This window comes from Calothrix anomala FACHB-343 (assembly GCF_014696435.1).
Lineage (GTDB): Bacteria > Cyanobacteriota > Cyanobacteriia > Cyanobacteriales > Nostocaceae > Aulosira > Aulosira anomala_A.
In genome coordinates this window covers 115,343-173,013 of the sequence record NZ_JACJQG010000003.1, presented here as the reverse complement: position 1 = coordinate 173,013, position 57,671 = coordinate 115,343, and the positions used below count along the sequence as shown (strand labels likewise).

Below are 57,671 nucleotides of genomic sequence, written 5' to 3'. Positions count from 1 at the left end.
CGCAATATCTGTACCTGTACCAATGGCAATTCCTACATCGGCTTGAGCTAAAGCTGGTGCATCGTTGATTCCATCACCAACCATTGCTACAATTTTACCTTCTGCTTGTATTGCTTGGACTGTAGCTGCTTTTTGATCGGGACGCACTTCGGCTAATACTCGTTTAATTCCCACTTCTCGCGCTATACTTTCGGCGGTGCGGCGGTTGTCACCTGTGAGCATGACAACTTCTAAACCGAGTTTTTGCAATGCTTTTATCGCTTGGGTGGAAGTGGGTTTAATTGCATCCGCAATTCCCATTAATCCTTGAATTTCGCCGTCAACTGCTAACCATACGGCGGTTTTACCCAAATATTCTAAGCGTTCTTTGTCTGGTTGCAAGGCTTGGGTGTGAATCTGCAATTCTTCCATCCAGCGTTGGGTACCAATTTGCACTAGTTTGTGAGAAACAATACCTTGTACGCCACTCCCAGAAATCGCTTCAAAATCTCTCACCTCTGTTAACATTACTTCTTGAGATTGAGCATATCTGACAACTGCTTCGGCTAAAGGATGTTCAGAATTGCGTTCTAAGGATGCGGCTAATTGAATTAACTGAATTTCGTTGCCGTTAGCCGTGCCGTTAACTGTGAGAAAATCTGTAACTGTTGGTTTACCTTGGGTAATTGTGCCAGTTTTATCTAAGACAATGGTTTTAATTTGATGTGCTAGTTCTAAGCTTTCCGCACCTTTAATTAAAATCCCGTTTTCTGCACCTTTACCCGTTCCCACCATTACCGATGTGGGTGTAGCTAAACCTAAAGCACAAGGACAAGCGATAATTAACACGCCAACTGTAGTCATCAACGCCAGGGTGATATTACCCATGATGTTGTACCAAATTATAAAGGTAAAAAGAGCGATCGCAATTACTGCCGGCACAAACCACCCGGTAACTTGGTCTGCTAATCTTTGAATGGGTGCTTTTGAACCTTGGGCTTGCTGTACTAACTGCACAATCTGCGCTAAGACAGTATCTTTCCCTACTCTGGTGGCGCGAAACTGAAAACTTCCGGTTTTGTTGATAGTTGCACCAATAACTTCATCCCCCGGTTGCTTTTTCACTGCTACACTTTCCCCGGTTACCATCGCTTCATCAACTGTAGATGTCCCCGTAACTACTTCGCCATCAACGGGAATTTTCTCACCAGGGCGCACTAATACGACATCACCAATGGCTACTTGCTCAATGGGTACATCGATTTCTTTACCGTTGCGAATCAACCGCGCAGTTTTCGCCTGTAAGCCGATTAGCTGGCGAATTGCTGCGGAAGTTTGTCCTTTAGCGCGATTTTCAAACAATCGCCCTAATAAAATTAAGGTAATCACAATCGCTGCCGTTTCATAATATACATCTGGCATTAATCCCTGAGCTATGAAAAAGCCGGGAACTAATGTGGCGAATAGGGAATAGAAATAGGCAGCACTTGTACCCAAAGCAATTAAAGTATCCATTGTTGCCGCATGACGCTTCAAAGCTTTCCAGGTGTTTACGTAAAACGAGTAACCACACCAAAACTGTACAGGAGTTGTCAGGATTAATTGCAACCAAGGGTTATGCAACCATGTAGGGATAAAAGGCAGATTTAAGCCTGTCATCATCGGGAGAGAACCAATTAGCAATACAGTGCTAATAACGCCGCCTAGCGTCACCTTGCGCTGTAATTCGCGGGATTCTTGCTGACGATGTCGTTTTTCTTCATCATCTTCTCCCGCCAGCAAATTTTGTGCTTGTAGGGGATAAGCAGCGTAACCGGCTGCATCCACCGCATCTTGAATAGCTTGTAAATCCGTCTTTTTGGGATTGTAATCTACAGTTGCTTGTTCTGCTCCAAAATTGACAATACATTCATTCACACCAGGGACAGAACGAATTGCATCTTCTATACTTTTAGCACAGGCTGCGCAACCCATACCGCGTAACTTTAATGTGGCATTTTCCATATGCAAGCTCCAATTATGAAATTGTGTTCAAGATTAATTTCATCTTGAATCCTCCAGTGAACTGGAGTGTCAAGGGGGGTAATACCAATTCTCCAAAAAATGGCTACACATAGGCTGCAAGGGGGCAGGGGGCAGGGAGCAGGGGGAGAATTATCTGTAGCCTGAATTTAGAGAAATGGTGTAAAGAGGGAAATTGGAACTAAGCAGAAATTCCTTGATTAATTAGCTTGGCAGCTATTTAGCATAGAGTAACTGAACTCAGGAAGAATTTCTGTTCAAGTTCCTGGAGTTGGTAATAACAATTTGCAAAAATCATGGGACAGATGGTAGGGCTACGGCAATGCCATGCCCTCTAGAATATATTGATGTAGCGCAAACAGTATTTAAATTTGGATAAAAAGCGCGATCGCTAAATTTTTGTAAAGAAACTTGTACAAAACAATATTTCATCTCAATTTCATCTTGAAATGTCAAGCTGAAAGTGTAGGATTTTTTCGCAGATAAAAATATCTAACTTCATTATTTCTCTCCTGTACTGCTGTTTAATTACTGAGTATTTTAATTGAGTTAACTGAAAATTTTTTATCTCACAACTTCCTCACAATCTCTCGCTAGTTTAATGAATATAAATTGTGGTTAACTCCTGCAATTAGGAGGGTTTATGAAGACAGACAAATTATTTTATAGCTTGGCTGGTTTATTGGCTAGTAGCGCTATCTCTGGATTACTAGTTTTCAATAACGCACAAGCACAAGTTTCCAACTCAGAACACAATAATCATCAACAATCTACAGAAGCTAATCCGCCTAAAGGGATGATGGGGCAAATAGATCAACATTTTATGGAAAAGATGATTCCCCATCATACTCAAGCTTTAGAAACGGCTGAGATGGCATTAAGTCGCGCCCAACATCCAGAGATTAAAAAGTTAGCACTAGCAATTAAACAAGACCAAAACCGCGAAATTTTACAAATGAAATCTTGGTATAAAGCATGGTACGGAAAAGATTTACCTGCTACAGGTACGAATCATCAAAATATGCAGCCAAAACCTGAAGGTACAGGTGAACAAGCACAGTCAATGAAGTGCAAGATGCGGGGAATGAAGATAGATTTAGTCGCCTTGAAAAATGCACCAGATTTCGATAAAGAATTTATCCAGCAAATGGTTCCCCATCATCGCATGGCTGTGAAAATGGCACAGATGGCTAGTAAAAAATCTACCAAATCAGAAATTAAGAATTTAGCTGAATCGATAATTAAAACTCAAACGGCTGAAATTCAGCAGATGGAGCAATGGTATCAAGATTGGTATAAATCCAAGGTGGAATAAAATTGCATTTTGAGGCGATTTTTCCTTGATAAAATCAACCGCTAAGACGCCAATTAAGGGACTTCCAACTTAAAAAATATACTATCAATGTGTAGGCAGAGGGGCAGGGGGAAAAATAAAAATATCTGCTTTCGGAAATTGGATAGTTTATTTTCTGGAAGTCCTTAATAGGCAAAAGGAAGAGGGAGCATCCAAATTTTGACGCAATACCCTTCTAGGGTATTGCTATACCAACAAAGCCTGCCTTCGCAGGCTAAAAGTTTGATAGCCTGCGAAGGCAGGCTTCGTATTTCTAGCCCCACCCTTATAGGGTGAGGGCGTTTTTGCACATTTGGGATGCTTCCATGTAGTGTAATTTGAGCCAGAATTGGTATTTCTTCTCACATCAAGTTGCATAGTGTTGCTATTAGGGTTACTCCCAAGGCGCAAATAAGCGGGATTGCTACTAATTTGACTAAATTTAGTGGTGCTTGTCGAGATATGGTAGCACTGATAATTACAACTGCGGCTACAGGGCTTAAGGTGCGCCCTAATTGTGCTGCTACTGATGTGAGTGCGCCAATATGAATGGCATCTAAATTCATTGTTATGGCTACTGGTACGAGTATATTCATCACAGCTAGGGCAGAGGCGCTGCCAGAACCAGTAATTCCTGCTAAGGTAAAAGGTAAAATTAAGCTGGCAATTTCTACGACAACTGGACGATTTGCTAATGCATTGGTGAGATGTTCAATTAATCCATTAACTTTGATTCCTTCTGTAAAAATTGTAGCGACAACAAAGATAGAAATGATGTTGGCGTAAGCAAAACCTGCACCTTCAAAAAACGCTGCTGCTAGATTTGGCGATTCTTTGGGAGTAGTTAAGCCGGCGGCTGTAACTGCAATTAACATTGCGGCGGCGATAGACACGCTATTATCAAATTCCTGGGGAAGCTTTACAAACGCAGGAACGATAAACAACAGTGTTAATGGTAGTAAGGGAATAAATGCTTTAATGAGATTCACCCGAAAGGGTTTATCTAATTCTTCCATATTGGCATCGCTGGAAGTTGTGGGTGATATTTCGCCTGCTGTTTTTTTAGAAAAGATGAAAACCAAGATGCAAAATACAATTAAGGCGGTGATACTTGCCAAAAGATTCACAGGTAACACCCGCCCTACAATTATTGGGATTGATTGTTTTGTCAAATCCGCTAGTTTGATGATTTCTACTGCGCCTGGGTTGAATAACTCGCCACCCATCGAAGAACCCAGCAATAACAGCGAACCGCCGATAACTGGGGCGATTCCTGCTGCTTGTAGTAAAGGTAATAATACGGTTCCCACAATTGCGGCTGTGCTTGACTGACTAATGAGTGCCATATTCACAATGTAAGCCGCAATAATTCCCCCAGGAATTAACAACCATTTTCCCTGACGCAAAGGTGCTAGTAATAAGTGCGTCAAGTGGCGATCGCATTCTGTTAATTTTAAAACATAGGCAAACCCCATCGCTGTACAGATGGGAACTACCGTCTTTTCATTTGTCATTTGTTGACTAATTGTGACGAAAAGTTGCGGTAATTTACCTGCAATGATAAACAAACCTGCTGCACATAATCCTAAACTTAACCGCACATCAATGCGCTTAAACATAAAGATTATGGCGATCGCAATAATTGCTAATGGTGCAATAATTGACAACATCTTAAGGCTCCGGCTAGTGTAAATTTGTTAGTAGGGCTACGGCAATGTCATGCCCTCTAGAATATATTGATGTGTAGCTTTAATCTGCTTCACCAATTAGGGTAAATGCAGCCCAGTCGAAAGGATGGGAATATTGTTTTTTGGTAGTCAGTATTGCTTGACGTAACGCCACAGCTTTATCAGGATTCTTTTGGAGTTGGCGATAAAATTCGCTCATTAAAAAGGCGGTGGAATCATCATTTACAGCCCACAGAGAAACAATGACACTGGGTACGCCAGCAGTAATTAAAGAACGGGATAAACCAATGACACCATCGCCTGTAATGTTTCCGCCGCCAGTGTTACAAGCGCTGAGAACTACGAGTTCGGCGCTGAGTTTCATATCAAGGATTTCGCTACTGGTGAGAAAGCCGTCATCTTGATTGCTGGCTGTGAGAGCGATCGCTCCAGGTACGCCCAATCCTTTAAAATCATCGAGTAAGCCGTGAGTAGCAAAGTGAATTATCCTGGCTTGCTTCATCTTGCTCACAATGGTTGTTTCTGTGGCTTTATTCCCAATAATCGCTTGGGTTTTCAATAATTCAGCAATTTGTTTTGCTTCTTTTTCTGCACCAGGAAGCGGTGCTAATTTTTCCTCTGTAATGGGAATTTTTGGCATCATCGGATTCCCAACCACCAGCACATCTTTCAGAGATTGGTTAAGGTTTTGTTTTTGCTTGCGAGTTAATTCTAAAACTTGAATAGCTGGTGCAGTTAAAATAGTATGTTTATCGATTAAATACTTGCCTTGTTCATCTTGTAGTGCGGCAAAAGGTACTACAAATAGCGATTCTTGAGGAACAAAGATAACACGGGCGTTAGCATCTGTTGGTAAATCTTGGACAATTGGTTTAATTAATATTTGGTAGAGTTTTTGTAGCTGCTGAGTTGGATTAGGTTGTAGGCTAGATTGGGGTTGAAAAATCCCACGATCTAATACTCCCATAGCTTTACGGCTAATAGTCACAAGTTGTGAGAGAGGAGTATCAGTAGCTTTTGATAAATCAACTGGCTTAAAGGTAATTTCACCTGTAGGTTTGATTAGCCAAATATAAAGTAATTTATCATCGATGATTGAATATTGAACTATAGTTGCATTCTCAACTTTAGCGATATTTTGAATTTGCTCGATTGTCAGAGGTTTGATATCTAACTGCGGGTTTGCTGTCTGTGATTGTTTAGCGGCTAGTAACTCAATAAAGGCTCTAGCTCTAGCGCGATCGCTCACTTCTAAGGCAGAATTAATTTTATTCTGGGCAATTAATACTTCTTGCAACAACCGATAGCTTTTAGCTTGATTTTCAAAAATAGAAATTTTCTGAGCATCAGTTAAACCTTGACGTAAAGATTCCCAAATTTCCAGAGCCGCGAGTAAAGTTTTCTCGGCTTTATCGTAATCTTTTAAACTTTGATACACTGCGCCAATATTATTTAGGGTATCTCCTACTCCAGCGCGATCGCCAATCCGTTGACGAATCGCCAAAGCTTGCTGAGAAAATTCTAATGCTTTACCATATTCTTTTAAATGAAAGTAAACTACTCCAATATTATTGAGAGTTGTTCCTTTACCAATCTCCGAGCCACCACGGTTAATAATTGCTAAAGATTGCTGATAAACATCTAAAGCTTGATTATATTCCCCCAAACCTCTGTAAGCCAAGCCAATATTGTTCAAAATTGCTGCTGCTTTTTCTGTAGATAAATTATTATCTGTGCGGACAATTTTTAAAGCTGCTTGATAAAAAGGCAATGCTTCTTGATATTTTTCTTCTTGCTGATAAACTAGTCCAATACTATTGAGAATACTACTTTCTGCTACCTTTTCGCTAATTTGTCTACTAAGAGCTAAAGCTTGTTGATAAAATTTTAACGCTTGTGGGTATTGTCCTAATCTGTAGTAAACTCCACCAATATTATGCAGAGTTAAACTTTCTCCCCCTTGATTATTTGCTTTTTTAGCAGTTTCTAAAGCTTGCTGATAAATATCTAATGCTTTAGTATACTTTCCAATAATCGTATAAACACTAGCAATACTATCCAATATTGCTCCTGCGCCTACGGGATACTCAGTTTGCGGAATTAAGGCTAAAGCTTGTTGATAAGCATCTAAAGCTTTACTATATTCCCCTAAGTTTTCATAGGTAAATCCCAGATTTTTGTAAGTAGCTACTAACCCTAATTTATCATTGAGTTTTATCAGAATAGCTAAAGCTTGTTGATAGGCATCTAAAGCTTTCTGATCTTCTTTTAATTCGTTGTAAATTTGACCAATATAGTTGAGAGTTAAACCTTGCCCGATAGGATTATTAATTTGTTTGTAAAAGTTTAAAGCTTGCTGATAAGCTTGCAAAGCTTGATTATAGTTTTGCATCTGGCGATAAACTTCGCCTATTTGATTGTGAATTTTTCCTACTAAATCCTGATTATAAATTTCTTTACCAATTGCTAATGCTTGCTGATAAAATTCGATTGCTTTGGTGTAAGCTCGCAATTTTTCATATACTTGTCCTATTTGATAAAGAATTAAGCTTTCACCCTGACGCGCTTGAATGTCTCTAACAATTATTAATGCTTGTTGTAAGGTTTCTAATGCTTCTTGATATTTACCTTGGTTGTACTGCTCAAGCCCTAAATAAAAAAGCTTGATAGCTTCGCTATTGCGTTCTTGTGGGGTTTTTGTTTGCGCCATCAGAGGAAGAGGAACAAAGCAAACAGCTTCAGACTGGAGAATTAGCAAGGGGACTACAAAAGCAAGAATATGATATTGCCAACGGTAGTTCATCACCAATTCTCCAGCATACTCCACAACCTAAATAAATGCAGTCAACAGTCAACAGTCAACAGTCAACAGTTAACATTTAACTAGCTTCAATTTCTTTAATGGCGTTATCAGCTTTTTGCGCCAAATCTAATTTATTTTCTTGTTTAAATAAAGTAGATGCTTGGCGTAAATCAGCGAGTGCGGCGGCTTTATCTTTTAATGCCAAATTGGTAAAACCGCGAAAATAGTAAGCTAAAGAAATATCAGGCGTAATCTTTAAAGCACTGTCAAAGTCAGATTTTGCTAATTGGTATTCGTTGAGATACATCCTCGCCGCACCTCTACCAACATAAGCATAAATATTGTTCGGTTCAATTTTCAAAACATTGCTAAATTCAGTTGCAGCACCTTGATAGTCTTCTTTGTCTAAACGTTCAATTCCCCGTTTGAGGGAAGCTTCAGCGTTATTTTCTGCTGGTACTTGTGCTATGAGTTTTGCTGCTGCTGTTTGGGGATTGTTGAATAAGCTTGTGGCTTCAGCTTTGGGAGCATGAGTTAATGTTGCTAAGGCAATTATAGCGACGGCAAATTTTAACCCTTTCATTGCTATTTCTCCTAAAGTACTAAGTTTTTAACTAGTTCTAAAGTTAATTTACTTGCTTCACCCCTATATATCTCTGAGTTGCTGGAGGTTATGCAAAAATTTCCCTCGCTTGTAGCTTGCAACTAGCGCTAAATAGACAAACTTATACAAATTAAGTATATTTACGTAGACTATAACTGATGATTTATCGTGGTATTGAGAAAAATAACTGTTTAATAAAAACGCAAAAATTCAGTATTAATACTTGGGTAAAAACTTTACAATTAGCTAAAAACCCAAATGCGATCGCTATTCTAGAGTAGTTTCATTTTTATTGAAAATCCCACTGCAAATTAAGTTTTGCGACTTGTAAATCAAGTAAATGAATCGTAAATCAAGTTTTCTAATTCGCGAATCAAGTATACGAATCGTAAATCAAGTATACAGATTGTAAATCAAGTTTTCTAATTCGCGAATCAAGTATACAGATTGTAAATCAAGTATAGAAATCTTGTGCAAGCATCACAATTAATAAACAAGCTAATTTAGATAAATTTGCACATCTATATAATTAATTCACTCGCTAGCTCATGCCCACGCGCCAATGCTAATTTTATCTCTACACTTTATCATCAAGGGAAATTCGGCTGGGGAGCATCCCAATTTTGACGCAATACCCTATAAGGGTATTGCTATACCAACAAAGCCTGCCTTCGCAGGCTAAAAGTTTGATAGCCTGCGAAGGCAGGCTTCGTATTTCTAGCCCCACCCTTATAGGGTGAGGGCGTTTTTGCACATTTGGGATGCTCCCAAATCACTAACCTTTATCGGCCATGTAGTTATTGTTAAACTATTTTGGTTATTTATAAATGTATAAATTTAAATTTAGGGTGGAGTATCGCCGACTTCAGCCATCACATTGAAGTTCACCATCGGTGCAAACAAGTAAGCACTTCCTCGACTGCTATGACGGCTTTCTTGCAACGAATTTCTAGAGTATGCTGCTCTAATCATGTTGCACGCAGATGATTTACAAATTAAACAAAACACTCAGGTAATTGCCAGAGTGATTTTTCACAATTGGTGCTTTTGAATATAACACATCTTATTTTTAATGTCTGGCTTTGGCAAAAATTATTTTTTTCTAAAATTTAATATATATCCAGAACAATCGAGATAAGATTGTAACTTCTTATGCAGTTTAAAATAATATTTTTTACTAGCAAAGAAAAATATTTGATACTGGAAAATTTTTTCTATCAAATTACTTCAGTATATTCACCATAGTTAACAATTATATGAGGGATAATATCTAACAATTTGTAAATCCACTTGAGGGATAACCCATTCGGGTGATGCGTGCTGAGTGGCGTTCGTTATAAATTTTGAAGAAAATTGAGAGATTCTTGAGCGAGAAATTTACGCAACGGAAAAAAGCGATCGCCCAAAATTAGGTATCGCTTTCAACTTCCAGATTTAGTTTAAAAAGTAGGTCTTTAATGAAAGAAATTGTTAACCAAGCTTTAACCTCTGGCTATTTGAGCCTTGCAGCTCAACATCAGATTCGATTGCTGCTCCAAAGTGAGTATGATTCAGAAGATTTAGATGCTTACATCATTTTGCAGCGAGCTGTTTTAGCTGGTGATGTCAAGCAGGAATCGCGATCGCAAAAATCTGCTGGTGCTAATACAGCTAAAGATGCTGGCTTAAATATCAAACAAGCTTATCAAGTAGCGGCTGAGATTGCTTGTGTGGCGGCTATGGCTTTAAGTATGCAAAACAATCCGCAAGATTCTTCTTATTTGGGTGCTTAATGCAGAAAATTATGATTTTATTCCTCATGTTTGGGAATTATGGCGATTTGTTGGGTGCAAGATGTGCTATTTAAGGAATTAGGCTGGCGATCGCACAGCAATATGACAAAAATTTTTGCTTGGTTTACTAGAAATCTTGATTCTAAATTCTTAAAAAATAATTAAGAATTTCTGCGAGATGCTAACTTATAGCCGATGGTTTTGATGAGAGATGAAACTCGCGAAGCGGGCTATTGACAAGCTTTTTGGCAGTTATTATCTAGCTATTAGGAAAATCTAAAATTAAGCTTATATACTGAGAAAATTCAATACATAGATATATAATCATCATGAGTATTAAATTACAATCAATAATTAAGTTTTGCAATACCAGCTATACCTTTGAGCAGCCAGATTAATATCAGAAATCGGCTTGGTGTAAACTCTAGCAAACCTGATAAGAATAATTCTCAATGCTTAACAAAGTCACGGCATTCTTACAAACATAGTATAAAGAATTGGCAACATTGGGTAAAGACAGTAAAAAATAACCTTAGCTACACTTGGAGTTTTGCCAACCTATGCAGCCAATTCGTACATTTAACGTCTCTCCTTCTCTCCCGCCGCGACTCGAACCGCTGCGGCGGCTGGCATATAACTTGCACTGGGATTGGAACGTTGAGAGCAAGGATTTATTCCGCCGTCTAGATCCTGACTTGTGGGAATCTAGTCACCATAACCCAGTGTTAATGCTGGGAACGATTAGCCAAGGACGACTTTCAGAAGTTGTGGAGGATGAAGGCTTCTTGGCACAAATGGATCGCGCAGCGCGTCAGCTGGAAGATTATTTACAAGAGCGTTCTTGGTATCAAAAACAACGCAGCCAGTCACCGAAGGAATGTTACGCTTATTTCTCGGCGGAATTTGGCTTGGTAGATTGTCTACCTGTTTATTCTGGCGGTTTAGGCGTTCTCGCAGGCGATCACCTGAAATCTGCCAGCGATTTAGGCTTACCATTGGTTGGTGTGGGCTTACTCTACCAACAAGGATACTTTGCTCAGTATCTTAATGCCGATGGTTGGCAGCAGGAACGCTACCCCATCAATGATTTCTACAATATGCCGTTGCACCTGGAACGGGATGCTGACGGTTCAGAATTGCGGATTGCGGTAGATTACCCAGGACGCAAGGTTTACGCTAGGGTTTGGCGGGTACAAGTGGGTACAGTTCCCCTGTATTTACTGGATACCAATATAGAACCGAACAATCCCTACGATCATGACATCACCGATCAACTGTACGGTGGTGACATCGATATGCGTATCCACCAAGAAATTATGCTGGGGATTGGTGGCGTACAGATGTTAAAAGCTTTGGGGTATAAAGTTACTGCATACCACATGAATGAAGGCCACGCCGCCTTTTCTGCCCTAGAGCGCATCCGCATATTGATTCAAGAAGAAGGTTTGAGCTACGCTGATGCTAGACAAGTTGTAGCTTCGAGTAATATTTTCACGACGCACACCCCAGTACCCGCCGGGATTGACTTGTTCCCACCTCAGAAAATTTTGGACTATCTGAGATATTATGCAGGCATCTTTGACTTACCTGAAGAACAATTTTTAGGACTGGGAAGAGAAAATACAGGCGATTTATCCGGGCCTTTTAGTATGGCGGTGTTGGCGCTGAAAATGGCAACATTTTCTAATGGGGTAGCGCAACTACATGGTGTGGTATCCCGCCAAATGTTTCAAGGGTTATGGCAGAAAGTACCTGTAGAAGAAGTACCCATCGCCGCTATTACTAATGGCGTTCATGCTCGCAGTTGTGTGGCAAAATCCACTCAAGAGTTGTACGATCGCTATCTCGGCCCCAATTGGTCATCTGCACCACCAGATAATCAGTTATGGGAGAGAATGGACTCCATCCCCGATGAGGAATTGTGGCGCAATCACGAGCGCTGCCGCTTGGATATGATATTGTATGTGCGCGAGCATTTAGTCAAGCATTTACGCGATCGCGGTGCTTCGGCTTCCGAAATTGCTCAAGCACAGGAAGTTTTAGATCCCAACGTTTTAACTGTGGGTTTTGCACGGCGTTTTGCTACCTACAAACGCGCTACCCTGTGGATGCGCGATTTAGAACGCATCAGACGCATTTTACTAGGGAATAAAAACCGCAAGGTGCAATTTGTGATTGCGGGTAAAGCACACCCGAAAGATATCCCCGGTAAAGAATTAATCCGCGAAATCAATCACTTTATCCGCGAACAACATTTAGAAAAACAAGTAGTGTTTGTCCCCAACTACGATATTCATATATCGCGGTTGATGGTGGCTGGTTGCGATATCTGGTTAAATACACCCCGTCGTCCCCGTGAAGCTTCTGGTACAAGCGGAATGAAAGCCGCTATGAATGGACTACCAAATTTAAGCGTCCTTGATGGTTGGTGGGATGAAGCCGATTATGTCCGTACTGGTTGGGCAATTGGACATGGAGAAAATTACGAAGATCCTAATTATCAAGATGAAGTAGAAGCCAACGCACTCTACGATTTATTAGAGAAGGAAGTTGTGCCGCTATTTTACGATCATCGCGATGCTGATAGTTTACCCCGTGCTTGGGTAGCAAAAATGAAAGACGCAATTCGCTTGAATTGTCCGTTCTTTAATACAGCGCGGATGGTGCGAGAATATGCACAACGAGCTTATTTCCCTGCAAGCGATCGCTATCATACCTTAACTGCTAATAACTACGCCCCAGCTAAAGAATTAGCTGAGTGGAAAGCTAAACTCGCTGACCATTGGTTTAATATCAAAATCAAAGATGTGGATGTATCCGCAGTTTCAGATATTGAAGTTAACCAAACTGTAGCGGTAAAAGCCAAAGTAGATTTAGCAACTTTGAACAATAACGACGTACAGGTGGAATTATACCAAGGGGCAATTGATGCCAATGGTGATATCGTGAATGCGATTCCTGTGGTTATGGATTACCAAGGTAATGATACAGATGGGTTAAGTGTTTATACGGCGAATATTATTTACACCACTTCTGGTTTGCAAGGCTTGTCTTTGCGCGTCTTACCAAAACACCCATACCTGTCGAATGCTTACGAACCAAGGTTAATTGCTTGGGCGGAGTAAATCGATTTTAGATTTTAGATTTTGGATTTTAGATTATTGATTCAAAATCTAAGATTTTTTGGGGTGACAATGTAACCAGTAGTGCGATCGCCTAATACTAAGTTACGTTGTTCGCCCCAATACCACCAGTGTGCAGCAACATAAGCGCAAATTAGGCTATCTAATTGGTCTTCAACAGCTTTAAGTGCTGCGCCTGTGTGGGGGATTTCGGAAATAAATGAACCGCAGAGGCGCAGGGAATGCAGAGGTGGTTGGAGAGTTGGTAAAATGTTGAGAATATGATTATAGAGTTTAGTGAGTTCTAAACGGCGATCGCTCAAGCGTCCTTTTTTATATTTAAGAATGCGTTCTAAATTGAATAAGTTGACGATTGCGGGATGGGGAAAGACTTCGATTTGATATCTACCGGGTTTTTGCGGTTCAATGGTAGGTGCGTGGATAAAGCCACGAGATTCTAATTCTAAACCAAAGTTGACAGTACGCTCGGCAAAAGCCAAACCCAAATTAGCCGGGTAGCATCCAGCGTGATATTTACCAAAGTATTTATGACTGAGTTTATCTGGTAGACGACTCCCCGTAGCGTTAGGAATGAGAGTAGGTGCGTCTACAGCAATTAACGCAGGTTCTTGTGGTTGTACGCAACTATCAATCCAAGTGAGAATATCTGCGATCGCTTCTTGGCGATCTAAATCTCTAATCTCTAATTGATTATCAATTAATTCTAAATAACATAGTCCACTGGGTTGGGATTTCCAGCCTAAATCAATACCCAAAAATTTCATTTTTATATATCCATTTGAACCAAGATTAATTTGTAGGGGCGGGGTTTCCCCCATACGTGTCAACTTAACGCGAAACCCCCATTCCATCTAGCTCCCATGCTCTGCGTGGGAGCGAAAATCTGTGGGCTGCTGCCTCAATTTATCAGCTTTCGAGGCAGAGCCTCGCAATACGCATTTCCAGCCGGAGGCTGGAAACGAGATAAAAGCTCGTGAGATAAGCGTTTGAGCTTAAGTTGACACCAATGGGTTTCCCCGCCCCTACAAATTAATCTGAAAATTGTACAGACGCGATGAATCGCGTCTCTAACAAATTACGAATTAAATGCAAACTTATTCGTCGCCGCAATTAACGCGCTGCGTATTCCCGGTTCACTCATCGAATGTCCCGCATCGGGAACTACAATAAATTCCGCTTCAGGCCAAGCCCGATGTAATTCCCAAGCTGATACCATCGGACAGACGACATCATAACGCCCCTGCACAATTACAGCCGGAATATGGCGAATTTTATCAACATTTAATAGTAACTGATTCTCCGCCTCTAAAAATCCATGATTAATAAAATAATGACATTCAATCCTAGCAAATGCTTCAGCAAAATCATTCTGACCAAAATTTTTCATCAAGTCAGTATCGGTAAATAATCTACTAGTACTAGCTTCCCAAATTGACCAAGCACGGGCGGCTTCTAATCTAATTTGTAAATCTGGGCTGGTTAAACGTTGATAATAAGCTGTGAGTAAATCATCCCGTTCTGCGGGGGGAATTGGTTTAAGATATTCTTCCCAAGCATCAGGAAAAATATAGCTAGCTCCCTCTTGATAAAACCAATGCAATTCTTTTTTACGTAGCATAAATATGCCGCGTAAAATTAATTCTGTACACCTTGCGGGATGGGTTTGACTATATGCTAAAGATAAAGTACTCCCCCAACTACCACCAAATACAGCCCACTTTTCGATTCCTAAATGTTCGCGGAGTTTTTCAATATCGCTGACTAAATCCGAAGTAGTATTTTCTCGTAATTCTGCATGGGGTTTGCTTTGACCGCAACCGCGTTGATCGAACATTACCAAGCGCCATTTTTGCGGATGAAAATATTGACGATAAAAAGGGGGACAACCACCACCAGGGCCGCCATGTAGTAATACTATTGGCTTTCCTTGGGGATTACCTGATTCTTCAAAATGAATTTTATGTAATTCAGATACCTGTAAATAGCCTTCATTGTAAGGTGCGATCGCGGGGTAAAGTTCGTACATTGGTAGGAATTAGGTGAAAATGGTCAATAGTCAATGGTCAATAGTCAATAGTCAATGGTCAATTGTTATGTATTATTTAACTTGAGACTATTGATTTTCATCTGTTGACCTTGGACTGTTGACTCTGGACTGTTGACTCTTAACTAACCTAATTTGCTTGCTAGATTATTGGAGACTCAATAATAATATCCGAACTGGCAATAAAGCCGGAATTAATGTTGAGAGTAGCAAACTGAGTTTCATTAAAGATTAAAGCACCTGTAGCTAAGTTATAGCTGAACTGGTTAAAACTAGTCGCGCCAAAAGTCTCATTTTTAATCACAATCTTATCTCCTTGTGAGGGAGAAAAGTCTGTAATGACATTAATTCCTTCTGAGACTAAGTTAAACACGAACCTATCAGCACCAGAACCACCAATGAGGGTATCCTGACCAGCACCGCCAATGAGGGTATCGTTACCGTTATTACCTGTAAGAACGTTATTGCCGTTATTACCTGTAAGGATATCGTTATTATTAGAACCTGCGATCGCCTCTATACTAGTTAGAGTATCACTGCCACCTTGTCCATCGCTTGCTCTGCCTGTTACCAAGTTAACATTAACAGCACTACTAGCACTTCTATAACTGACAGTATCGTAACCTTCTCCACCGTTGATGGTATCATTACCAGCGTAAGCCTCAATAGTGTCATTACCAGAGCTGCCTATGAGGATATCGGCAAAATTAGAACCTAATATAGCCTGAATATTACTTAAACTATCAGTACCACCTTGTCCATCGTTAGCTGTACCTGTGGTCAAATTAACGCTGACACCAGTAGTTGCATTTCTATAACTGACAGTATCGTTACCTGCACCACCGTTAATAGTATCATTGCCAGCCCCACCATTAAGGGTATCATTCCCCGCTCCGCCTGTGAGGATATCAGCAAAATTAGAGCCAATAACCGTCTCTATGCTAATTAAAGTATCATTGCTACCTTGTCCATCGCTAGCCGTACCCGCCCCCAAGTTGACATTGACACCAGCAGTTGCATTTCTATAACTAACAGTATCGTTACCACTACCACCATTGAGAATATCACTACCCAGCGCACCATTGAGGATATCGTTACCACTACCACCATTAAGGCTGTCATTGCCTAAGCCGCCAATCAGGCTATCATTACCAACATCACCAATGAGGTTATCGTCACCCGCTCCACCATCAAGGGTATCATTGCCATTTTCACCATAAAGGGAGTCATTGTCTTCACCCCCAAATATGACATCATTACCTTGTCCGCCATAAATGGTGTCTTTAGCAGAACCGATTACAGCAGTGGCTGAGTCACCAAATAGGCGATCGTTACCATCTCCGCCATTAATATTATCATCGCCCTCATCACCATAAATAGTGTCATTGCCAGCACCACCATTGAGGTTATCGTTACCAGCATCGCCATAGATGGAGTTATTACTAGCATTGCCAGAAATATTGTCAATGTTACTACCACCATAAGCTGTGTTTGTCGGCACTAGCTTAATGTAGTTAAGGTTGAAACCACCGGTGAGCATATCTAGACGCAGTTGATTAGTCCCTGCATTTAAACTCACTCCTTTGGCGATCGTCGCATCTATCCAAACATTATCGCCGCTAGTAGCATCAAAACTGATGATGCGTTCTTGATTGTTATTAAAAGTCGCTTTGATTTGTTGACCAAGACCAACAGGGGCAACTCGCAATGAAATGTTATAGAATTGATTATCACTGAGATTAAAAATATAATTCAGCCATTCCCCAGCTTGAATTCCAGTAACATCAAAGCCCCTACCATCAGTGCTATCTCGGATATCAACACTATAATCGCGGCGATATTTGTTATTTTTATCGCCAAGTGTGAAGTCTTGAGCGCTATTATAGTTCTCTGCTTGAATAACAATTTCTGAGCTAGTAGAGGTTGTATTGTTATTAGTACTATCAGTCTGGGGTTGAGTATTTCCTACAACCTGTTGATAAGCAGCCAGCACATTCAAACGACCGCCAGTATTGACTTTATCTTGCAAAGACTCTTTTTTATCAACTGTTGAGAGCAAGGCGTATCTCAGTTCTAAAAATGTGAGATTAGGGTTAGCAGCTAAAAGTAAAGCCGCAGCACCAGCTACCTGGGGAGCAGCCATTGATGTTCCATCCCATGCAGCATATTGATTATTGGGTAGGGTACTTTCAATATTTTTCCCAGGTGCTGCTAGGTCTACAGAATTTTTACCATAGTTAGAAGCATATTTACCGAAAATGGCTAGTTGATCTTTATCATCTGAAGCGGCAACAGTAATAATATTAGGTAGATCGAAGTTAGCAGGATAAACAGGCTCAATATCATTATCTTTACCATCATTACCTGCGGAGGCTATGACTAAAACGCCACGCTCGTAGGCATACTGGAGAACATCTTTTTCATCTTGATTTAAAGATTTGGAGCTGAAACTGAGGTTGATGACTTTTGCTCCATTCTCGATCGCATAATAGATACCGTAGGCTACGTTCCATAAATATTCTTTACTGTCGCTGTTACGGAAATGCTTCGTAACCATGATTGAAACATTCGGACTGACGCCTACTACTCCTAGACCATTATTGGCTACAGCACCTATGATACCGGCAACGTGAGTTCCATGACCGCGTTGAGAACTTTCGTTAATAGGCTTGTCCGGGATGGGATCTTTGTCTCCATCACCAAAGTCCCAACCATAAACATCATCAATATAGCCATTACCATCATCATCAATACCATTGTTATCTATTTCATCAGTATTCTTCCAGATGTTGCTAGCTAAGTCCTCGTGATTGTAGTCAACACCAGAATCTACAACAGCTACGATGACATCTTTACTACCTTGAGTATAATTAAATACTTCTGTTGCTCCAGTAATTTTTAAACCCCAAAGACTATCAAATTCAGGATCGTTGGTTTTTAACGCCGGTAATATTGAGTCGCTATTTGTCTCGGTTTGTTGGTCAGTTATTTGTGCTTCATCGGTCATAATTAACTGAGCATTGTCTGGAATTATTTCCATAAAAAACATCACCTAAAAAAAGATCAATCAATAACGAAAAAAGCCAACAAATTTTTCTCTAAAGATGAAAATCTGGGCTAGTATTTTTTACGATTAGGGAATAAGCAAAAAAGATTTATGTCATTCCTCAAACTTTGCCAAATATGGGGAATGCATCCTGATTGTTTAATTATTAGTTGTTAGTTTATCCAATATAGTTAGCAACCTGCAAATTATATTGCCACGCTTTTTGGATAATATTATGAAGTTTCGGTAAAGTTATTTATTTATCATGGTATTTGTATTATAAATCACATGTGTAAACAGATTTAGCTATGACAATAACTTATTATTAGGCAAAATAATGAAAAAATCTAGCTTGTAGATAACATAGCAATTCTAAATACTAGTATAAAAAATACAGTCAAAAAATGCGTATTCAGCATCAATGCATTAATATCGAGCGAATTGAAAGACTAGTTTATAGAAATTATTAAATTTGAATTAGTTGTTTTTTTGACAAAAAAGAAATAAGATTGCTAATTATAGCCAAAAAAGTATTAAAATCTGCAATAAATACAATCAATCAGCTTTTTGCTAGTCTTAGCCATTTAATTCACCTAAAATTGACTAATTTAGTACTGTGTTGCTACTGCAAACCCCGAGAAGTTGATGTTTTTTCTCTTAGAAAAAATAAAATACCTATTAACAATTAATACAAATTAGCCGAAATAATCCTCAAGTAAATTCTCTACCTAACGAATTAAAAAAGTAATTTCCCCGCTAAAATTGTCAATAGCACGCTGATTTATGCTGCATTATATCAGTGTTGTAAAAATCAAAAGTCAGGCGATCGCTCTTATCCTGAATAATCATTGCAGAGATAATTACAATATCGCAACAATCCCCATCGATATCTAAAGTAGATCTAGGGGCTAGGGGCTAGGGGCTAGGAAGGGGGACAAGGGAGACAATTGTACAGACGCGATTCATCGCGTCTCTAACAAATGCCCAATGCCCAATGCCCCATGCCCAATGCCCAATGCCCAATTCCCAATGCCCAATGCCCCTAGAAAATGTCAAAATTAAATGTGTTTTGTAATTGCCGCCTTGGATAGGGCGGATTTGAGATAACTAACTTGAAATTTATGGGCAAGCAGCGCGTTCTGTCGGGAGTTCAACCAACTGGAAATTTACATTTAGGCAACTACTTAGGAGCAATTCGTAACTGGGTGGAAGCCCAGAGTGATTACGACAATTATCTGTTTGTCGCTGATTTACACGCAATTACGGTGCCACATGACCCCAAAGAGTTGGCATCTAATACCTATAACCTCGTTGCTCTCTATTTAGCTTGTGGTCTAGATTTAAATTATTCCACCATTTTTGTACAATCTCACGTCTCGGCACACAGCGAACTTACCTGGTTGCTCAATTGCATTACTCCCCTTAACTGGCTGCAAGATATGATCCAGTTTAAAGAAAAAGCTGTGAAACAAGGGGAAAATGTCGGTGTCGGCTTATTGGATTACCCTGTGCTGATGTCGGCTGATATTCTGCTTTATCAGGCAGATTTTGTGCCAGTGGGTGAAGACCAAAAGCAACATTTAGAATTAACGCGAGATATCGTCAATCGATTTAATCATTTATTTGCGAAACCGGATCAACCAGTGCTAAAGCTACCAGCACCTTTGATTCGTAAGGAAGGCGCAAGGGTGATGAGTTTAACTGATGGTACGCGGAAAATGTCAAAATCCGATCCGTCAGAATTAAGCCGGATTAATTTGTTAGACACGCCAGAGCAAATTGCTAATAAAATTAAGCGTTGTAAAACCGATCCAATTCGGGGTTTAACTTTTGACGATCCAGAACGTCCTGAGTGTAATAACTTGTTAACCCTATATCTGCTGTTGTCTGGTAAAAACAAAGAAGATGTGGCAGCAGAATGTCAAGATATGGGTTGGGGACAATTCAAACCATTATTGACCGAAACTGCGATCGCAGCCTTGAAACCAATTCAAGAAAAATATCAGGCAATTATGGCAGATAAAGGTTATCTTGAGTCGGTATTGCGGGAAGGAAAGCAAAAAGCCGAAGCTGTTGCTAACCAAACTCTAGCAGAAGTTAAAGCTGCTTTAGGCTACACCATACCTCATTAAGGATTGCCTTGAGAGCCTGTTATGTAAAGTAAATATTAAGTTAGGAAGCCACTATTTTTAGTGGTTTCCCTGATTTTCAAAAGTAGCCTGGTGTTATGGCTATTCATAGGATTTGAGGCTTTGAGTGCATGAAAATTAGCTGTAAAGCACGAGATTTATAGATACGTTCAGCATTGCCATAACGCAACCAAGAATTTAAGGTTTACTTTATAAAACATCTCAATAGGGGTAAATTGATTTACCCTGAAAGAAACTGGAAATTCTGAATGTTATGTCTGATACTCAAAATCCGACAGTCTTGAATGGCTTTCGCCAAGCTGCACAAGCAGGCGAATTTTTAATTACTGCCGAGGTAGCACCACCTAAAGGCGGAAATCCAAAACACATGCTTGATATGGCGGCGACTCTTAAGGGGAGGGTTCATGCTGTCAATGTTACCGATGGTAGCCGAGCAGTATTGCGGATGTCTTCGTTGGTAGCTTCGGCAATTTTATTACAACATGGAATTGAACCGATTTGTCAGATGGCTTGCCGCGATCGCAATCGCATTGGTTTACAAGCAGACCTCATGGGTGCCCATGCTTTAGGTATCCATAATATATTAGCTTTAACAGGTGACCCAGTAAAAGCTGGCGATCACCCAGATGCTAAAGGCGTCTTTGATTTAGAAGCTATTCGTTTGCTGCAACTAATTCGCAAACTTAATCAAGGTATTGATGCTAACGAACAACCTTTAACTGATGGCGCACTCGATTTATTTGTAGGTGCAGCCGTCGATCCACAATGTGCGAGTTTATCAGGTTTACAAAGCCGCTTTGAACGCAAATTACAAGCAGGAGCGCAATTTTTTCAAAGTCAATTAATTACAGACTTTGATAGGTTAGAAAAGTTTATGTACAGCGTAGCTGCAGGCTGTAATAAACCAATTTTAGCCGGAATTTTTCTGTTAAAATCGGCAAAAAATGCCCAATTTATTAATAAGTGCGTTCCTGGGGTAAATATTCCCCAGCACATTATTGATAGGTTAGCTAAAGCCAAACACCCGCTAGAAGAAGGCGTAAAAATTGCTGCCGAACAAGTACAAATTGCCCAACAATTGTGTCAAGGCGTACACATGATGGCAGTAAAGCGAGAAGATTTAATTCCCCAAATTTTAGATTTAGCGGGAGTTAAGCCAGTTAATTTGGTATTAACTAAGTAAACAGCAAAGGCGATCGCATTTTTTAGCTAACTGTAAAGCGAGGAAGTGCGATCGCTCTTTTCCTCGCCCAATTGCTAAACTAAAAAACAACCCTTACCCCTGCAAAGGTAGTATTATGACCACAGGAAAGGGTTTTCAGCTTTGCAATAGCCGCTTCGGACAAGACAATAGCCACTTTGGATACTACAATAGCCGCTTTGGATACTACAATAGCCGCTTCGGATACTACAATAGCCGCTTCGGATACTACAATAGCCGCTTCGGACAAGACAATAGCCACTTCGGACAAGACAATAGCCGCTTCGGACAAGACAATAGCCACTTCGGCAATCGCAATAACTAACACCTAAGTAGCCCGAAGCTACGCTTTCCCACAGTGACAGTTTATGGGGTTGCTGATTATCGCGTGAGGAAGATGCGATACCTTCGGTGGGCTTCGCCAACGCGTCAACGAGTTAATAATGTAATTAAGCTGTCAGCGTTGACTGTTGACTGTTGACTGTTGACTATTGACCCCATTACATTAAATGTCACAAAATCCTTTCTATGTTGGTGGCCCGGTACCTCCAGATTACTTTTTCGGGCGTAATTCTGAAGTAAGAACCGCTTTCGATCAAATTTCTCGCCGCGCTCACCTGGCTATATATGGTAGTCCTGGTATGGGTAAGTCTTCCCTATTGAAATACTTAGCTTCACCTGTAGTTTGGCAAGCGCGGGGACGAGATGCAACTAAAGCATTCATCATTTCTATGAACTGTACGGGGATAAGTCCTTTTACTCCCTCTGGTTTCTGGCGTGAAATCCTCAGTTTGTTGCAAGATGAAGCTGAAGGTGACGAAGCACTGCAAACTGAGATTAAGCAGTTATTACAGGAAGACAAGGTAGAAAAAGGTGATTTACGGCGGATGCTGCGGAAAATTGGGCAGCGTGAAAAGTTCTTGTTACTGTTATTAGATGATTATGATGCAGCGCTTCACCCTAATGATCAATACACGGAAACGCAAATGCTCACTTTCTTGAGCGAGTTCCGCGATTTAGCAGTTCACAGTAATGAAGGTAAATATCTCTCAACTATTGTTACCACCTTTCGCCGCCTGAATGAACTAGGCCCAACAATTACCCCTGGTGGTTCACCTTGGTATAACCATTATCTTTTCCGCCTCCTGAGACCATTACCACCCAATGAAGTCAATGCTAGGCTGAACATACCCATTTCTAGTAACTTAAGAGCAGGGGTTTTAGATATCATAGATGGACATCCAGCACTACTGCAAAATGCTGGTTATCTACTCTATGACAGTATCCAAGCTGGACAAACTCCTAATTTGCAAACTTTTACCAGAGATTTTGAAAGCGCTACGGAGCAATATTTCCGCGATACCTGGAGATTTTCTACAGAAGAAGAACAGATTTTGTTAATGTTAATTGCACTGGTAAGGTTGCAAGGGCGTTTAAATAGAAACACGCGCTATGCTTTAGGGGATATTGATTTAGTTTTTAGTCAAAGAAGCCGAGAATTAATTGATTTAGAGGAAAGGGGTGTAATTCTGCGGACATTTGAAGAAGGTAAAAGCGTTTACGTTTTTAACTCATCGATGATGGAATGGTGGGTAATTCAAGAAATTTACCATACCAATGAAGCGCAACTAGAAGGAAGAGAGAAAGTATTTCTCAATTTGATGAGCCGAGAACAAGCGAATACAGTTAAAAAAGCGATCGCTTGGGTATGGCAACATCAAGATATAGTCCAGTCTTTAGTATGGATTGTGCGTAAACTGGGGGGTGACCCTACTTGAGAAGTAATTGTCACCTGCCTTATGCTTAAGTTACAGACTGATTACTTCCTCTGGGGAGGGTTTGGCGAGAATGGTGTCTGCAAGCGATTGGGAAGATAATCCTTACATTATTGGTCGCCCAATTTACGAACCAGAGTTATTTTTTGGCCGTGAAGATTTATTTAATTTTATCCAAGATAATCTGAATCAACAGGCACAAGTAATTTTACTCCACGGTCAGCGCCGAATTGGTAAATCTTCGATATTGTCACAAATTCCTAACTTCATCACTCTCGAAGAATTTTTATTTGTCCCTTTATCTTTGGAAGGTAAAAGTCAAAAATCTCTCAGTGAAGTTTTGCATGAGTTAGGTAGAGAAATTATTGATTTTCTCGAATTATCTCCAAGCCAAGTTTTGCTACCATCAAAAAGCGATTTAGCTGAAGATGCACAAATATTTTTCAACGACTTCTTACCGCAAATTTATCAACTAATAGCAGGTAAGAATTTAGTTCTATTACTAGATGAATTTGATGTTTTAGGCGACTCTGAAGAAAATTCGGCAATTTCTCATTTTTTCCCTTGTCTTCAGTCAATTGTTTATTGGCACAAGGAACTTTATATTATTCCCGTAGTGGGGCGACAATTATATGATATGCCTAATTTACTCAGTTTATTTAGGCAAGCTCCCCATAGAGAAATTGGCCTTTTAGATAGACACAGTGCAGAAAGATTAATTGTCAAACCTGCTGAGGGTATTTTGACATATCAAGCTGATGCAATTGATAGAATTTTAGAATTATCAGCAGGACATCCTTATTTTACACAAGTTATTTGTTTTGCCCTATTTTCTCAAGCTAGAGATGAGCAACGCTGGATAGTAAATCGCCAAGATGTAGATAATATTGTTGAGTCAGCGATTGAAATTGGCGAAGCTGGTTTAGCATGGTTCCGCGATGGCTTACCGATTGCAGAAAGAGTGGTGTTTTCCGCCGCAGCACAAGCGCAACAGCAAACAAATTCTGTAGTTAAAGGCGAACCTTTAACACAGCTTGTACAGTGTGGTGTGGTGTTAACTGAGCCATTTCATACCGCAGAAGAACGCTTGCTAGAATGGGGATTTTTTAAGCAATTAGGAACGTCTGGATTACCAGAATTATATTATTTAAATAATTACAAAGTTACTGTTGAATTAGTGCGGCGTTGGCTGATTAAACGGTATCCATTGCGCAGAGAAATTTGGGAATTAGCTAAACTTGATTCACCAAGCGATCGCATTTATCAACAAGCAACAAAATTATATCAAAATAATCATATTGAAAACGCGCTACAGCTATACGAACAAGTATTACAAATTAATCCCAATCACTTTGATGCACTATTTCGACTAGCGGAAGTTTGCATAGATGTGAAAGATTTTGACGCAGCTGTAGAACTTTATGCGAGAGCTTATAAAGTCGATCCAATCCGTAATAAAGAAGGATTTGTCCAAGCTTTGCTGAGTTATGGACAAGAATTAATGGAGCAAGATAGATTTGAAGCGGCTAAAGAACAATTCCGTCAAGCGTTAATTCTTCAGCCTGATAATATAGTAATTCAAGCAGCTTTAATTGCAGCGCAAGAAGAAACCAAAATTTCTCGCAGTGGTGAGAGATTTGTGATTACTAATGGTAAATATGTAGAAAAGGTAAGTGATGCCATAATTATTAGTCATCCAATTAATATTGGCGAACAAAGTATTCACATTAATCAAGGTATTGATTTAGGCGAAGTGACAGTTACCGATGCTACTTATTTATTGAGTAATAGTATTGCCCAATTGCAAACTTTAGATGCTCCAGAAGCTATTAGATTAGCAGATTTACTGCAACAATTGCAAACAGAAATTGTCACAAATATAGAGTTAGAACCGGAAGATAAAGCAGAGGCTTTAGAGCAGGTAATTGCGTTAGCTGAAGCGGGGAAATATCCAGAGGAAGGAAGAATGCGGCGGATAGCTAGAACTTCTCTGAAGATTTTGATAGGTACGCTTGCAGGTTTACCAAGTTCAGCGACTTTGGTAAGAACTGCTAATCAATTATTACCTGCGATATCTAAGTTATTAAATTTGAATTTGTAGTATTATAAGATTTTTTTCACGCATTCGACGGAGTCGTTCCCGCAGGGTAGGCGCAAAGACGCAAAGGAGAAGGGAAGATTTCTTGGCATTTTTTGTAAATTTACAAAGTTTTACTGTTTTTTATTGGGTTCTGGGCCTATATTAGCTATATCGTAACCATTGGGATAACTACGAATTGGATGATCGATAAAGAAATATGGCTGATTTCGTGATGGGAAGAGACGTAATAATCTCGCCCGAATTTTCAGGATATTTGCTAAAAGCGATCGCAAAAATGGGTGAGGATATTCAAACCCAAAAGCATCGAGCATGGTATCATCGAGTAAGGCATAAACCGCAGGCTTTAACGCAAAACTCATCCACCCCGGAAACCAACTCAAAAATAAATCGCGGGTGGCTTCGCCTACAAGTTTATTTGTATGTGAATAACGAAAGTTAGCTTTTTCGTAATCGCTGTTATAGCGTTCAAATTCTTCATAGGTTTCCGGAATATCTTGGATATGCATCCGCTTACCTACTTCCCGCCAGAAGTAAAAAGTTGCTAATTTTTCTTGTTCGCACATCAAGCGCCAACCAAAACTTGCATTCCAGCGAATTGGATCGTAAATAAAGGTAGAGAGTGCATATAAAAAATCGGCATTATCAATCTTAAAGCGTGAATGAATTGCATTCATTCTTTGCATCGCTTGTTTACCGCGATCGCTATCGTAACCCCACTTGGCTATTTCTCCGATAATTATGCCTGTATCATCGTAGCGTTTTTGTGGACGGTGATAGAATTGCCCTGTCTTATCCAATAGTTGCGAAATCTTAGGAATACAATAAGTTCGCATTAAAGCCACTTCCATTGCCCTTGTCATTTCCCAAGGAAATTCGTAACCGTACATTAAAGTATATATCTGGTGATGATCTTTCACAGGATCTAGCTGCTGAATCACATCGAGATATTTGTAGCGATTAAAAAGCATTGAAAATTATTCCTGCGCTCGATCATTAAAATTTCCCTGATTATACCAAATGTACTGTTTATAGCAGCAGGCAGATGGCAGATGGCAGGAGGCAGAAGGTAAAACTATTGCTATTCCTAGTATTTACACTTTCAAGATATCCAAACCTATGTGACTACAGCTATAAAAGCAGGTTTCCCCCAACCTCTACTAAGCTTTTAATTGAGTTAGCCTAACCGTAGTCAAAGGCTAACTTGCACCTTTTTTACTATTAACAGTCAACACGTAATAGCTTATTGATTAACATCTAACAAGCGAGAAGTTTGGAAACGTTCCATCCACTTTTCCAAATATACTTGATTGGCTTTTTGTTCCGATGGCTCTTCACTATCTAAAGGATAAGGCATCAATCCTAAAATCGCGGCTGTGGTTACACAAAACATCGATTTTTGGAAAGTTATACATATTTGCACTCGCAAATCATCTTCACCGCGAGGACTGCGACGATACAATTCATGCAAATATTCTGGTAAATAATGCCGCATATCTTGCATTAATAAAGTAGGCGGAATCCCAGCGCTACCAATTGGTAACGGATCGGCATATAATGCACCATATTGAAAGCGCGCTTGATCTGGGGGAATTTGATATGCTTGGGCGTTGTATGTAACTGTTCCAGAGAAAGGTGTTCCCCGGAAGAAAACAGCTTCAACATAAGGGATAGCGGTGTCTGCTAAAAAGGTTAAACCTTCCTTTTTCGGCAGCAATTCGTAAACTTTACCATCAATTTTGACTGCATAAGTAATTGGTCTAGTTGCATCTGCAACCAAACCTGCTTTAATATGTTCTACAACTTGGGGAATTGTCTTAATTTCGCCTCGGTCATAACGGTCTGATAGATTTAAGAAGATATCAGCCATGACGCGCCAAAATTGCCCCAAACCACTGTAGTATGCAGAGACTCGCAACTGTTCAATTAAAAAGTCAGGAAACAGTTGATTGATTCCTAAAACGAAGGGATTATTTTTAAATTTAGCCGTAATTACAGCTTGGGCTGTTTGTTGAAATTCCTTGGTATCCAAATATTTATCTAGTCCACCGCCACCATGCCACATCATGGACTTCATACAATATTCAGCATACTCAAAATTAATGCGATCGTGCCACCAATGCCGGAATAATTTCTGCCAAGAAAATTCGCCATTGAAGTATTTAAAAAAGGGAAAAAACACGAGAAATTGATGATCGGCAATATATATCAGATTTTTTGAATATTCATCTAAAACCACGCCATAACTTTTGAGGATTCCAACTACTTCTAAAACATTCTCTGGACTGTCAGCAAGTAGTGCTTCTCCTGTTTGTAGGCGCTTTATATATTCAGCTAGGGGGTTGTTATAGGGTTTGTTTTGAATAGTTACCATGATGTTTGCTCCAAAAAAGTAAAACTGTTATTTAGTCATTAGCGATTTGTTATGAAAAAAATGAAATTAAAGATTTTTTATCAAGGTTTCATTATTTATTATTGACCAAATTGACGATTGGGTTTGTAGTATTGCATTATCGTTACTACAAACCCAATCGCTGTATTTTAATTTTTGTTTGCTCGATCCAAGGCTACTGTGGTTACAGAATTTTGTGGATTCACCATTGCAGTGATTGTTGGTTCACTCCAGCGCGCTAACCAAGCTGGTTGGATACCAAAAACCACAATTACCACAGCTAGAACTATCGATGGTAGGCGATCGCTCCAATACACCCGTGGTAAATTGATAACCTGGGCAGATAAGCGCCCAAAAAAGGCTTGATTGACGAGAATTAAGAAGTAAACTGCTGTTAAACCCGTGCCAATCATACATAACAAGGTTTGCACCGGGTAAACTGGGAAACTACCGCGAAATATGACAAATTCGGAAATAAATCCAATCATTCCCGGTATCCCCGCGCTAGCCATGACACCTAACACCATTAAACTACCAATCAGAGGCATACCTCTTTCTGGATTTAGCAGTCCCCGGATGACATCTAGGTTGCGACTACCTGCTTTTTTATACACAACTCCTACGAGTAAAAACAGAAGTGCAGAAATCAACCCGTGGCTGACCATCTGCATCACAGTGCCTAAAGTGCTTAATTGTGTAGCCGAAGATGCGCCTAAGAGGATATAGCCCATGTGTCCAATGGAACTATAAGCCACCATTTTTTTCATATCTTTTTGGGCGATCGCGCAAGATGCACCATACAGTACACTGACTACAGCCCAGCTTGCTAACCAGGGAGCTAAATAACTCCAAGCTTCTGGTAACAAGTTCATGCCAAAGCGCAATAAGCCATAAGTTCCCAATTTCAACAATACCCCAGCCAGTAGCACCGAAATTGGTGTAGAAGCTTCAACGTGGGCATCTGGTAACCATGTATGAAAGGGAACCAGAGGAATCTTAATCCCAAAACCAACTAAAAGTCCGCCTAATAATAACAGTTGCGTTGCTAATGGTAGGGTCTTGGCATTCAAAGAAGCCAGAGCAAAGTTAGTAGCACCACTCAGCCAAACTAAACCGAGGAAACTCGCTAAAATCAAAATCCCGGAAATTGCTGTATAAATCAGGAATTTAGTAGCCGCATAACCCCGCTTTTCTCCACCCCAAATAGCAATCAACAGATACAGGGGTATAAGTTCAACTTCGTAAAACAGGAAAAATAGCAGTAAATCCTGAGCAAGAAACGCACCAGTTACCCCAGCACTTAACAGCAATATCAACGAGTAATACAATCTTGGACGTTGCAGAGATTCATCGCTGCTGTAGATGGCAATGCAAGTTAACAACCCGTTTAACACTAGCAACGGCAAGGATAGACCATCTACGCCCAGATTGTAATTTAAACCTAAAGCATCTACCCAAGGTAGGAATTCTACAAACTGTTGATTAACTAGCCCTGGATTAAATTGAACTGCTAAAATTATCGACCACACAAAAGCGATAATCGCAGATAGCAGCGCTAGCCCACGGGATACTTTACCATTCATCCCCGGCGGCCAAAAACCGATTATAGCCGCACCCAATAAGGGTACTAAAATCAACGCACTCAGCATACAAAGAACTACTTAAGGATATGGTGAAGGGAAAAAGGACAAGGGAGACAATTGTACAGACGCGATTCATCGCGTCTCTAATGACCATTGACTAAAAAGGTAACTTATCCAGTAGTCCTAATGACCAGCTAATGAAAAAACCCAGGATGCTGACGACGAAGAGAATGGTCAACATATAACCTTGGGATTGTCCAGAAATGCTATACTTTAAACCTTGTCCGCTCAGGATAGCAGCAAATCCCACCAAATTGACTACGCCATCGATTAAATAGCGATCGCTCCAAGCGGAAATCTTCGATAGTATGGCTACAGCACTGACTATGGTCACTTTATACACTTGGTCAATGTAAAAGTCATAACCTAACAAGTCCTGGATAAATCTCCATGCCAAAATTCTCGACCTCGACCATGCTTTATCTAAATACATCGTCGCGCCGATAGCTACACCTAGCAGGGTTGAAGAGACTAACATTCCCACTACGTACCAATTCACACTTTCCCAATCTGGTAGTAAGTACCATTGCTGCAACATTACAGGTAGTAACAGTGTGAGGATGGTTAAAGTTACCATCGGGAAAGCCATCTGCCAACCGACTTCTGGCGCGCGGCGGGTTTTTTGTTGCGGTTTATCCCAAAAGATATATCTAAATACCCTGGTTAAATTTAACGCTGTCAATCCATTGACGATGACTAAAACCCCAATCACCCAAGGGCTAATACTGACAAAGCCATCAGCCCAAGCTAGCATTGCCCAAAAGCTACCCAGTGGTAATAAGGTTACCATCCCCGCCGAACCAACAACAAAGGCCGTGGTTGTAGCTGGCATCCGCGACCACAAACCGCCCATTTCTGTTAAATTTTGAGTGTGGGTGGTAGAAATAATCGAACCCGAACTCATAAATAATAGAGCTTTTGCGATCGCATGAGTTAACAGCAACATCAAAGCCACACCGCCTTGCTGTAACCCCATTGCCAAAAATACCAAGCCCATGTATGCACTGGTAGAATGAGATAGTGCCCGCTTAATATCAATTTGCGCTAAGGAAACTAAAGTCGCCCCAATTGCTGTCACCGTACCCATAATTACCAAGGCATTTAAAGCCACAGGAGAAAGGAACAGCAAAGGCTGCATTTTATACAGCACGTAAGCCCCACCTGCTACTACCAATGAGTTCCGCAGTACAGAAGCTGGGTTCGGCCCTTCCATTGCTTCGTCTAACCACAAATGTAGGGGAAATTGGGCACATTTACCCGCAGGCCCGGCAATTAACGCCAATCCCAACAAAGCCGAAGTCACTGGATCTAAGGTAGCTGTTTGCGCCCATTCATATAAATCAGAAAAGTTCAAACTCCCTGCTAAACAAGAAAGGGTCACTACTCCCATTAGCAGTAACAAATCTCCTACCCGTTTTGTCCAAAATGCATCTCGCGCGGCTGTCACTACTAAAGGCTGGGCGTACCAAAATCCTACCAGCAAATATGTAGACAAAGTCAGAACTTCTAACAGCGCATAGCTGAGAAATAATGAATCGCTGATGGCTAAACCACTCAGTGCGGCTTCAAAAAGTCCGAATAGCCCAAAAAACCGCGCCAAGGCCCAGTCTTTTTCCATGTAGCCTAGAGCATAAGTTTGGGCTAAAAAACTTAACCCGGTAATTAAAACCGTCGCCCCAATACTTACAGGGGAAATGTCTAAGGCAAAGGATAAATCTAAATCTGCGACTTGGAACCAGTGAAAAATTACAGTTTCTGGTTCTTTATCCCAAATATTTTGAAATATCAACAGACTATGGACAAATGCCACAATAGTTGTCAACAAATTGAGGTATGCTGCTGGTCTTGGCCCTGTTTGGCGAATAATTCCTATTGCCCAAGGCAAAGTCAAAATAGCACCTATTAAACCATAAAAAGGCACAAACCAACTCGTAATGTAGAGAAAATGATCCATTTAAATTTCCTTTGACGACTCAGTATGGAATGCCTCGTTTTAAAACAACTTTTCTGAAATATATTTTCTCTAATTAGCTTGACATGAGACAGGTAGTAAAATTGGAATCTAACAGAATAAAATTATTTAATTCCGTAACTACAGTTTAGTTGTAGCCTGAGAATTCCTACTTATACATTGCCAATTTATAGCTGGTATTATAAAAACTTATATAACTTTTAGCCGATGCTTGGATAAATCAAGATAAAAGCGGGAAAGACGGTTCAGATAAACCATCTAGACTGCCGTAGCCACTCTTGATTAGAAATTACAAACTTTATTAATCTAAGTTTGACAAATGTAATTAAAAAATTATAAAGCTGAATTGGCCGCTCTAGCAATCCGTGAAATTTCATTAACAAAATGACAGCATTAATTTTTGTTAAGTTTTCTTAAACGATTTTATTATAAACTATTATAGTGATTTATATTGCCAGGAACGCCAAGCTTTCCTATGCTTAATTTGGAAGTGTTTTCTTAGCTCAAGATGAGCTTCCCCGTCAAAAATTTCAAAGCACAGTACCGATCGGATTAATTTTGTAGGAGTTCTGCGATGCCAATTGCAGTTGGAATGATTGAGACTAAAGGCTTCCCCGCAGTAGTAGAAGCTGCTGATGCGATGGTGAAAGCCGCTCGTGTAACATTAGTAGGATATGAAAAAATTGGTAGCGCACGAGTCACAGTAATTGTGCGAGGGGATGTATCAGAAGTCCAAGCCTCAGTAGCAGCTGGGGTAGAAGCAGCCAGAAGAGTTAACGGTGGTGAGGTAGTATCAACCCACATCATTGCCCGGCCTCATGAAAACCTGGAATACGTCTTACCAATTCGGTATACAGAAGCTGTAGAACAGTTCCGCACGTAAAAAACCCATTACAACCATAGATAATTGATTAACGGGGTTGCCTTCTTGAGTGCTTGTGTTGTCCAGAGTTAAAAACTGTCATTAAGGATTAAAACTAATGTCGATTGCAGTAGGAATGGTAGAAACGCTAGGCTTTCCCGCAGTAGTAGAAGCAGCAGACGCGATGGTGAAAGCGGCTCGCGTCACCTTAGTAGGCTATGAAAAAATTGGTAGCGGTCGAGTTACCGTCATCGTTCGGGGAGATGTATCCGAAGTCCAAGCCTCAGTAGCAGCTGGGGTGGAATCAGTAAAGCGCGTTAACGGCGGACAAGTTCTATCTACCCACATCATTGCCCGTCCTCATGAAAACTTAGAATACGTCCTGCCAATTCGTTATACAGAAGATGTAGAACAATTCCGGGAAAATGTAAACGCCATTCGTCCTTTCGGCAGAAGACCATAACTTGTAATGCAAATTGCTAAAGTTCGTGGAACAGTAGTTAGCACGCAAAAAGAGCCAAGTCTTCGAGGTGTGAAACTACTGTTGTTGCAATTAGTAGATGAAGAAGGGAACCTCCTGCCAAAGTACGAAGTAGCAGCAGATATTGTCGGCGCAGGAGTAGATGAGTGGGTACTTTTCAGTCGTGGTAGTGCGGCTCGTCAAGTTCCTGGTAACGAACATCGGCCGTTAGATGCTGCGGTAGTGGCGATAATTGATACTATTCATGTTGAAGATCGTCTCATTTACAGCAAAAAAGACCAATATAGATAGTCATTGGTCATTAGTCATTGGTCATTAGTCATTGGTCATTAGTCATTGGTCATTAGTCAACAAACAAATGACAAACAACAAAAGACAAATGACAACTGACAACTGACAATTGACGACTGACAACTGACAACTGACAATTGACAAATTTAGGAGGAATCTCGCGATGGCAGTCAGCAGCACGGTGGCACCCCCAACCCCGTGGTCGAGGAACTTAGCTGAGCCAACAATCCATGACAGCTCATTTGTACATTCGTTTTCCAAAGTGATTGGAGACGTGCGCATAGGTGCAAATGTCATCGTTGCTCCGGGGACTTCGATTAGAGCGGATGAAGGTACACCTTTTTTCATTGGTGAAAATACTAATATTCAAGATGGTGTAGTAATTCATGGGTTGGAGCAAGGCCGAGTAATTGGTGATGACCAAGCAGAATACTCGGTCTGGATTGGAAAAAATGCTTCCATTACCCATATGGCCTTAATTCACGGGCCAGCTTATGTTGGGGATAATTCCTTTATTGGCTTTCGCTCTACAGTATTTAATGCCAGGGTGGGTGCAGGCTGCATCGTCATGATGCACGCTTTAATTCAAGATGTCGAAATTCCCCCTGGTAAATACGTACCTTCAGGAGCGATTATTACCAATCAGCAACAAGCCGATCGCTTACCTGATGTGCAAGCGCGAGATCAGGAATTTACCCATCACGTAGTGGGCATTAATCAAGCACTACGGGCTGGCTATCTGTGTGTGGCGGATAGTAAATGTATTGCGCCCATTCGGGACGAAATAAAAAAATCTTCTACAAGAAATGGCATTACTGTTTTAGAGCTGGAAAGGAGTAGTGAAGTGGCAAGCGGAAGTTTGAGTGCAGAAACAATAGAGCAATTACGCTATTTGTTACAGCAAGGGTATAGAATTGGCACGGAACATGTAGATCAAAGAAGATTCCGCACAGGTTCTTGGACTAGTTGTCAGCCGATTGATGCGAGATCTTTGGGAGAAGCGATCGCAGCTTTAGAAGGTTGTCTAGCAGATCACGCAGGCGAGTATGTACGCTTATTCGGTATCGACAACGGTAGACGCCGCGTATTAGAAACTATTATCCAACGTCCCGATGGCACTGTTGCCGCACCAGCTACCTTTAAAGCTCCTGCTGCTCAATCTAATGGTAGCTACAAAGCTAGTACTAACGGTCATGGCGCTAGCAATGGACGCATCAGTGCCGAAACCGTAGAACAAATTAGCCAACTGTTGGCAGGCGGTTACAAAATCGGTACAGAACATGTAGACGAGCGTCGTTTCCGCACAGGTTCTTGGCAAAGCTGTCAGCCAATTAACTCTATCTCCACCAATGAAGTTATTGCAGCACTAGAAGACTGCATCAATAACCATCAAGGTGAGTATGTACGTTTAATTGGTATTGATACCAAAGCCAAGCGTCGGGTATTAGAAAGCATTATCCAACGTCCCAATGGCCCTGCTCAACCAGCTAGCAGCCAGAAATCCTCCTTTAGCGGTGGCGCAACAGCTACAGCTACAGCACCTGCAACTAGCACCCGCTTAAGTGGAGAAGTAGTAGAGCAGTTGCGGCAATTAATAGCAGCTGGGAATAAAATTAGCATTGAACATGTAGACCAAAGACGCTTCCGCACTGGTTCCTGGACAAGTACCGGCACAATTCAAGCTAATTCTGAAAGAGAAGCGATCGCTGCCATAGAAGCGAACCTGGCAGAATACGCCGGTGAATATGTGCGTCTGATTGGTATCGATCCTAAAGCTAAACGTCGGGTACTAGAGACTATTATTCAACGCCCATAGATAGTATGGAAGTAGAAAGTATAAAGGATGAAGTATAAAATGTGATTTTTCATCCAAGCCTGCGGCAAGCCACATTTTCATTGTCTGCATCCTTTATATCTTCCTCAATTTCTCATTTTTCCGGCTTCCGAGGTGACAATTTCCATGTCTGTGCCGCCACTGCGCCTCAGCAATAACTTTGACTCTTATATTAGTGGCGAGGTGACTATTCATCCTAGTGCAGTACTCGCACCAGGGGTGATACTCCAAGCGGCTGCAAACAGCAAAATCATCATTGGCCCAGGAGTCTGTATTGGTATGGGTTCGATTCTGCAAATTCATGAAGGAACCCTAGAAATAGAAGCAGGAGTAAACTTGGGAGCCGGTTTTCTCATGGTTGGTCAAGGTACAATCGGTACAAATGCTTGTATTGGTTCCGCTACCACAGTGTTTCACTGTTCAGTTGCACCGGGACAAGTAATTCCCCCTGGTTCAATTTTGGGAGACTCTAGCCGACAAATTGAAGCGAAAAAACCGGAACCAGCAGCAATTAATGCTTCTAGCAATACCCAGACGATAAAAGAACAAAGGACTTTAATTGGCAGGCAAAGAGACAAGAGTAAAAGTAGTAATGGGGAAAAAACGACTTCCTCTACTACTATCTCTGGGGGATTTTTCCTAGAATTACAACATCAATCTAGTTCAGAATCTCAGCCTGCGACTCCAGAGGTAAATGAATCTCCGGCTGTAGAAGAAACCCCGTCTTTGGGTGCTTCTAATTTAGAACCTGCTGCAGTAGAATCTTCAGAATCTAATGAACCTGCTACTAGCGAATCAGCCAACAGTTTTGGCACACAAATTTATGGTACAGGTAGCATTCAAAGGTTATTAGTGACATTATTTCCCCATAGACAATCTCTAAATGAACCCATCTCTGACGATCGGTCTGAATAAGTGTTAATTGTAAGATGTCATCTGATGTATGAAGGATGAAGGATGAAATTATAGCTAATTTAAGAATTTAATATTCATTATGCTTTCATCCTTGAACCTTTATTCTTTCTGTGAGTATCCGGAGACTTCACATGGAAACATCTAATCAAAGAGCTATTAGCACTGTTCAAGCTGCACGTCGGCGAGATAACCTCAAAGACACCGCTTTGGGTATGGTATCTACCCTAAGTTTTCCCGCAATTGTAGGGACTGCGGATATGATGCTAAAATCCGCAGGGGTACATTTAGTTGGCTATGAAAAAATTGGTGGCGGTCATTGCACAGCCATTATTCGTGGTGGGATCGCTGATGTGCGTTTGGCTGTAGAAGCTGGCGTGCAAACTGCAGAACAATTTGGTCAATTGGTATCTAGCTTAGTTATTCCCCGTCCTTACCCTAATTTAGATATAGTGTTACCCATTACCACTACTCTCAGTAAAATTATGGAGGACGGCAGTTATAGCCGTTTGAGTAATCAAGCCGTTGGTTTGGTGGAAACGCGGGGATTTCCGGCGATGGTAGGAGCCTGCGATGCCATGCTGAAATCAGCTGATGTGCATTTAGCAGCTTATGAAAAAATTGGTGCGGGTTTGTGTACAGCCATTATTCGTGGTTCTGTAGCTAATGTTGCCGTTGCCGTAGAAGCTGGAATGTATGAGGCAGAAAGAATTGGAGAGTTGAACGCTGTAATGGTGATTCCTAGACCATTGGATGAATTAGAACAGACTCTACCACTGGCAAGTTGCTGGATAGAAAAACGTCAACCAATCAACATCCCTGTGAATATTCGAGAGCAAGTTGCGGAACTTGAAACGCTTGAGTTACCAGATTTAGCACAGTTACCCGTCAAGGTTTTGGAAGAATGATGAATGGTGAATGATGAATTAGGAATAATGGATCGTAGGCAATCCGCATTCAGGATTCAATATTCAGCATTCATCTGGAGCTGGAAGGCATCTTACGCTTTGCTTTGTTGTTTTGATAATAACCGTTCCCCCCTATAAGGAAAAGATCTAAGTCGTAATAGGGTTCATAGAGTAATATCTATACTTATGAATCAGAACTTTTGTATGACCAATGCTATCGCGAATGCAAGTGTTCAGTGATACTAGATTTATGTCTAAAGTATCGCTCTTAGAGGAGAATCACCCTTGAACCAAGCGACGCTACACCAGTTGAAGGTGTTCGAGGCGGCAGCACGTCACGGTAGCTTTACTCGTGCTGCTGAGGAATTGTTCCTCACTCAGCCTACCGTTTCCATGCAGATCAAGCAATTAACAAAATCGGTCGGTTTGCCTTTATTTGAGCAGGTTGGTAAGCGCCTATATTTAACAGAAGCAGGACGCGAGTTGTTTGCTACTTGTCGGCAAATTTTTGACACCATAGCCCAATTTGAAATGAAAGTAGCCGATTTGAAAGGGCTAAAACAGGGTCAATTAAAATTAGCCGTAATTACAACCGCAAAATATTTTGTGCCGCGTTTATTGGGGCCATTTTGTCAACTTTATCCAGGCATAGATATTTCCCTGCAAGTCACAAACCACGAACGGATTTTAGAAAGAATGGTGAATAATCTGGACGACTTGTATATTATGAGCCAAGTCCCAGAAAATATTGATGTGAATTGTCAGCCATTTTTAGATAATCCTCTGGTTGTATTTGCACCAGTGAATCATCCATTGGCGAAGGAGACAAATATTCCCATTCAGCGTCTGGCGCAAGAACCTTTTATTATGCGAGAACCTGGTTCAGGTACTCGTCGGGCTGTCCAAAGCCTGTTTGACGAACATGAAGTAGCCGTAAATGTGAAATTAGAATTGGGGAGTAATGAGGCAATTAAACAAGCGATCGCAGGCGGTTTAGGAATTTCTGTATTATCTCGTCATACTTTAATTGCTGAATCTTCTGAATTAAGTATTTTGGATGTACAGCACTTTCCGATTAAGCGTACTTGGTACATGGTTTACCCTTCTGGTAAACAGTTATCAATTGTCGCTCGTACCTATTATGATTACTTGATTAATGCAGCCAAGAACTTTATCGAGCAAAATACGTCTTTTTCTTGGGGTACTTTTGAGCAATTCCAGAATGAAAAGGAGTTAGAGGCTAGGGGTTAGGGGTTAGGGGCTAGGGGAATAAATTCAAAATTCAAAATTCAAAATTCAAAATTGAGAACTGTTTTTGTCCCAATGCCCCATGCCCCATGCTCCATGCCCAATGCCCAATATTACTGAACCATGATAACTGACAATTCACAAACAAATTCTTTACGTAAAACTGTAGACAGCCAGATTGTTGCTGTGACAGTATACAGCGATCGCGCCCTAGTCACAAGACAGGCTAGGGTTTCCTTGACAGGAGAGGAAAAAGAATTAGTCCTGACTTCCCTACCAGTAACTCTAGAAACTGATTCTGTGAGGGTTAGCGGTAAAGGTACAGTAGGGGTGAGGTTGTTAGGCGTTAGTAGCGATCGCATTTACACGGCTGAACCAGTTGTAGACAGGGTAAACCAACTCACGAGACAAATTCAGCAGTTAGAAGCCGAAAAACGCCACCTGCAAGCACAAATCGATGCCTTAGCTTTGCAGTCTAGTTTTATTGCTGGCTTGCGAGAAAAAACAGAAGAACCCTTTGCTCAAAGTTTGTCGCGGAAAAATCTCAGCCTCAGCGAAACTCTAGATTTTCTCAATTTTTTAGGTAGCCAGTATGGTGAATATGCGATCGCTTCTGGGGAATGCAAAACCCAACAAGAAGAACTAGACAAGCAATTACAAGTTCTCCACGCCTCACTGCAAAAAATCCAAACACCCCACCCGAAAGAAAGTGTGAGTTTAGTTATAGCGGTGGAAGTAGCTGGTGCAGGAGACTTTGAACTAGAGGTTTCTTATGTAGTGAATCGTGCTAGTTGGACTCCACTGTATGATTTGCGCTTTAACATTAGTACTAATATTGTTAATCTTACTTACTTAGCTGAAGTCACCCAAAGCACAGGCGAAGATTGGCTAGGTGTAGCTCTCACCCTTTCTACAGCTAAACCAGGATTAGGTACATTACCTCCAAAGCTGGAACCCTGGTATATAAATGCTCATTCCCGTCCGCCAGTAGACTTTATAAGTCGTAGAGCTATACAAATGCCCATGATGGCACAAGCGGCGACTAGCGAAATTGAGGAAGCAGACGACGATATTCTCCAGGAAAGTCCTATAGAAGCAGAAATTGTAGTTGCTGAAGTATCTCAAGCAGGAAGCGTAGTCACCTTTAAACTGAATGGTGGTGGTAATATTCCCAGCGATGGCGCACCCCATAAAACGACAATTTTTAATGATGACTATCCTAGTAATTGTGATTATATTGCTATCCCCAGATTAGTCAGCTTTGCCTATCTCCAAGCTAAGGTGAAAAATAGTGCCAACGGTGCAACTTTATTACCAGGTAAAGCGAATATTTTTCGAGACAATATGTTTGTAGGTGCAACCAATTTAGGACATATTGCACCAGGAGAAGAATTCAAAATTAATTTAGGTATTGATGAAGGGTTAAAAATTGAGCGCGATTTAGTTACTCGTCAAGTTGATAAAAAAATGATGAGCAGTCAACGACGAATAACTTATGGTTACCGGTTGACAATTACTAACTTGCTCGATCAAGAAGCTCGTTTAATACTTACGGAACAATTACCAGTTAGTCGTAACGAGCAATTAAAGGTACGTCTCACCCGTACTAATCCGCAAATTCAACTGGGAGAAATGGGGATGTTGGAATGGGATTTAACTTTGCAAGCTGAAGAAAAAAGAGAGATAAATTATCAATTTACTGTTGAGTATCCACCTGATTTGATAGTTAGTGGCTTAGATATTTAGGATAGTTATTTGTCATTGGTAAGTGGATGTAGGTTGGGTTGAGGAACGTAGACACGGAGCGGCTTCCGGTAGGGTAACCCAACGTTTAAGTCTATTTACGTTTCGTAAAATAATTTGGGTTATTTACATCTACTTATTTATATTAATTTGTCAAAAAATTAACACATTGGTAGGGGCATTGGCAATGCCATGCCCTCTTGAATATATGTATGTGTCGCCTACATTATTTAAATTGGTATTATATTAATTCGCTATGATGAAGGACTTAATATTTATTTAAACCGCCAAGTACGCCAAGTACGCCAAGAGAAAAGAAGCAATTATTAAGTGCAAGTTTACAGAGAATTGCTATGAGATACAAAAATAGTGAATTTGCTGGAGTAATCAGCGATCGCTCTTTGCTAGTAGTAAATTACGGCGTAAATAAACATACCATTCCAAATCAGCGAAACGCTTACTCTGTCTTAATTTTGAATTTTGAATTTTGCGGAAAGTTGCGTGCGGGGGTTCCCCCCGTTGAGCAAACTTTCCAAGACGAATTTTGAATTCCGCCTTGCGGTACTAGGCTAAACTTATAGCAGTGAGACGATTAGCGCCATGTCTATTGCCCAAGATTTAGCCACACCAGATGATGTTATATTTCCTAAAGGGGATTTATATAGTGACGAACCGCCTTTGGAAACTGACTTACATCGTCTACAAATGACATTGCTGATTCAATGTCTGGAGTTGTTGTGGCGAAACCGCAATGACTTTTATGCATCTGGCAATATTACAATCTACTACAGCCCACGCCAGCGCAAGTCAGAAGATTTTCGCGGCCCAGATTTTTTTGTCGTGTTGGGAACTGAACGCAAACCGCGTAAAAGTTGGGTGCTTTGGGAAGAAGATGGTAAGTATCCCAACGTAATTATCGAACTATTATCAGATTCTACAGCTTTAACAGATAAAGGCTTAAAAAAACAAATTTATCAAGATACGTTTCGCACACCTGAATACTTCTGGTTCGATCCGCAGAATTTAGAATTTGCTGGTTTTGTCTTAGTAGGTGGTAAATATCAAGCAATAGAAGCAAATTCTGATGGGTGGTTGTGGAGTCAACAGCTAGAGTTATATTTGGGAATTGAGCAAGAAAAGTTACGGTTTTTTACGGCTGAAGGACAATTAGCTGTCACACCACAAGAACTTGCTGAACAAGAAGAGCAACGTGCTGAACAAGAAAAGCAACGTGCTGAACAAGAAAAGCAACGTGCTGAACAAGAAAAGCAAAGAAGCGATCGCTTGGCAGCAAAACTACGAGAATTAGGCATCGATCCAGATACAATTGCATAGTATCTATTGGTTTTTAACTTAAAACTAAGTCCGTAATTAAGGGTGCGTGGTCAGAATTAGCATTGCTTCCTGTATAAATTTTTGCAACACGAAATTGCTTGCTGACAAAGCAATGATCAATAGGAATATTTAACAGGGGAATCACCCAGTTTGGTAGATGTACATGGGTTGCTGGTCGCGGCCAGCTTGGTAAAATACCAAAACCTAAGCGCGTATTATGCAAATTTGTTTTCTTGATAAATCTGCGATAATAAGGTGACCAAGGTGTTAAGTTAAAATCCCCCATAATAATTAATGGTTGATTAATTTCTCGAATATAATCACTCAAAGCTGCTAACTGAAGATTACGTCTATGAAAATTATTTCTTGTGACAGGTACTAGGGGATGAGTACCAATTAACTTTATAGGCTGTTGATTTAATGTTAAAGTTGCTATTAAGTTATGACCGCCTTTACCATTAAAATTATCTGCTTTGACATCTTGAATAGGTAAGCGGCTAAATATTGCCAATCCGCCTCCAGGACTTCTAAAATTAAAGGGTAAAGTATTTTTTAATCCTGTTTTTAAAGTGTTGAAAATATTAGGAGTAATTTCTAGAAATAAAGCTACATCAGGACGATTATCCTGCACGACATTAATAACGTTTTTGTCATCTTTATTTTGAATATTTATATTAAAAGATAAAAGCCGAATTTGTGGAGTTGTATTTCCTGCTAATTGTTGCGCATGAGGTAGATACCAAGGAAGCACCTCAATTAAATTTAAACCTATTAATAATAAAGCGGCGAGAACTATTATTTTACTTTTGAGATGGCGTGTTTTCCAGAGAATGCCTACAATAGCAGTGAAGATTAAAGATAAAATTAAATAGTGAACGCGAAAGTGCGAGACTAATTCTAGGGGATAAAACCAAGCTATATAGCTACCTAAAGATAAAAATCCTAAAATTAACAGGGTAGCGGTGGCGACAAATAATATTATTCGTTGAGTCATTGGTTAATTAATTACATCAGATATGAACTCATCAATTAACCTCAAGAAATATTTTCTATTTTTCGGAAAGTGTGTTGATAATGAAAGGACAGCCGATTGAACGAACACAACGAGCTGTCCACACACAACACGAACATTTACTTCAGGCGATCGCCCAGCAGTTATCAGCGATAATCGAGCAGAAGACTACTGATCGTCTGGTAAAACCCATTTTGGCGGTTCCATCATTTTTCGCCGCAGTCGCTCTTCTGCCATTTCCAGCATTTTATCTAATGAAGTATCTTCAATAAATTGTGCTGCTGCTTCTCTAAATTCAAGGTTGGGACATTTATCCCCTAAAACACAACCGTTTACGCAGTCTACGGCGCAGTTAACTTTTTGCTCCACAGTGAATCCCCTCTCTATCAGAGCGTTTATCTACTCTTCAGGTAAATCTTACCCTGCTAATTGCTCTCCTATTAGTTTAAATACTCACCATTAATTAGTATAGAAGGCATCGATCCCCTGGCTTCTCTCCGTGGTAAGAGACAATAAGCTATTCTACTTGACTATTAACTGTTAATAGTCTTTTTCCTCCTGCTCCTGTGCCTACACAACGATTGATGATTGTTTTAATGGGAAGTCCCAACGCCCCTTGAATCCTTTCCCTACATCATGCCAAAGTACCTGTTAGGCTCGTATTATATTTGCTGCAAAGGGCGCTCATGTCGGAAATATTTGCTACTACTGGAACCATCGCCGCGATCGCAACTGCTGTTGTCCCCCAGCAGGGTAGCGTGGGTATTGTGCGGGTGTCTGGTTCTCAAGCGATCGCGATCGCCCGAATTCTCTTTCATGCTCCTGGGCGTCAAGTTTGGGAAAGTCACCGCATTCTCTACGGCTACATCCACCACCCGAAAACGCAACAACTGGTTGATGAAGCTTTGTTGTTAATCATGCAAGCACCCCGTTCCTACACCCGTGAGGATGTGGTGGAATTTCATTGTCACGGGGGAATTATGGCGGTACAGCAAGTATTACAACTGTGCTTGGAAAATGGTGCTAGGCTCGCGCAACCAGGAGAATTTACTCTGCGTGCCTTTTTAAATGGACGATTAGATTTAACCCAAGCTGAAGGAATTGCCGATTTAGTAGGAGCGCGATCGCCACAAGCTGCTCAATCTGCTTTAGCTGGGTTGCAAGGTAAATTAGCTCATCCGATCCGTCAGTTACGCGCTAACTGCTTGGATATTTTGGCGGAAATTGAAGCGCGGATTGATTTTGAGGAAGAATTACCTCCGCTGGATTGTAAAGCTATCATATCAGAAATCGATCGCATCGCCGCAGAAATTACAAAATTACTGGCAACTAAAGATCAAGGCGAACTGCTACGCACTGGTTTAAAAGTGGCAATTGTCGGACGACCGAATGTAGGGAAATCCAGCTTACTAAATGCTTGGAGCCGGAGCGATCGCGCTATTGTCACCGACTTACCGGGAACTACCCGCGATGTTGTGGAATCGCAGTTAGTTGTGGGCGGTATTCCCGTCCAGGTGCTAGATACAGCCGGGATTCGGGAGACGACAGACCAAGTAGAAAAGATTGGTGTAGAGCGATCGCGCCGTGCGGCTAGTGCAGCAGATTTAGTACTATTGACCATTGATGCATCTGTAGGGTGGACGGAAGGCGATCGCGAAATTTACGAACAAGTGCAACACCGTCCTTTAATTTTGGTAATTAACAAAATTGATTTAGTCCCAGCAGATGTCAAAGATAAACTGCAATCGGAAATTTCTAATTTCTCATTGACAATTTTTACAGCAGCAGCACAAAATCAAGGTATTGAAGATTTAGAAAATGCAATTTTAGAAATAGTTCAAGCGGGGAAAGTTCAAGCTGCTGATATGGATTTAGCAATCAATCAAAGACAAGCCGCAGCATTAACAAAAGCACAAATTTCTCTAGAGCAAATGCAGAATACAATAGTGCAAGAATTACCTTTTGATTTTTGGACAATTGATTTACGAGATGCTATTCATGCGTTAGGAGAAATCACTGGCGAGGAAGTTACAGAATCAGTGTTAGATAGGATTTTTAGTAAGTTCTGTATTGGTAAGTAACTAGAGTCATTTGTCATTTGTCATTTGTCATTTGTCATTTGTCATTTGTCATTTGTGAAAACTTACACACCCTCTACAAATTCTTAGCGTTCTTGGCGTTCTTCTCTTCTCCCAAGGGGAGACGCTGCGCGAACGAGACGCTTCGCGTTGGCGGAAGCCTCTCGCAGAGAAGGCGTCTTGGCGGTTCAATAAATTAAGGTTTTTGGTAATTTTTGCGTAAGTCCTGTTTTTCATGGGTGATAATTATCACTTTTTAATATTCCTTAAACAATAGTTGTGAATAATATTATGTCTTTTATTGATGAGATTAATGAAGTAAATACATTAATTGTAGGAGCTAGTCAAGGTATTGGTTTGGGATTTGTCAAAAAACTCTTGCAAGATGAGAGAATTAGCCGAATTTATGCTACTTATCGACAAGCAGAATCAGCCGGAGAATTAATTACTTTAGCTGATGCTAATCGTGAAAGATTAATTTGTTTATCTGTCGATATTACAGAAGAATCGGAAATAGCAGCAGCGATTGAGAAAATCCGTACCCAAGTAAATAAGCTGCATTTATTAGTTAATTGTGTTGGATTATTACATGCAGAAAATATCCAACCAGAAAAAAGTTTACGCCAAATAAATGCCGATAATTTACTGCAATATTTTCAAGTTAATAGTATTGCTTCTGTTTTATTAGCAAAACATTTATTGCCTTTATTTAAACATAAAGAACGCAGCGTTTTTGCCAGTATTTCTGCTAAAATTGGAAGTATTGGCGATAACAATCTCGGCGGCTGGTATGGTTATCGTGCTTCCAAAGCTGCATTAAATATGTTCATGCGTACAGCCGCAATTGAATATGCTAGAAGCTGTCCAAAAACTTTTGTAGTCACACTACATCCAGGGACAACTGATACTAGGCTGTCTCGTCCCTTTCAGAGTCATGTTCCACCAGAAAAGTTATTTTCTGTAGAACGAACTGTTACCCAATTATTGAATGTAATAGAACAACTTCAAGATGGTGATAGCGGACAATTTTTTTCTTGGGATGGCAGCCGCTTGCCTTGGTAGAATAAATTATCGTATTTTTGGACTATGCAAAATCTGCTGAATGTTGACTGTTGACTGTTGACTGTTGACTGTTGACTGTTGACTGTTGACTGTTGACTGTTGACTGTTGACTGTTGACTGTTAGCTGTTTTGTTCAATCACTTTGCAAAACTTGGGCGATCGCTACTAATAACTCGTCTGGATCGACTGGTTTAGAAAGATATAGCTGAAATCCGGCTTGCAAGGCTTGTCTTTGATTGATTTCACCTGCATAGGCGGTTAAAGCGATCGCTTTTATCTCTCCCCCTTGTTGTGGCGGTAAGGCTCTAATTTTCTGTAGTAACATATAGCCGTCCATTTCTGGCATTCCAATGTCAGCCAACAATATATCTGGTACTTTTTGATTGAGTACCTCTAAAACTTCTTTGGCGGAAGATACTGAAGTCACAGTAGCACCCGCTTCTTCTAAAATGAAGGTGACTAATTCAAGATTGTCTGCTTCATCGTCTACTGCTAATACTTGAATTCCCTGCAAAGTTCCCATCTCTTTGGTTGATGCTTCCACCTGTATTGTGGAAGTTGATGTTAATAGTAGTGGTAATTTAACTGTCACGCGATCGCTAGTCCCAACTCTAAACCCCCAAAGTTGTTGGTAATCATGCTGTCTCTTTGACGGAAAGAATCAAAGACTTAGAGTAATAATTGTGGTTTAATACCTTTTGCGTTTATCTGTGATTTGAATTTATACCAATTGTCTCTAATTTAATGGGAAATTAGCTACTAACAGGTGTTAATTTTACGCCATTAAAGAGTACAATTCACACCATTGACTGCAACCGCAACCCTTCACCTAAAACAAATTCTCAAATTTTACTAAAAGTTTTATCCCAATCTACTTTGAGGACGATGACAAAAAATTTGTCATTACTAAGTTAAGTAAGAGGGTATATATCAACAAAATTATATTACAAAACATAAATAGAATTAAACCTCTTACCAATGACTCATGACTAATGACTAATGACAGCCCTTGCTAATTATATTTAATTACGCCAACCTACTGACAAATTACAAATTATGATGTTCTTCTAGCCAATTTTCTAAATCAGTGATTACTTCGCGGTAATTTATATCACTTTGTAATTCATGATAAGCACCTGGATACAATAATCGCTGCTTATCTTTGTAATTTACTAATTGGTAAAATATATCACTCCCCTCTGGTAAAGTTACTTTATCGGCTCCACCGTGAAGAATTAATAATGGTAATTGCCATTCATTAGCATGGGCGTAAATCCAATCAACTGTAGCAAAATATTCCGTAGCTAACCGTGCAGTTCCTAGAGTATGTCTGAGAGGATCTGCGGTGTAAGCAGCTAACACCTTTTCATCCCGCGAAGCAGTAGATAAATCAATACCAGTACTTAAACTAAACTGCGGCCAGATCCGGGAGAGTAGCTTACCTAAAAGTAAGCGAAATTTGGATACACCGACTTTACCTATTGCTGGTGCAAGAGCGATCGCGCCTTTTAAGGTTTTAGCTTCTTGGGGATGGCGCAAAATATAATCTAAGACCACCACACCCCCTAAGCTATGACCCATAATAAATATAGGATAATCTGGATATTTATTGTGAATTAACTCAATAAAAATTCTTAAGTCTTCACGAAATTCTGCCCAACTATTAATATAACCGCGTTGTCCCGGCGATCGCCCATTACCCCGCATATCAAAAGCGTAAATAGCATATTCCTTAGGTAATAGTTGTTCAATAATATTGCCAAATCGACTGCTATGCGCTCCCAACCCATGCACAATGACTAAAATTGCCTTAAATTTACCCTCTGGTAACCAGCTTTGGTAATACAAAGCCAATTCTCCTAGTCCTTTAAAAGTATCTTCACTGTGGTAAATCATATTGTTAATTTTGAGAAATTTTTTTAAATTTTCTCGCTAGAGATTGGTGAATAACCTAGTTGTAATAACTATGATTTGCTTATCAATAGTAAAAATAATTTTAGAAAATTTGTGATTAAAAACTACCCTGAAGAAGCAACTTTTACAGTCCAAGAAAAGCAAACACAATCACACAGTTTACCACCGATAACAGCCGCAGCCATCCAGCGAGTACGAGAAGGTTTAGCCGCATCTGTCGATCCATCTGTGCGGGAAATGATGACAAAAACTCTCCAGCAATTAACAGCCATGACTGTTGAAGATTCAGAACCGAGAGTTAGCGGTGAAGTGCGGCGTTTCGTTTTGCGATCGCTCATTCATACTTGCTTTCGCATCCGAGTAGAATATTTAGACAAACTGCCGCAAAAACCAGCAATTTTAGCTGTTAACCATCTTCACCATATCGATCCCTTTCTCTTACTCAGCGAAATTCCTCCCCATCCTTACTACTACATACTAGGTGATGCTCGCACACTCTACAATCAGTGGTGGAAACGCCTCATCCTCCGCTTTGCTGGCGGTGTCATTCCTTTAGCTAGGATCTGGAAAGAAGAATCGGCTGTAATTGCACAAGCACAAGCAGGACGACAAGACTTAGTAGAATTAGCCACAGCAATTCAAGAGAACGTACCTACAGGTAAAGATATTCAAACCCTACGACAAATAGACAATATTGTGATGACAATCATAGAGCGGGGTGATGGTATAGTTCTCTTTCCTGAAGGCAGATTAGGAGATACTGAAGGTCAATTACACGTTCCCTTAAAGCGGGGTACTGTTATCTACGCCCTTAAATCTGGCGTACCCATCGTACCTATAGCATTAATTGGTACTCATGACCTATTTTTCCGGAAAAAATTAACTATTCGCTTTGGCGAACCTTTATACTTTCCTCACAGCAGCATACCCAAGCGTCAAGAAGTCGATGCAGCCATAGTATTATTACAGAATGCAATGCTAGCTTTATTACCGCCAAATTACCAAGAACCCACTGGCATCAAGCTATTTCGTAATTTCCTCAATCATCTATTTTGGTGATGACATCTAGACTGCATTCTCCCACTCAGATAAGCTAATCTGCTTTTAAGTTGCACAATCTATCTATTGTGAGGGCTGTTGACTGTTGACTGTTGACAGCCCTTATTAGTAGTTATGCAATTTATACCAATTCTCCAAAATTCAGCAACAGATGCAAAGTCTGGAAACCTTGTTATACCAATTCAATATGAAGATGCATATAATTTAGCCTGCTTTTGCAGGCTTTGTTTGTTTAGCCCCAGGCTTCTAGCCTGCGGGCGTTAATGTGCAGCTTCACAGAGAATTGGTATTACATCTGGCTTTCTTAATTTTGAATTTTGAATTTTGAATTTTGAATTGGTATCAGATATCTCCCCTCCTTTGCGAACCTTTGTGTTAAAAACAATACCCCCCTCCGCCGCCGGAGAGGGGTTAGGGATGAGATAACACAATTCTCACTGCTGACACTCAGCAATCAACACTGTCTAGTAAGCGTCTTGCAACTCGTAGAAATCAGGCGAGATGTAATCCTTCCGCAAAGGCCAGCCTACCCAATCCTCAGGCATTAAAATCCGCTTTAGATTAGGGTGTCCTTCATAGACAATGCCGAACATATCATAAGACTCGCGCTCTTGCCAGTCTGCGGTCTTCCAAATCCAGTACACTGAAGGCACTGTAGGGTTTTCCCGTGGTAAGAACACCTTCAAGCGGATTTCTTCAGGGCGATCGCTATTATCACCTACTTTAATTAAGTGATATACGCTCACCAAATCTTGTCCAGGGCCCAGGTCAATACCACCTTGAAACTGGAGATAATTAAACCCGTAAGCATATAAAGCTGTAGAGATAGGGAGTAAAAAATCTGACTCTACCTTAATTATCTCTACCCCGTTGACATCAGGTGCTAAAACCTCATGGTCAAAGCCATTTTCCGTCAACCACTGGGAAACTTTCCCGGCTTTTACCAGAGACTCTTCTGCTGCTGGTACTGGCTTAGATTCTTCATCAGCCACGGTTAGTTCCCTCCTTTTGTTTTTGGGATGTCAATAAAGCAGGTGGAACTGGTAAACCAATCGCTTCCGCCAATTCTTTCGGTGGTGTAAAGCGGGTATCCGACTGCATATACTTACCAGTTAAAATTTGCTCTACTGGCTTGAGATTATGAGTTGTGCTGTAATAGCGGTGGGTTTGCTTAATTTGATCCCGTTCTTGAATGGAATCATTAGCTATCTTCTTCCGCAGCTTAATAATTGCGTCAATAATCGCTTCTGGACGCGGCGGACAACCAGGTAAGTACACATCTACAGGAATGAGTTTATCAACTCCACGCACAGCCGTGGGGGAATCAACGCTAAACATCCCGCCTGTAATTGTACAAGCTCCCATCGCAATCACATACTTTGGCTCTGGCATTTGTTCATAAAGACGTACCAATTGGGGTGCCATCTTCATAGTAATTGTGCCAGCAGTAATGATTAAATCGGCTTGGCGGGGGCTAGAACGAGGAATTAGCCCAAAACGGTCAAAGTCGAACCGAGAGCCGATTAAAGCTGCAAATTCAATAAAGCAGCAAGCCGTACCAAATAGCAACGGCCACAAACTAGAAAGCCGGGCCCAGTTGTAAAGGTCATCAACCGTAGTCAGAATTACGTTTTCTGAAAGGTCTTGAGTGACGCTGGGACGCTCAATCGGGTTGATGATGCGCTCTTTGTCCTGGGTTGTTAAATTAGAATTCAAGACCATTCCAAAGCTCCTTTACGCCATGCGTAAACTAAGGCGATTACAAGAATTGCAATAAAAATTAGCGCTTCAATGAATGCCAATAGCCCTAGACGGTGGAAAGCTACCGCCCAAGGATACAAAAACACAGTTTCCACATCAAAGACGACAAAAACCAGGGCAAACATATAGTAGCGGATGTTGAACTGAATCCAGGCTCCACCAATGGGTTCCATTCCGGATTCATAAGTGGTGCGCCGTTCCGCACTTTTGCCACTGGGTCGTAGGAGCTTGGACGCTGAGAGCGCCAGGGCAGGCACTAGGCTACAGATAATGAGAAAGCCTAGAAGGTACTCGTAACCGCTGAGAACAAACACAATGGATATCTACCGCTTATGGTGTAAATAACGCTGTAACTTTCTTTTACATTATATCTTTTAGGCTTTTCTGAAATCTGGGAAACAGAAGTACTGAAGGTATTTGATTCGTTTTTAGTTGTGATAGAAAAGTCTAACAGTTATGTCATAATTTGTAACGTATATTTAATATTTGCTCCTCTGTGAGGCCTAAGCAATGAGCGAACAAAGCGAACAAGCTGTTGATACTCAAGCATTAGACCGCTATGAGTGTCGTGCCTGCGGTTACGTCTACGAACCTGAAAAGGGAGACGACAAACATGATATTCCCTCAGGAATACCCTTCGCAGATCTGCCTATAAATTGGCGCTGTCCTGTATGCAGTGCAAAAAAACAAGCTTTCACTAGTATCGGCCCAGCAGGTCAAGTATCAGGCTTTCGGGAAAATCTGGGTTACGGTTTAGGTGTCAACACCTTGACCCCAACCCAAAAAAACCTCTTGATTTTCGGCGCTTTGGCACTGGCCTTCTTATTTTTTATCAGTCTCTACGGGTTACAATAGATACTTAGTTAAACATCTCCACCCATAAGCATGAGGGAGACGTGGAGGACAAGGAGGACAAGGAGGACAAGGGAAATAAATTAACAAATGCCCAATGCCCCATGCCCTATTCCCCATGACAACTCACAACTGACAAATTGAGAAACAATTACGAAATAAAAAATACTGATGCAAGCAATTTTAAAAGGTTGGCAACGAATATTTGCCTTGTTGATAGTTGTCCTGATGTGTATAGGTTGTAGCAAAGTTCCCTCTACTAGCTATAACCCCTGGGCAGTTATTTCTGTCCCCACAGAAGCAAAGCTGTTAGATATTGCTTTTACAGAAAATCCCCAGCATGGTTACTTAGTAGGTAGCAACGCCACAATTTTAGAAACTAATGATGGCGGTGATACTTGGAAACCCTTAAATCTAGAACTTGATGACTCTAGGTATCGCTTTGATGCTGTAAGTTTTGCGGGTAAAGAAGGGTGGATTGCAGGCGAGCCTGGTTTGCTACTGCATACTACTGATGAAGGTCGTTCTTGGTCGCGGATTGCTCTGAGTGAAAAATTACCTGGTAATCCGATTAGTGTCAGCGCTTTGGGGCCAAACGCAGCTGAAATGGCTACTGATGTGGGCGCTATCTATCAAACCCAAGATGGCGGTAAAAACTGGAAAGCTCAAGTAGAAGCAGCAGTGGGTGTGGTACGTAACCTAGAACGTTCTATCGATGGTAAATATGTCGCTGTTTCTGCCAAAGGTAGCTTTTACTCTACTTGGGAACCAGGACAAAATGCTTGGGTACCCCATAACCGCAATAGTTCTCGTCGCGTAGAGAACATGGGCTTTGCTGAAGATGGGCAAATGTGGATGCTAGCACGGGGCGGTCAGGTACAATTTAGTGACCCAACAAAACCCGATGAGTGGCAAGAAGCACAAAATCCCGAATTATCTACTAGCTGGGGTTTACTGGATTTAGCTTATCGCACGCCTAATGACATTTGGGTTGGTGGCGGTAGCGGTAATTTACTGCACAGTGCTGATGGTGGTAAAACTTGGGAAAAAGACCGGGATGTGGAAACAGTAGCGGCTAATTTTTACAAGATCGTGTTTTTCCAGCCCAACCAAGGATTTATTATTGGCGATCGCGGTATTTTACTAAAATATAATCCCAATGTAGCCGCAACTGCCGCTTCCGAGCCTGCTTAGGGCCACAATCGCCTATGTAATTATCCAGATTTATGAGAAGGAAGTTGCAAGTTGTAACTCTTTCTAAACTTTGTAGGATAATAAACTCAATAACTGTCTTTGCAAAGGTAAAAACTCGATGTCAGGTACCACTGGAGAGCGTCCGTTTTCGGACATTATTACCAGCATTCGTTACTGGGTAATTCACAGCATCACCATCCCAGCATTATTTATCGCTGGTTGGTTATTTGTCAGCACCGGACTGGCTTATGATGTTTTTGGCACACCCCGTCCTAACGAGTATTTCACCGAAGTACGTCAAGAAGTTCCTATTGTGAACAACCGCTTTGAAGCTAAAAAGCAAGTTGAAAACTTTATCGGAAAGTAGTTTGAAATCATGACTAGCGGCAACAACATCAATCAACCAGTTACCTATCCAATTTTTACAGTTAGATGGCTTGCAGTTCACACCTTAGGTGTGCCAACTGTCTTCTTCTTGGGCGCGATCGCCGCAATGCAGTTTATTCAACGCTAGGAGCAACTCATGGAAAGAACGCCCAATCCCAATAATCAGCCGGTAGAACTCAACCGGACTTCTCTGTACCTGGGACTACTACTAGTTTTTGTTCTGGGTATTCTGTTCTCCAGTTACTTCTTTAACTAACTGGAACAAAGTTTGTTAATCATTCGTTTATTCAACTTGCGTTGATTTGTTGTAAAGGGAGGAGAAAACTGTGTCTGGAAGTGGGAGAATTCCTCTGTGGGTCGTCGCTACGATCGCAGGTTTAGGTGTAATAACTGTTGTCGGCATTTTCTTTTACGGAGCCTATGCCGGAATCGGTTCTTCACTTTAATATTAGCTAGAGCCAATACCGTAATTAGTGTAGATTCTCTAGCACTTGTTTAGAAATCAGCATTATGAAAAAACCGCCCATCTCACTGAGATGGGCGGTATTAATTATTAATGGGTCATTAGTTGTTGGTTAATTGAGCTATTACTCAATTAGGCAATATCTTCGCGTTCAATGTATAGAAACAAAAACGCAAATACGGCGATGGGTACGCCCCAACCAATGATGGGAACGAACAGAGCAGGTAGGTAGGAAGTACTAGCCAAAATCGAAGGCAAAAGTTGAGATACCATAGTCAATGATTCCTGTTAAATTAAACTTCAATTCAAGATGAGCTTACTGCAAATTCTGTCTCATTTTTTAAATTCTAAAGATTTTTAACACAGCCGCAGTTGCTAGGCATGTCTAAATACCTAATAATTCATCTAATTGCAAAGTTGGTAAATTGGGTGGAATCACAGCTCGTGTTAGCGATACTTTATGGCTTTCCTGCTGGGTTTCGGGGTTCAGCGCGATCGCCTCAATGCGGACTTCTACACAGCCAAAAGGAATATCTAACTGCGTCGTCACCTCCAACCTTCCCCCAGAATTAGTCTGCAAATTCTTCAGCAAGTGGGGGCCATCAATTAACCAACGGCTTTGACAATCTTCAATCCATAGTTTCAAAATTACTTCTGAAGACACTTGCGGTAATTCCAAACGTACCTTAACAGATAAACCGGCAATCAGTTCGCCTTCTGGTACATACAATTTTGGTGTGGGTAAGAGTTCGACTACAGGCCCAGCCATTCGCGGTAAAGGCGATCGCTCTGCTATCAATGGTACCTCTGGTACTTCCTCTTCTACAGGCAGATTTTCTGGTATTTCTACCTCCGGTTCTTCTTCAACATAAATATCATCTACAACAATTTCTTCCCGCTTAGGTAGGGGTATCTTTTGATAACGCGGTGGCGGTGGTGGTGGGGGAACTGGTAATGATGGTGTGGAATATGCTTTTGCCAGGTTATCTGCTGACTCTAAATCCTGTTGGGCGATCGCTAACCAATCTGACGGAATCTCCTCAGTATTGGTATCAATAGATGACATTTCCGGTTGAGTAGAAACACGCTCTGGTTGAGTTGTGATTGTCTCAGATACTACAACATCACGCTCTTCGTCTTGGTCTTGTAAATGAATCGGTTCCGGTAAAGTGAATCCTTGATTTTCTAGCCATTTTGTAATCAGTGGCGAAGAGTAAGGATTACCTTCAATCACTAATTTTGCATTAGGTGGAGTTGCTGTTGCGGGTACATCTCGATTGATTAATTCCGAACTAGGCGGAGTTTCTGTTGGGGATATCGACTCATCGATTAATTCCGAACTAGGTGGAGTTGCTGTTGGTGTGACAAAATCGTCAATTAACTCCGGACGAGGGGAGTTAGTAACTTCTGCAACATAAGCGTCGATTAACTTGGAACGTCGAGATACAGATACTTCTGTCACAGATGTTACCTGAGATTGTTGATCGTCAATCGACAACTCAGTTGTATTCTCAGTCCCAGCTAAAGCATTATGCTGCATCTGTGAGTTTTTTGGCGAATGCAAGCTAGATGTATCAACAACCTCACTTTGAACCACTTCATCTTCATCTGTCGCCGCCATTAACGGTTTCAAGTATGGAAATGTAGTAGCCAGCATCGACATGCGCCGATTTTTAATTACTAATTGCTCCATATTGATAGCGGCTAAGGTTTCCACCTTCTCCAAGCTTTCTGGCTGTGTAGCAAGTTCTGTGGTTGTCGCCTCTGCTGTCAAAGATTCTGCCAAAATTGCCGTATCCACTGGCTTAATTGGCGGTAGAGGCGGCATATTCGGCAATTCTAGCCCCCGATGACTATCTAATGATTTTTTGCGCGATCGCGGTTTAATTTCCGGCGGTAAAAATTTATTTTCTAAAGTCAGAGATTGATCTGAAGGTACAGCTTTGACTAAATTTAACAGTGACAAATCAATTCCAGCAGCTCGTTCAGGGACTTCAGCAACTTCTAATTCCTCAAGATCAGGAATATTAGTAACTGCGGCTGTAATTGCCAGTAATTCGCTGACATCTGCTGTAATTGTAAATGGCTGGCTAGCTAAAAGTGTCACTTCACCAACATTAGTCAGCGCACCATACAAACTGACTTCCGCTAAAATTAATTTTGATTCGCAATCAGCAGGAATATTAATTGAAGATTCAATATTAAAAGGCAAGAGTTCATTCGGTAATGATTGCCTAACCTCATTCAAAATATCAGATTTTACAGGCGATCGCAGCGAAATTCTTACTTCTAGAGAGTAAAGACTTTCTAAGTAAGGAATCTCTACCTCCCAATCCGTTTTTTCTTGCAGTTCTACCCGCCCATTAATTGTCAGAGCTTCACCCCAACGCGCAACATAGGTTTCTTGCTCTAAATTTAGCGATAATGGTGGTAATGCTGGTTGTATTTGCGGTTCTGCTAGCAGATCCTCATCTAACAGCGATTCCCCGCTAGGTAAAGCTAAATCTATTAAATTTTGTAAAATTTGCTCTGCCGTCGCGCCTCTAACCCACACAGGGCTGACAGGTTGATCTATGATGACATCTTCTTCCAGATCTTCAACTGGCGTCTTTGTCTGAGAGCTAGTTTGCGGTGTAATTGCCGGTCTTGGTTCGCTGAGAGATGAATTTTGTACAGATGTAGATTCTACTGAGTTACCTGCCAGCAAATTGACAACAGAAATCGTTGTTAATTCATCATCAGCATCCAATGACACATCATTACTATCATCTGATGGAATTACCTGGACATCTGTTTGCTGCGGTAAAACTCGTAAATAGATATTGTACTGCCAAGATTTACCGAGAATATCCGACATCAAATCACCAGAACATTGCAACTCCCAAATTCCTGGTTTGAAGTAGGTATAGGGAATTACCGCCATTAAGCCTTCATTATTAGTACGGCGCGATCGCTTTTGAATTCGCCGCTTAGGTGGTACCTCTTGGGTAGAGGAGTGAATTACCCTTACTTCCACATCTATATTAGGACGGTTAGAACGAGCCAAAACTCTATACCGACCCTCTATAATTTCTCCTTTTGGCGATTCCAGGGTATGCCAAGCGCGATCGCCCTGTCTCTGTATCAGAAATTGCCAGTTGTCCATTGTGAGTGATGCCAAGACCGAAGACCAGCTGAGTAATATTTTGCATTACTTGCTTGCCAGTTTACCTCAGCAATTTACAATTGCATAATATTAGATGAACTTTTGCTCCAGACATCCGTACTGTACAGTAATTAGTCGGATATAAGCTGTCACAATACCATCATTTCAATTCAACTGCTGAACCATGATGTTAGAGTCAAGCTAACTATAGCCCCAGAGATTAGAGATAATATTTCTAGAGCAGTAATTCTCTATTAGCTATGACTCAAGCCATACCCAAGTTAGTCACCTTTGCAGAATTCGTCAATTGGCTCCCGGAAAACTCAGGGGTACGTTATGAACTACATAATGGAACTATTGTTGAAATGGCACAACCAGTAGGAGAACACGAAGAAGTCAAGGGTTTTATCGCCAGAAAAGTAACTGTTGCATTTGACAGATTAGACCTTCCCTACGTTATCCCAAACCAAGCTATAGTTAGACCTCCAGAAAAAGATTCTGGTTATTTACCAGATGTCTTAGTACTCAATCGTGCAAATCTGGTAAATGAACCATTGTGGAAAAAAGAATCCATAGTTAGTTTAGGGGCGTCCATACCTTTAGCCATCGAAGTTGTATCAACTAACTGGCGGGATGATTACTATATCAAATATGCTGACTATGAAGAGATGGGTATACCAGAATATTGGATAGTAGATTATGCCGCTTGCGGGGGACGGAATTTTCTTGGTAACCCCAAACAACCAACAATTTCTGTCTGTAACTTAGTTGATGGCGAATATCAGGTAAGCAAGTTTCAACAAAGCGATCGCATCATATCCCAAGCTTTTCCCGAATTAAATCTCACCCCAAGCCAAATTTTTCAAGCTGGTTTGGTCTAGTCTTACAATTATGTAATTCGTAATGCTTTATATATAACTTATAAAATCAACCTGAAAATTACGTAGCCCAGTCAAAATAAAATAGTATTTTAAATTAAATTGAAAATGGGGCATAAGGCAATACAGTTCAGTTAGCGCCAAAAACCATAAACTACGTAGGTTGGGTTGAGGAACGAAACCCAACATTTCCAGGGGTTTGTTGGGTTTCACTTCGTTCAACCCAACCTACAATTATCCTTAAATGAACGTATTGGGGCATAGGGCATTGACTTTTATACCTTATTCATGTTAACTATTCTCACAGAATAGTTATACTTACGCACAGCATAGGCATAACTAAAAAAACTACGCCCATGCTGGATGCTCAGTAAAAAATACTAGCGCCTAGCCCCTAGTTGATTTTTCATGTGTGTTGGTGTACTTAAATTTAATAAGTACAAGTACTACTTATTACCTGACTTCCTACAGACCATAGCGATTTCGGTAATAAGCGAGAATTTGCTGAACCAGTTGGACATTTTGAGTTGTCGGACTTGATTTCCAAGATAACCACAAGCCTTCAATTTGACTTTGGTAATAATCAA

At 40.8% G+C, this 57,671-nt stretch carries 52 protein-coding genes (2 of these 52 running past the window's edge); 29 read left to right on the top strand and 23 right to left on the bottom strand.

Annotated features, from left to right (window positions below):
* Positions 1-1,983, bottom strand: partial view of a heavy metal translocating P-type ATPase gene (locus tag H6G08_RS02550; RefSeq protein WP_190538723.1) — the 5' portion only. It extends 282 nt beyond the left edge of the window; only the first 1,983 of its 2,265 coding nucleotides appear in the window; the start codon lies at positions 1,981-1,983; its stop codon lies beyond the left edge, outside the window.
* Between the two features lie 661 nt (positions 1,984-2,644).
* On the opposite strand from H6G08_RS02550, the gene H6G08_RS02545 reads away from it, so the two are divergent.
* Entirely contained in the window at positions 2,645-3,316 is a 672-nt protein-coding gene (locus H6G08_RS02545) for a DUF305 domain-containing protein (RefSeq protein ID WP_190538722.1), read from the top strand.
* A 380-nt stretch (positions 3,317-3,696) separates the two neighbouring features.
* Here H6G08_RS02545 and dcuC read toward each other — a convergent pair whose 3' ends face one another.
* From dcuC to H6G08_RS02530, 3 genes are all read right to left on the bottom strand, one after another.
* Entirely contained in the window at positions 3,697-5,004 is a 1,308-nt protein-coding gene (dcuC, locus tag H6G08_RS02540) for a C4-dicarboxylate transporter DcuC (protein ID WP_190538721.1), read from the bottom strand.
* A gap of 79 nt (positions 5,005-5,083) precedes the next feature.
* Positions 5,084-7,825, bottom strand: coding sequence for a CHAT domain-containing tetratricopeptide repeat protein (locus tag H6G08_RS02535; RefSeq protein WP_190538720.1), 2,742 nt, complete (start codon positions 7,823-7,825; stop codon positions 5,084-5,086).
* A gap of 76 nt (positions 7,826-7,901) precedes the next feature.
* The gene (locus H6G08_RS02530) at positions 7,902-8,408 is read right to left on the bottom strand and encodes a tetratricopeptide repeat protein (RefSeq protein ID WP_190538719.1); all 507 of its coding nucleotides are present in this window, start codon (positions 8,406-8,408) and stop codon (positions 7,902-7,904) included.
* 179 nt (positions 8,409-8,587) lie between these two features.
* Between H6G08_RS02530 and H6G08_RS38030 the strand changes: the two genes are divergently transcribed.
* Entirely contained in the window at positions 8,588-8,710 is a 123-nt protein-coding gene (locus H6G08_RS38030) for a hypothetical protein (protein WP_277878925.1), read from the top strand.
* A gap of 562 nt (positions 8,711-9,272) precedes the next feature.
* On the opposite strand, the gene H6G08_RS38025 is transcribed toward H6G08_RS38030, so the two are convergent.
* Positions 9,273-9,401 carry a hypothetical protein gene (locus H6G08_RS38025; protein ID WP_256421707.1) on the bottom strand — a complete coding sequence of 43 codons (129 nt, stop codon included), beginning with the start codon at positions 9,399-9,401 and terminating at the stop codon, positions 9,273-9,275.
* Between the two features lie 485 nt (positions 9,402-9,886).
* Between H6G08_RS38025 and H6G08_RS02525 the strand changes: the two genes are divergently transcribed.
* The 3 genes from H6G08_RS02525 to glgP all read left to right on the top strand — a co-directional run bounded on the left by H6G08_RS02525 (position 9,887) and on the right by glgP (position 13,326).
* Positions 9,887-10,201 carry a hypothetical protein gene (locus H6G08_RS02525; protein ID WP_190538718.1) on the top strand — a complete coding sequence of 105 codons (315 nt, stop codon included), beginning with the start codon at positions 9,887-9,889 and terminating at the stop codon, positions 10,199-10,201.
* 39 nt (positions 10,202-10,240) lie between these two features.
* Entirely contained in the window at positions 10,241-10,366 is a 126-nt protein-coding gene (locus H6G08_RS38020) for a hypothetical protein (protein WP_277877790.1), read from the top strand.
* Between the two features lie 395 nt (positions 10,367-10,761).
* Positions 10,762-13,326, top strand: a complete 2,565-nt coding sequence (gene glgP / locus H6G08_RS02520) for an alpha-glucan family phosphorylase (RefSeq protein WP_190538717.1) — start codon at positions 10,762-10,764, stop codon at positions 13,324-13,326.
* Positions 13,327-13,367: 41 nt separating this feature from the next.
* Here glgP and H6G08_RS02515 read toward each other — a convergent pair whose 3' ends face one another.
* The 3 genes from H6G08_RS02515 to H6G08_RS02505 form a co-directional block, all read right to left on the bottom strand.
* Positions 13,368-14,108: a DUF429 domain-containing protein gene (locus tag H6G08_RS02515; protein WP_190538716.1), complete on the bottom strand. Its 741-nt coding sequence runs from the start codon at positions 14,106-14,108 to the stop codon at positions 13,368-13,370.
* A 311-nt stretch (positions 14,109-14,419) separates the two neighbouring features.
* Positions 14,420-15,370: a prolyl aminopeptidase gene (gene pip / locus H6G08_RS02510; RefSeq protein ID WP_190538715.1), complete on the bottom strand. Its 951-nt coding sequence runs from the start codon at positions 15,368-15,370 to the stop codon at positions 14,420-14,422.
* 160 nt (positions 15,371-15,530) lie between these two features.
* Entirely contained in the window at positions 15,531-18,428 is a 2,898-nt protein-coding gene (locus tag H6G08_RS02505) for a S8 family serine peptidase (protein ID WP_190538714.1), read from the bottom strand.
* 1,127 nt (positions 18,429-19,555) lie between these two features.
* Between H6G08_RS02505 and trpS the strand changes: the two genes are divergently transcribed.
* Together trpS and H6G08_RS02495 are read left to right on the top strand one after the other, a co-directional pair.
* Entirely contained in the window at positions 19,556-20,566 is a 1,011-nt protein-coding gene (trpS, locus tag H6G08_RS02500) for a tryptophan--tRNA ligase (protein WP_190538713.1), read from the top strand.
* A 271-nt stretch (positions 20,567-20,837) separates the two neighbouring features.
* Positions 20,838-21,767 carry a methylenetetrahydrofolate reductase gene (locus H6G08_RS02495; protein ID WP_190538712.1) on the top strand — a complete coding sequence of 310 codons (930 nt, stop codon included), beginning with the start codon at positions 20,838-20,840 and terminating at the stop codon, positions 21,765-21,767.
* 79 nt (positions 21,768-21,846) lie between these two features.
* Here H6G08_RS02495 and H6G08_RS02490 read toward each other — a convergent pair whose 3' ends face one another.
* Positions 21,847-22,113: a hypothetical protein gene (locus H6G08_RS02490; protein WP_190538711.1), complete on the bottom strand. Its 267-nt coding sequence runs from the start codon at positions 22,111-22,113 to the stop codon at positions 21,847-21,849.
* A 181-nt stretch (positions 22,114-22,294) separates the two neighbouring features.
* Between H6G08_RS02490 and H6G08_RS02485 the strand changes: the two genes are divergently transcribed.
* Together H6G08_RS02485 and H6G08_RS02480 are read left to right on the top strand one after the other, a co-directional pair.
* Entirely contained in the window at positions 22,295-23,563 is a 1,269-nt protein-coding gene (locus tag H6G08_RS02485) for an ATP-binding protein (protein ID WP_190538710.1), read from the top strand.
* Positions 23,564-23,633: 70 nt separating this feature from the next.
* Positions 23,634-25,661: a tetratricopeptide repeat protein gene (locus H6G08_RS02480; protein WP_190538709.1), complete on the top strand. Its 2,028-nt coding sequence runs from the start codon at positions 23,634-23,636 to the stop codon at positions 25,659-25,661.
* 110 nt (positions 25,662-25,771) lie between these two features.
* Here the strand turns inward: H6G08_RS02480 and H6G08_RS02475 are convergent, their stop codons facing one another.
* The 4 genes from H6G08_RS02475 to H6G08_RS02460 all read right to left on the bottom strand — a co-directional run bounded on the left by H6G08_RS02475 (position 25,772) and on the right by H6G08_RS02460 (position 31,647).
* A complete protein-coding gene (locus H6G08_RS02475; RefSeq protein ID WP_190538708.1) occupies positions 25,772-26,629 on the bottom strand; it encodes an oxygenase MpaB family protein in 858 nt (285 codons plus the stop codon).
* Between the two features lie 272 nt (positions 26,630-26,901).
* Positions 26,902-28,032 carry a CO2 hydration protein CupB gene (gene cupB / locus H6G08_RS02470; RefSeq protein WP_190538707.1) on the bottom strand — a complete coding sequence of 377 codons (1,131 nt, stop codon included), beginning with the start codon at positions 28,030-28,032 and terminating at the stop codon, positions 26,902-26,904.
* A 167-nt stretch (positions 28,033-28,199) separates the two neighbouring features.
* Positions 28,200-29,699, bottom strand: a complete 1,500-nt coding sequence (locus tag H6G08_RS02465; RefSeq protein ID WP_190538706.1) for an NADH-quinone oxidoreductase subunit M — start codon at positions 29,697-29,699, stop codon at positions 28,200-28,202.
* Between the two features lie 91 nt (positions 29,700-29,790).
* Positions 29,791-31,647 (bottom strand): NAD(P)H-quinone oxidoreductase subunit F, encoded by a 1,857-nt coding sequence (locus H6G08_RS02460; protein ID WP_190538705.1) that lies wholly within the window; start codon positions 31,645-31,647, stop codon positions 29,791-29,793.
* Between the two features lie 592 nt (positions 31,648-32,239).
* Here H6G08_RS02460 and H6G08_RS02455 point away from each other — a divergent pair.
* The 10 genes from H6G08_RS02455 (at position 32,240) to H6G08_RS02410 (ending at position 41,279) form a co-directional block, all read left to right on the top strand.
* Positions 32,240-32,548 carry a carbon dioxide-concentrating mechanism protein CcmK gene (locus H6G08_RS02455; RefSeq protein ID WP_009457333.1) on the top strand — a complete coding sequence of 103 codons (309 nt, stop codon included), beginning with the start codon at positions 32,240-32,242 and terminating at the stop codon, positions 32,546-32,548.
* Positions 32,549-32,645: 97 nt separating this feature from the next.
* A complete protein-coding gene (locus H6G08_RS02450) occupies positions 32,646-32,990 on the top strand; it encodes a carbon dioxide-concentrating mechanism protein CcmK (protein ID WP_010995041.1) in 345 nt (114 codons plus the stop codon).
* A 6-nt stretch (positions 32,991-32,996) separates the two neighbouring features.
* Entirely contained in the window at positions 32,997-33,299 is a 303-nt protein-coding gene (gene ccmL / locus H6G08_RS02445; RefSeq protein WP_096644007.1) for a beta-carboxysome shell vertex protein CcmL, read from the top strand.
* 163 nt (positions 33,300-33,462) lie between these two features.
* Positions 33,463-35,115 carry a beta-carboxysome scaffolding protein CcmM gene (gene ccmM, locus H6G08_RS02440; RefSeq protein ID WP_190538704.1) on the top strand — a complete coding sequence of 551 codons (1,653 nt, stop codon included), beginning with the start codon at positions 33,463-33,465 and terminating at the stop codon, positions 35,113-35,115.
* Between the two features lie 144 nt (positions 35,116-35,259).
* Positions 35,260-36,048, top strand: a complete 789-nt coding sequence (ccmN, locus tag H6G08_RS02435) for a beta-carboxysome scaffolding protein CcmN (RefSeq protein WP_190538703.1) — start codon at positions 35,260-35,262, stop codon at positions 36,046-36,048.
* Between the two features lie 131 nt (positions 36,049-36,179).
* On the top strand, positions 36,180-36,953 hold the full coding sequence (gene ccmO / locus H6G08_RS02430; protein WP_096644010.1) for a beta-carboxysome assembly protein CcmO: 774 nt from the start codon (positions 36,180-36,182) through the stop codon (positions 36,951-36,953).
* 285 nt (positions 36,954-37,238) lie between these two features.
* Positions 37,239-38,204, top strand: coding sequence for a LysR family transcriptional regulator (locus H6G08_RS02425; RefSeq protein WP_190538702.1), 966 nt, complete (start codon positions 37,239-37,241; stop codon positions 38,202-38,204).
* A gap of 120 nt (positions 38,205-38,324) precedes the next feature.
* Positions 38,325-39,947, top strand: coding sequence for a mucoidy inhibitor MuiA family protein (locus H6G08_RS02420; RefSeq protein ID WP_190538701.1), 1,623 nt, complete (start codon positions 38,325-38,327; stop codon positions 39,945-39,947).
* A gap of 350 nt (positions 39,948-40,297) precedes the next feature.
* A complete protein-coding gene (locus H6G08_RS02415; RefSeq protein WP_190538700.1) occupies positions 40,298-40,492 on the top strand; it encodes a hypothetical protein in 195 nt (64 codons plus the stop codon).
* 52 nt (positions 40,493-40,544) lie between these two features.
* Positions 40,545-41,279, top strand: a complete 735-nt coding sequence (locus tag H6G08_RS02410) for a Uma2 family endonuclease (RefSeq protein WP_190538699.1) — start codon at positions 40,545-40,547, stop codon at positions 41,277-41,279.
* Between the two features lie 13 nt (positions 41,280-41,292).
* Here H6G08_RS02410 and H6G08_RS02405 read toward each other — a convergent pair whose 3' ends face one another.
* Positions 41,293-42,273, bottom strand: coding sequence for an endonuclease/exonuclease/phosphatase family protein (locus tag H6G08_RS02405; RefSeq protein ID WP_190538698.1), 981 nt, complete (start codon positions 42,271-42,273; stop codon positions 41,293-41,295).
* A gap of 186 nt (positions 42,274-42,459) precedes the next feature.
* Positions 42,460-42,660 (bottom strand): hypothetical protein, encoded by a 201-nt coding sequence (locus tag H6G08_RS02400; protein WP_190538697.1) that lies wholly within the window; start codon positions 42,658-42,660, stop codon positions 42,460-42,462.
* 317 nt (positions 42,661-42,977) lie between these two features.
* On the opposite strand from H6G08_RS02400, the gene mnmE reads away from it, so the two are divergent.
* Together mnmE and H6G08_RS02390 are read left to right on the top strand one after the other, a co-directional pair.
* On the top strand, positions 42,978-44,372 hold the full coding sequence (gene mnmE, locus H6G08_RS02395; RefSeq protein WP_190538696.1) for a tRNA uridine-5-carboxymethylaminomethyl(34) synthesis GTPase MnmE: 1,395 nt from the start codon (positions 42,978-42,980) through the stop codon (positions 44,370-44,372).
* Positions 44,373-44,660: 288 nt separating this feature from the next.
* Positions 44,661-45,431 carry an SDR family NAD(P)-dependent oxidoreductase gene (locus H6G08_RS02390; RefSeq protein ID WP_190538695.1) on the top strand — a complete coding sequence of 257 codons (771 nt, stop codon included), beginning with the start codon at positions 44,661-44,663 and terminating at the stop codon, positions 45,429-45,431.
* A gap of 133 nt (positions 45,432-45,564) precedes the next feature.
* Here H6G08_RS02390 and H6G08_RS02385 read toward each other — a convergent pair whose 3' ends face one another.
* Positions 45,565-46,023, bottom strand: a complete 459-nt coding sequence (locus H6G08_RS02385) for a response regulator (protein ID WP_313940946.1) — start codon at positions 46,021-46,023, stop codon at positions 45,565-45,567.
* A 455-nt stretch (positions 46,024-46,478) separates the two neighbouring features.
* On the bottom strand, positions 46,479-47,327 hold the full coding sequence (locus tag H6G08_RS02380) for an alpha/beta hydrolase (RefSeq protein WP_190538694.1): 849 nt from the start codon (positions 47,325-47,327) through the stop codon (positions 46,479-46,481).
* 111 nt (positions 47,328-47,438) lie between these two features.
* On the opposite strand from H6G08_RS02380, the gene H6G08_RS02375 reads away from it, so the two are divergent.
* Entirely contained in the window at positions 47,439-48,404 is a 966-nt protein-coding gene (locus H6G08_RS02375; RefSeq protein ID WP_390625550.1) for a lysophospholipid acyltransferase family protein, read from the top strand.
* Between the two features lie 464 nt (positions 48,405-48,868).
* On the opposite strand, the gene H6G08_RS02370 is transcribed toward H6G08_RS02375, so the two are convergent.
* From H6G08_RS02370 to ndhC, 3 genes are read right to left on the bottom strand one after another with little or no spacing between them, the layout of a single operon-like run.
* Positions 48,869-49,396 carry an NAD(P)H-quinone oxidoreductase subunit J gene (locus H6G08_RS02370; RefSeq protein WP_190538693.1) on the bottom strand — a complete coding sequence of 176 codons (528 nt, stop codon included), beginning with the start codon at positions 49,394-49,396 and terminating at the stop codon, positions 48,869-48,871.
* Positions 49,389-50,126, bottom strand: coding sequence for a photosynthetic/respiratory NAD(P)H-quinone oxidoreductase subunit K (gene ndhK, locus H6G08_RS02365; RefSeq protein ID WP_190538692.1), 738 nt, complete (start codon positions 50,124-50,126; stop codon positions 49,389-49,391). The genes H6G08_RS02370 and ndhK overlap by 8 nt, the downstream gene beginning before the upstream one ends.
* Positions 50,117-50,479, bottom strand: a complete 363-nt coding sequence (gene ndhC / locus H6G08_RS02360; protein ID WP_045872960.1) for a photosynthetic/respiratory NAD(P)H-quinone oxidoreductase subunit C — start codon at positions 50,477-50,479, stop codon at positions 50,117-50,119. The genes ndhK and ndhC overlap by 10 nt, the downstream gene beginning before the upstream one ends.
* A 196-nt stretch (positions 50,480-50,675) precedes the next feature.
* Here ndhC and H6G08_RS02355 point away from each other — a divergent pair, with 196 nt between their 5' ends.
* The 6 genes from H6G08_RS02355 (at position 50,676) to H6G08_RS02330 (ending at position 53,044) form a co-directional block, all read left to right on the top strand.
* Positions 50,676-51,020 carry a rubredoxin gene (locus H6G08_RS02355; protein ID WP_190538691.1) on the top strand — a complete coding sequence of 115 codons (345 nt, stop codon included), beginning with the start codon at positions 50,676-50,678 and terminating at the stop codon, positions 51,018-51,020.
* A 168-nt stretch (positions 51,021-51,188) separates the two neighbouring features.
* Entirely contained in the window at positions 51,189-52,211 is a 1,023-nt protein-coding gene (locus H6G08_RS02350; protein ID WP_190538690.1) for a photosynthesis system II assembly factor Ycf48, read from the top strand.
* 118 nt (positions 52,212-52,329) lie between these two features.
* Entirely contained in the window at positions 52,330-52,578 is a 249-nt protein-coding gene (gene psbE / locus H6G08_RS02345; protein ID WP_096644023.1) for a cytochrome b559 subunit alpha, read from the top strand.
* A gap of 9 nt (positions 52,579-52,587) precedes the next feature.
* A complete protein-coding gene (gene psbF, locus H6G08_RS02340) occupies positions 52,588-52,725 on the top strand; it encodes a cytochrome b559 subunit beta (RefSeq protein WP_015115279.1) in 138 nt (45 codons plus the stop codon).
* A gap of 9 nt (positions 52,726-52,734) precedes the next feature.
* Positions 52,735-52,854 (top strand): photosystem II reaction center protein PsbL, encoded by a 120-nt coding sequence (psbL, locus tag H6G08_RS02335; RefSeq protein ID WP_010997988.1) that lies wholly within the window; start codon positions 52,735-52,737, stop codon positions 52,852-52,854.
* A 70-nt stretch (positions 52,855-52,924) separates the two neighbouring features.
* Positions 52,925-53,044: a photosystem II reaction center protein J gene (locus H6G08_RS02330; RefSeq protein ID WP_013190555.1), complete on the top strand. Its 120-nt coding sequence runs from the start codon at positions 52,925-52,927 to the stop codon at positions 53,042-53,044.
* Between the two features lie 149 nt (positions 53,045-53,193).
* Here H6G08_RS02330 and H6G08_RS02325 read toward each other — a convergent pair whose 3' ends face one another.
* Positions 53,194-53,334 carry a photosystem I reaction center subunit VIII gene (locus H6G08_RS02325; protein ID WP_190538689.1) on the bottom strand — a complete coding sequence of 47 codons (141 nt, stop codon included), beginning with the start codon at positions 53,332-53,334 and terminating at the stop codon, positions 53,194-53,196.
* A gap of 112 nt (positions 53,335-53,446) precedes the next feature.
* Positions 53,447-56,206, bottom strand: coding sequence for a hypothetical protein (locus H6G08_RS02320; protein WP_190538688.1), 2,760 nt, complete (start codon positions 56,204-56,206; stop codon positions 53,447-53,449).
* A gap of 260 nt (positions 56,207-56,466) precedes the next feature.
* Between H6G08_RS02320 and H6G08_RS02315 the strand changes: the two genes are divergently transcribed.
* The gene (locus H6G08_RS02315; RefSeq protein ID WP_190538687.1) at positions 56,467-57,087 is read left to right on the top strand and encodes a Uma2 family endonuclease; all 621 of its coding nucleotides are present in this window, start codon (positions 56,467-56,469) and stop codon (positions 57,085-57,087) included.
* Between the two features lie 462 nt (positions 57,088-57,549).
* Here H6G08_RS02315 and H6G08_RS02310 read toward each other — a convergent pair whose 3' ends face one another.
* Positions 57,550-57,671 carry the 3' portion of a hypothetical protein gene (locus H6G08_RS02310; protein WP_190538686.1) on the bottom strand. The gene runs 124 nt beyond the window's last position, so only the last 122 of its 246 coding nucleotides appear in the window; the start codon falls outside the window, past its right edge; its stop codon occupies positions 57,550-57,552.

What these genes read in the sequence shown, in the direction of transcription:
- H6G08_RS02545 (WP_190538722.1), top strand. Translation starts at nt 2,645, where the DNA reads ATGAAGACAGACAAATTATTTTATAGCTTGGCTGGTTTATTGGCTAGT.
- dcuC (WP_190538721.1), bottom strand. Translation starts at nt 5,004, where the DNA reads ATGTTGTCAATTATTGCACCATTAGCAATTATTGCGATCGCCATAATC.
- H6G08_RS02535 (WP_190538720.1), bottom strand. Translation starts at nt 7,825, where the DNA reads ATGAACTACCGTTGGCAATATCATATTCTTGCTTTTGTAGTCCCCTTG.
- H6G08_RS02530 (WP_190538719.1), bottom strand. Translation starts at nt 8,408, where the DNA reads ATGAAAGGGTTAAAATTTGCCGTCGCTATAATTGCCTTAGCAACATTA.
- H6G08_RS38030 (WP_277878925.1), top strand. Translation starts at nt 8,588, where the DNA reads ATGATTTATCGTGGTATTGAGAAAAATAACTGTTTAATAAAAACGCAA.
- H6G08_RS38025 (WP_256421707.1), bottom strand. Translation starts at nt 9,401, where the DNA reads ATGATTAGAGCAGCATACTCTAGAAATTCGTTGCAAGAAAGCCGTCAT.
- H6G08_RS02525 (WP_190538718.1), top strand. Translation starts at nt 9,887, where the DNA reads ATGAAAGAAATTGTTAACCAAGCTTTAACCTCTGGCTATTTGAGCCTT.
- H6G08_RS38020 (WP_277877790.1), top strand. Translation starts at nt 10,241, where the DNA reads ATGGCGATTTGTTGGGTGCAAGATGTGCTATTTAAGGAATTAGGCTGG.
- glgP (WP_190538717.1), top strand. Translation starts at nt 10,762, where the DNA reads ATGCAGCCAATTCGTACATTTAACGTCTCTCCTTCTCTCCCGCCGCGA.
- H6G08_RS02515 (WP_190538716.1), bottom strand. Translation starts at nt 14,108, where the DNA reads ATGAAATTTTTGGGTATTGATTTAGGCTGGAAATCCCAACCCAGTGGA.
- pip (WP_190538715.1), bottom strand. Translation starts at nt 15,370, where the DNA reads ATGTACGAACTTTACCCCGCGATCGCACCTTACAATGAAGGCTATTTA.
- H6G08_RS02505 (WP_190538714.1), bottom strand. Translation starts at nt 18,428, where the DNA reads ATGGAAATAATTCCAGACAATGCTCAGTTAATTATGACCGATGAAGCA.
- trpS (WP_190538713.1), top strand. Translation starts at nt 19,556, where the DNA reads ATGGGCAAGCAGCGCGTTCTGTCGGGAGTTCAACCAACTGGAAATTTA.
- H6G08_RS02495 (WP_190538712.1), top strand. Translation starts at nt 20,838, where the DNA reads ATGTCTGATACTCAAAATCCGACAGTCTTGAATGGCTTTCGCCAAGCT.
- H6G08_RS02485 (WP_190538710.1), top strand. Translation starts at nt 22,295, where the DNA reads ATGTCACAAAATCCTTTCTATGTTGGTGGCCCGGTACCTCCAGATTAC.
- H6G08_RS02480 (WP_190538709.1), top strand. Translation starts at nt 23,634, where the DNA reads ATGGTGTCTGCAAGCGATTGGGAAGATAATCCTTACATTATTGGTCGC.
- H6G08_RS02475 (WP_190538708.1), bottom strand. Translation starts at nt 26,629, where the DNA reads ATGCTTTTTAATCGCTACAAATATCTCGATGTGATTCAGCAGCTAGAT.
- cupB (WP_190538707.1), bottom strand. Translation starts at nt 28,032, where the DNA reads ATGGTAACTATTCAAAACAAACCCTATAACAACCCCCTAGCTGAATAT.
- H6G08_RS02465 (WP_190538706.1), bottom strand. Translation starts at nt 29,699, where the DNA reads ATGCTGAGTGCGTTGATTTTAGTACCCTTATTGGGTGCGGCTATAATC.
- H6G08_RS02460 (WP_190538705.1), bottom strand. Translation starts at nt 31,647, where the DNA reads ATGGATCATTTTCTCTACATTACGAGTTGGTTTGTGCCTTTTTATGGT.
- H6G08_RS02455 (WP_009457333.1), top strand. Translation starts at nt 32,240, where the DNA reads ATGCCAATTGCAGTTGGAATGATTGAGACTAAAGGCTTCCCCGCAGTA.
- H6G08_RS02450 (WP_010995041.1), top strand. Translation starts at nt 32,646, where the DNA reads ATGTCGATTGCAGTAGGAATGGTAGAAACGCTAGGCTTTCCCGCAGTA.
- ccmL (WP_096644007.1), top strand. Translation starts at nt 32,997, where the DNA reads ATGCAAATTGCTAAAGTTCGTGGAACAGTAGTTAGCACGCAAAAAGAG.
- ccmM (WP_190538704.1), top strand. Translation starts at nt 33,463, where the DNA reads ATGGCAGTCAGCAGCACGGTGGCACCCCCAACCCCGTGGTCGAGGAAC.
- ccmN (WP_190538703.1), top strand. Translation starts at nt 35,260, where the DNA reads ATGTCTGTGCCGCCACTGCGCCTCAGCAATAACTTTGACTCTTATATT.
- ccmO (WP_096644010.1), top strand. Translation starts at nt 36,180, where the DNA reads ATGGAAACATCTAATCAAAGAGCTATTAGCACTGTTCAAGCTGCACGT.
- H6G08_RS02420 (WP_190538701.1), top strand. Translation starts at nt 38,325, where the DNA reads ATGATAACTGACAATTCACAAACAAATTCTTTACGTAAAACTGTAGAC.
- H6G08_RS02415 (WP_190538700.1), top strand. Translation starts at nt 40,298, where the DNA reads ATGAGATACAAAAATAGTGAATTTGCTGGAGTAATCAGCGATCGCTCT.
- H6G08_RS02410 (WP_190538699.1), top strand. Translation starts at nt 40,545, where the DNA reads ATGTCTATTGCCCAAGATTTAGCCACACCAGATGATGTTATATTTCCT.
- H6G08_RS02405 (WP_190538698.1), bottom strand. Translation starts at nt 42,273, where the DNA reads ATGACTCAACGAATAATATTATTTGTCGCCACCGCTACCCTGTTAATT.
- mnmE (WP_190538696.1), top strand. Translation starts at nt 42,978, where the DNA reads ATGTCGGAAATATTTGCTACTACTGGAACCATCGCCGCGATCGCAACT.
- H6G08_RS02390 (WP_190538695.1), top strand. Translation starts at nt 44,661, where the DNA reads ATGTCTTTTATTGATGAGATTAATGAAGTAAATACATTAATTGTAGGA.
- H6G08_RS02380 (WP_190538694.1), bottom strand. Translation starts at nt 47,327, where the DNA reads ATGATTTACCACAGTGAAGATACTTTTAAAGGACTAGGAGAATTGGCT.
- ndhK (WP_190538692.1), bottom strand. Translation starts at nt 50,126, where the DNA reads ATGGTCTTGAATTCTAATTTAACAACCCAGGACAAAGAGCGCATCATC.
- H6G08_RS02355 (WP_190538691.1), top strand. Translation starts at nt 50,676, where the DNA reads ATGAGCGAACAAAGCGAACAAGCTGTTGATACTCAAGCATTAGACCGC.
- H6G08_RS02350 (WP_190538690.1), top strand. Translation starts at nt 51,189, where the DNA reads ATGCAAGCAATTTTAAAAGGTTGGCAACGAATATTTGCCTTGTTGATA.
- psbE (WP_096644023.1), top strand. Translation starts at nt 52,330, where the DNA reads ATGTCAGGTACCACTGGAGAGCGTCCGTTTTCGGACATTATTACCAGC.
- psbF (WP_015115279.1), top strand. Translation starts at nt 52,588, where the DNA reads ATGACTAGCGGCAACAACATCAATCAACCAGTTACCTATCCAATTTTT.
- psbL (WP_010997988.1), top strand. Translation starts at nt 52,735, where the DNA reads ATGGAAAGAACGCCCAATCCCAATAATCAGCCGGTAGAACTCAACCGG.
- H6G08_RS02325 (WP_190538689.1), bottom strand. Translation starts at nt 53,334, where the DNA reads ATGGTATCTCAACTTTTGCCTTCGATTTTGGCTAGTACTTCCTACCTA.
- H6G08_RS02320 (WP_190538688.1), bottom strand. Translation starts at nt 56,206, where the DNA reads ATGGACAACTGGCAATTTCTGATACAGAGACAGGGCGATCGCGCTTGG.
- H6G08_RS02315 (WP_190538687.1), top strand. Translation starts at nt 56,467, where the DNA reads ATGACTCAAGCCATACCCAAGTTAGTCACCTTTGCAGAATTCGTCAAT.